Raw genomic sequence first — 55,267 nt, forward strand, 5'->3', positions numbered from 1 at the left:
GCGTTGCGGATACGCTGCGCCGCCCAGCCGTCGGACACCTCCGCCGCCGACATCAGCGCCTCGGGCAGGCCGCGGCCGCCCGCGAGGCTCATGGAGACCAGGTCCAGATAGGCGCCGATGACGCGCCGCAGGTCGCGCCGCTTGTCCTGCGCGTCCCGCCGCACTTCGAGGTCCGGCAGGAAGAAGAAGAGCACCCCGAACATCAGGGCCAGCCACACCGGGATGATGGGGCTGCGGCCGAAGCCGAGGGTGAAGATGATCACGAAGAGGAACGGCCCGAAGAAGATGCCGGTGGCCGCGAGCAGCACCTTCGTCGCCAGGAACTTCTCCCAGCTCCGGTCGAGCACGGCCAGGTCGGCCCGCAGCGACCGCATCTCCCAGCCCTGCTGGACGTAGAACTCGGCGACGCGCAGGCCCACTCGGGTGCGCAGGCTGCCGAGCCGCCCCGTGTCCGCGGCGTCCGGCGCGCGGTGCGCGGACTCGTACGCGGCGCCGCGCGCCCGCATCGCGTCGATGCGCGCGACCGTGGCGACCGCGCTGCGCCTGGACGGCATCAGCGCCCGGACGAGGGCGAAAACGCCGAGGCCCAGGGTGGCGCCGATGACGATCGGCATGGTCAGGTTCATCGACGTACCCCCTCAGTGGTGCCCGGGTGGGGCGGGTGCGGGGTGTTCGCGTGCGGCGGCAGCGTCTGCGGCCCCGCCGCGCCGGCTTCGGCGCCGGGCACCGGTGTCCCGCCCGGCCCCCGGGGGCGTACGAACTGGACACCCGGCTCGTCCCGGACGAGGAAGCGGTCCGGCGTCTCGACCGTCGACAGCTTGCGCAGCCACCAGAAGCCCAGCGCGAACAGGCCGCACACGCAGGCGAGCACGAGCTGACCGACGGGCGTGCCGTACGGCGACACGAACTCGCGGTTGAAGATCGAGAGTCCGAGTACGAAGGCGATGGAGACCGCGACCACGATCTGCACCGAGCGCCGGGTCGAGGCGCGCTGCGCCATCACGCGCTGGCGCATGTCGACCTCCTCGCGCGCCGACTTGGCGAGCGCGCCGAGGACCTGGCGCAGGCCGGGCCCGCGCAGCTTGGAGTTGAGGATCAGCGCCGCGACGATGATGTCGGCCGAGGCGTCGTCGATCTCGTCGGCGAGGATCTGGAGGGCCTCGGGCAGCGGCGTACGCGCCCTCAACCGGTCGACGAGGGCGTCGAGATGGGGCCGAAGCACCGGCGCGGCGGCCCGCGCGGACGCCGGAATGGCCTGTTCCAGGCCGACCGCGCCCGCGATGGTGTCGCGCAGTGACTCGGTCCAGGCCGCGAGGGCCTCGACGCGCTTCATCTGCTGGCGCTCCTCGGCGGCACCGCCGAACAGCTTGTCCCAGAAGAAGACGAGGATGCCGGCCGCGATGCCGGCCACCGCCCACCGCGAGAGCAGCAGGACGACCAGGCCGACGCCAGCGGCGAGCGAGCCGCGCTGCCCGGCGAACCGGACGAGTTCGCTCATCCGCTCGCTGGCGCGCTGCTTCTCGTGGGCGGGCTTGGCGGGCAGCCCGCGGATCGCGACCGCGAGCAGCGCGAGGCCGCCGCCGACGGCGACGCCGCAGGCAAGCCCGTACAGCACGGGCAGCGAGAACAGACCCCCCATGGAGCCGAGTGAGTTCATGTCGTGCTCACCCCCATTGCCCGGCGGGCCGGTAGCCGAATGCGGCGAGGTCGTCCATGCAGGCGATCGGCGCGTGCGGCACGACGCGGCCGTCCGGCGCCTCCGCGAACACCTCGCTGGACAGCACGCGCCCGTCGACGCCGTTGACCTCGCGGACGGAGGTCACCATGCGCTGGAGCTTGCCGCCGGTCTGGTAGTTGTTGCGCCGCTGGATGAAGACGACGAAGTTCACGGCGCCGGCCACGAGCATCTGGCTGGCCTCGATGGGCAGCCGCTCGGAGGCCTGGAGCGCGTACGTCGAGATCCTGTTGAAGACCTCGCTGGAGCTGTTGGCGTGGATCGTGGACAGCGAGCCGTCGTTGCCCTGCGACATGGCGTTGAGCATGGTCACGATCTCGTCGCCGAGGACCTCGCCGACGATGACGCGGGAGGGGTTCATGCGCAGCGACCGCCGCACCAGCTCGGCCATCGAAATGGCGCCCTGTCCCTCGGAGTTGGGCAGCCGCTCCTCGAACGCGACGACGTTGGGGTGCAGGTCGGCGAAGGTGTCGAGGCCGAGCTCCAGGGCGCGTTCGACGGTGATGAGGCGCTCGTGCGGCGGGATCTCGTTGGCGAGAGCCCGCAGCAGCGTGGTCTTTCCGGCGTTGGTGGCGCCCGCGATCATGATGTTCTTGCGGGCGCGCACGGCACAGGCGAGGAAGTGCGCCACATCGGGCGTGAGCGTCCCGTTCCCCACCAGATCGGACATGAACACCTTGCCCATGCGCGCGCGGCGGATGGACAGGGCGGGCCGCCGGGCCACGTCCATCACGGCGGAGAGCCGGGACCCGTCCGGAAGCCGCAGGTCGAGCTGCGGGTTGGCGGTGTCGAAGGGCCTGGACGACAGACCCGAGTAGGCGCCGAGCACCTGGATGAGCTCGATCAGCTCCTCGTCGGTCTCGGCGACGGGCTCGCCCGTGACCTCGCGTCCGTCGGCGTACCCGACGAAGACCTGGTCGCACCCGTTGATGTCGATGTTCTCGACCTCGGGGTCGTCCAGGAGGGGCTGGAGGCGGCCGACGCCGAAGAGCGCGGCGTGCACGGCGGCCGCGTACTGCTCCTCGGTCTCGGCGTCCAGCGGGGTGCGCCCGGCGTTGATCTCGCCGCGGGCGTACTCCTCCAGGATCTGCGCGATGACGGCGCGGGCGTACTGCCGCTCGTCCTCGGGGGACATCGGCGTGACGCCGGAGACCTGGTCGAGGCGGCGCTGCTCGGCGATGCGGTCACCGGCGTCCTGCCGGAACCGCTTCACCAGCTGGTGGTCGACGGCACTCATCGCGCGGCACCCGCCGTCGGTCCCGCGGCCGGATTCGCCCAGGCGGCGCCGTACTGCTGATACAGATCGACGGTGACTTTCCGCGCGGACCGGATGAGCATCGACTTGTCGAGCCGCCCGCGCTTGCGTCCGGCCAACTGGTCGGCGCCGGCCGGGTCGTCGGCGAGGGTGCCGACGACGCGGGCGCCGGTCTGCGCGGCCACGAGCATGTCGTTGACCTGGTGTATCAGCTTGCCGGAGGTGGCGGGGTCGGCGATGAGGACGACCCCGATGAGGGGCGTCGCGAGGGAGGCGGCGCCGCGGGTGCCGCCGTGCAGCTTGGCGGCGAGGGCGGCGGCGCGGTCGCGTACGCGGGCGATGGCCTCCGGCTCCGTACGCGAGATGAGCAGGACGAGGGCGGCGTGCGGGAACAGCTCGACGGCCGGGCTGTCGCCCGCGATCCGCCCGCAGTCGGCTATGACGTCGGCGGGCGCGTGCGGGGAGTCGGCGAGCTGGGCGAAGGCGCGCCCGAGCGTCGGCCAGATCCCGGCGAGCCCGGCGGCCTGCTCGGAGCTGCCGAGGCCGACGAGCACTTCGAGTCCGCCGGACAACGGCTGGGTGTGGTCCCAGAGTTGGTCGGGGACGAGCCCGCGGCGCGCGGCCGCGGCGATGGACAGCATGCCGGTGTTCGGGTTGAGCGGGCCGCCGTGCGCGGCCGCGCTGCGGTAGACGAGGTCGCCGCCAGCGGGATCGGTCTCCGCGACGAGCACGCGCCGCGGCCACACCGCCGCGAGCGCGACGGCCGCGGTGGTGACGCCGGGGGAGCCTTTGTCGGCGGCGAGAGCGATGAGGGCCATGTGTCTGGTGTCCGCCCTCTAGTCGGCGGACGTGGGGACGATCGCCACGGCGACTTCACCGAGCGACGCGGCGCTGGTGACCGCGGCGACGTCGTCGTTGTCGACGAGCACCGTGATGCTCAGGTTGCCGGTGCTGATCGTCGAGTCTTCCTTGCTGTTGACGAGGCCGACGCGGGCGTCAGCGACGAGGGGTGTACGGGCGGACGAGCTGCCTCCCGTCCCCTTGTCGTTGTCACTGGAGCTGGAGGAACCGTTGGCGGCGACGCGATAGAGGGCGACGGTGTCGCCCTGCTTCAGGGTGGAGGGGTACTGCCCCTCCTTCAGGGCGAGGCCCACGGAGGCCTTGCCGGTGGGCAGTCCGCCCTTGTCGTCGAACATCTCGCCGACGACGACGGTGCCGGGGTAGATGGTGGTCTTGGCCTTGAGCTTCTGCAGCGCGCCGAGCTGTGACTTCTTGATGTAGTGGATGCCGGTGTCCTCGGCGACCATCACGGTGGTGCTGTTGCCCGAGTTGACTGATTCGCCCGGTGCGACCTTCTCCGTCACCTTGACGACCTCGATACGATCCCCCGCGCGCAGCACCAGCACCGTGGCGCCGAGCGCGCCGACCAGGATGAGCAGAACGGCCAGCGCGGCGAGTGCGGGTTTGCGCTCGCGAGGCGCTGTGGGAAGACGCTCACCGACCCCGGCCGGAGCCGGTACGCCGGAACGGTTGTGGCCCGCCCCCGTACGCTCTTGGATCTTCACGCAACCGCTCCCCGTACGACCAAGAAAAAACCGTCATTTGAGACACTTACCTCCGCCTCGGCCGGGGTTCCGTTGGCCCGTCAGCCCCAGGCGCAGTGTCAAGCCATCGCACCGTATCAGCAGCACATAAGGCCCTCAAGGCGCGTTATGGATCGCGAAGCTCAGGCGCTTCATCGTTATTCACGCGCAACGCGAGGCGGCCGGTTCCAGCATTGCCGGAGCCCTTTCCCCGCACGTCGCTATGTGCATACGCGAACCAACTGGCTTTGCAGACGCGGTGGCGTACGGCGACTTTCCGCCACACGGACCCGCACCCCCTTCGACCACAAGGACGACGCCGGGTGGGGCGGGAGCGGTTCCCGTGACGGCGGAACCCGTCCCCGCCGCGCGTCATCTCACCATCCGGCACACGCCGTTTCGGGTACCGGTCCGTACCAAGTCCCGTACCTGCAAAGCTTCTTACCGAAAGAGAAATTCAACCCCCATGAGACTTTCCTTTCCTTCCCGCGCATCCCGGACATCTCGCGCATCCGGCGCGACCCGCGTGACCCGCGTGACCCGCGTGACCCGCGTGACCCGCGCCACCCTCGCCTCCGCGACGGCCGCGACCGCCCTCGCGCTGGTGGCCACGAGCGCACCGTCCGCCAACGCGATCATCGGCGGCACCGAAGTCTCCAACGACGCCTACCCGTTCATGGTGGCCGTCCTGGAGAAGGGCTCGGGCAGCGCCTTCGACCGCCAGTTCTGCGGCGGCAGCCTCATCGCGCCGGACGTCGTCATGACGGCCGCGCACTGCCTCGTCGACGACGCGGGCAAGCCGGTCAAGGCGAAGACGGTGCAGGTCGCCGTAGGCCGCACAGTCCTGTCGAACACCAACCAGGGCCAGATACGCAACGCCAAGACGACCGGCACCGGCAGCCGCGGCAGCATCGTCGTCCACCCCCGCTACCTGAAGGGCAAGGACGCGTACGACATCGGCTTCATCCAGCTGAACAAGCCCGTGCGGGGCATCAGCCCGGTCAAGCTCCCCACGCAGGGCACCGACTCCCTGCTGCGCCCCGGCCAGAAGGCCACCGTCACCGGCTGGGGCAACACGGACACGGCCCTGACCCACACCCCCGACCGCCTCCGCCAGGTGAGGGTCCCGATCCTCTCCCACAACGAGTGCAAGGTCAGCTACGACGGCTACAGCTCCAAGGTCAACTTCTGCGCCGGGGTCGAGGGCAAGGACTCCTGCCAGGGCGACAGCGGCGGCCCCATCTTCCGCACCGTGCCCGGCCGCCAGGACCCGATCCAGATCGGCGTGGTCAGCTACGGCGACGGCTGCGGCGACCAGGGCGCACCCGGCGTCTATACGTCCACGAGCTCGGCGAAGCTGTGGAAGACGCTGGACGAGTCACCGGAGGGCAAGCGGCTGAAGCGGACGCTGGGCCGCCGGTAGGCACGGGCCGCCGTCGCCTCCGCCTCCGGCGAGGCGACGGCGGCTCCCCCGACTCCCCCTGCTCCCCCCCTCAGTCGAACCGCATGTGCTTGACGCTGGTCCACGCCCGCCGCAGCCGGCCGCGCGCCGCGCTGTCCGTGTTCGGTACGAGGGTGAGTCCCGTGGACCGGGCGATGTGGTCGGCGGCCTGGGGGACCGTGATGCGGTCGGTCCACAGTTGCTCCGCGAACTCCGGCCGGCGCAACCGCTCCAGGCACAGGTCGAGCTTCGACACGGCGAAGCTCTCGCGCCGGAGCGGGGCGTCCCGGCCGCCGACGACCCGCACGACGTGCCCGAGGCCGCGCTCGCTCAGGCGCTTGAGGACGGTGCGCCGGTCGGCGAGGAGCGCGAAGTGCCGTACGTCGTGACCGCGTTCGCGCAGCCGCCCGACGGTCTCCTGGAAGTACGCGGGCTCGACGACCGTCATCGGCACGATCACCGTTCCCTCGTGCTTGGCCAGGGCCAGGTCGAGCACGTCGTACACCGCTTGCCGCCACACGGGCAGATCCTGGAAGTCGCCGCGCAGCGCGGGCGGCATCATGCGATGCAACCCGAACCCGACGTACTCCGGATCACAGACGACGCTGCCGGGCAGCCGCCGCTGAATCTCGAACGCCGTCTGCGTCTTGCCGCCGCCGAAGGGGCCGTTGAGCCAGAGGAGCATGGGGAGAACGGTACGCCGGGGCAGGTAAAGGATGGGTACGGAGTGGGGCGTACCGGGCTGCCGCGGCGGCACGCCGGCTAGTGGCTCGACTCCTCGGGACGCGGGTCGAGCACCTTGCCGAGAAGCCCGGACACCCGGTCCGAAGCCGTGAGTTCGCGGGTTTCGATGTGCTCGAAGACGATGGCCAGGGCCAGGTCCACCGCGTCCGCGTCCCCTGTCACGGTGCCGAAGCTGCCGTGCCCCTTTCCGCGCGGATTCTTGCCGCGGGTCATGCTGATCTCGACCCCGGGGCGGCTCAGCGTCGCCGCCCGCTCGAAGCCCGCCACGGCGTACACGTACGGCCGCCCCTGGCACGTCATCTTGAGCGCCCGCGACTTGTTCCGGAGCGCCTTCTCATTGAATTCGAGCGGCACACGCTCCCCGCCCACGTCGAAGCGCGCGTTCTTCAGGCAGGGCCGGGCGGGTCCCACGGTGCGGTACACCACGTCGGGCATCTGCTCCCCGAACAACCGCGTCTCGTACTGCCGATGGCCACCCTTGAGGCCGGGCTTGCGCCACTCCACCTCCACGGTGACGTCACCGAACGGGCCCACCGTCCCCGTCAGCCCGTCCACCTTCCCGGCGCGGCCGGGCAGCTTCTTGCCCCGGTACCACTCCAGCTCGAACTCAAATTCCACCATGATCCCTCACCTGTTGTGGTCCCCTCCCTACCAGTTCATGGGGTTCAGTTTCGACTTGGCGATGCCCTTCCCGAGGTCCTTGGCCTTGTCCCCGACCCAGTCCTTCGCTTCTCCCGCGCCCTTCTTGATGTCGTCCCAGTGCTCGACGACCTTGGCCCCGCCGTAGACGGCTCCGGTGACGACGGTGGCGCCGATGGTGAACGGGTTGGGGGCGACCATCGCGGACGTCAGGGAGGCGTTGAAGCCGACCTCCGCCACATCCGCGACATATCCGGCGCCCTTCTTCTTGAACGCTTCGACCGGGTTCCCCTGCGCCACGACGTTGGCCGCGCTGACACCTGTGGACAGGGCGCTCGCGCCGACACCGGCTACGCGCAGGAAGCCGCCCGCCTTGCTCGCCGCGCCGAGGCCCTTGAGGAACGGGGAGGCCGTCCTGCCCGCGGCGATGACGCTCGGGCGGGCGTTGTTCAGCTTCTGGAAGTACGCGGCCGAGCGGCCCACGCGCAGCAGGCTGGCCTGGCCGGAGCGGGTCACCAGGGCTCCGGAGTGGGTCACTCCGCCGTACCGGGCGGCGAGCGCGTCCGAACCGACAAGGAAGTTGATGCCCCTGGTGACGAGCGGTGAGCGCACTCCGGGCAGCGCGCGGAACCCGTCCCAGCCCCGGGACAGCAGGTCCGCCCGGAATCCCGCCGAGAACGGCACCCGGCTTGCCTGCTGGTAGAGCCTGCTCCGGGCGAAGTGATTGCCCAACTGGCCCGGCAGCCAGCTCCCCGGAGCCGCCAGCGAACGCAGCTCACCCGCGGGGATGCGGAGCAGACCGCGCTGAGCGAGGGCGCGGTACGTGCCGGGGCGGCTCAGCCAGGAGGACTCCACGGCTGCCCGCAGCAGCCCTTGCTTCCACGAGTTCTTCAGGAAGACATTTCCCATGGCGGTGCCCGCGACGAGCGAGATGCCGCCGATCTTCACCGTGGTCATCACATCGCTGAGGTCGTTCAGGAACGTCTCGATGTCCTTCTCGCCGACCTCCTTCAGACCCGGCACCTTCGCCAAGTAATGCGCCTCGATCCGGGCCAGCCAGTCGCTGTACGTCTCCCGGTGACCGCGCTTGAAGAGCTGTTCGCCCCGCACGAGGGTCGCGCGCTTGCGCAGGTCGGGCGGGGTTGTCGTGACCCAGGTGCGCATCGGCTTGATGGGGGCCAGCTTGTCGGTGACGCCCAGCGTGGAGGCGCGGGTGAAGGCCTCGTCGAGCTTGTCCGCCAGGCCGCCCTTGCCGTCGATGAGCTTGGCGAGCTGGTCCAGGTCGTCCGGATTGACGTTACGCATTCTGATTCCCCCGTGCTTCAGGTGCTACGACGCAGTTCAGGCGGTGACCAGGTCCGCCTTGTCCGGCAGGAGGTCCGTGAGCTTGTCCCAGACCTCTCCGGCGCTGGACCGGACGAGCCGCAGCGTGCTCTCCGGGCCGACCTGGCCCTCCTCGATGGGCTCCTCGGGCTGCACCCGCAGCCAGTAGCCCTGGTCCCCGCAGTCCCACACCGCGATGCTGCGCACCGTCTGGTTTCCCTCGGCGCCCCAGGCCGTCGTCATGCGCCACGTGGAGTCGAGAGACAGCGTCAGGTCGACGAGCGCGCCGAGCTCGGGCTCGGCGAGGTCGCTCGCGGCGGAGAGGGCGGCGATGCCCGCGGCCCGGAGGTCCGCCGCCTCGTCGGAGACGCCTTCCAGGGCGGCGAACACCGCGTCCAGCGCGCCCATCGTCGTCGTGATCTCGGAGACCCGTGAGATCCCGGACGCGTTCTCGGAGACCCCCGCGATCCCCGGCTCGTCGCGCTCGCCCCGCCGCAGCTTGACCTTGCGGGCCATCTCCCACACCAGGGTCCGCGGCTCGATCGGGACGTACTCCGACTCCTCCTCGCCGGGCCACGCGTCGTGGGAGAACACGGCGTCCGGCCCCACGACCACCCCATGGGCGAGCGGGCCGTGCTGACCGGTCACCTCGGCCTGGATCATCACCACCGGGCTCGCCAGGGCGGTCAGGAACTCCCGGAGCAGCGGGGAGAGCTCGCCCTCGGGTCCGACCAGGCCGATTTGCTGAAGCTCACCAAGAGAGTGGTGCAGTTCGGCGGGCGGTGTCTCCTTGTCCAGGAGGTGGGCGAAGACGGCGAGATGGCGGTCGGCCAGCTTGAACCGGCCACGCGAGCTGTCGAAGGAAGGCATGTGGATCAGTGTTGCTTACACAGATCCATCGGTGCGGAGCGGGGTGACAACCGGACTCAGGAGGCGACGCGGGAGAAGATCCTTCCGGGGGCGGAGATCATCGCGCCCCGCAGCGAGAGATTGCGGGTGTAGACGCCCTCGAAGAGGATCGCCAGGCTGAGGTCCACCGAGTCCGTCGCTCCGGCGGTGCTGCCGGTGATGGTCTTCGGGTTCTTCCAGCTGGAGCGCGCCATCACGACCCTGGCTCCGTCACGTTCCAGCACGTGGTGCCGCTTGTTCTGCTCCTCGACGTACGCGTACTCCCGCCCGAGGGCCCAGATCCGCAGGCCCCGGGCCCGTTTGTCGACGCTCCACGCGTTCCGCGAGAACGACGCCGTCTGGCCCGCGACGGTCAGCAGCCCCCTGGCCAGGCGGGGTTGCACGGTGTAGCCGAGGCCGCGGAAGGTGGCGGGCGGGATGCTGTCGCCCCGTACGGCCGTTCCGACGTAGAGGCTCTGGTCGGCGGCAGGCACGACTTCGCGTGCCGGGTAGGCGAGTTCCACCGCTCCCAGGTTGGCGACCTCACCCGTCCACCAGTAGACGCGGTCACGCGCCCTCATCTGGGCGCTGGGTTCAGCCCGACGCAGTTCGAAGGAAAACCCGCTGCTCACCATTCCGCGTTCTTCTCCACTTCTAATCGAACGGGTTGAGCGACTTCACCAGGTTCTTGCCGCCCTCTTTGAGCTTGTCCACGCCTTCGCCGACCTTCTCCCCCGCCCAGCGTCCGGCATCGGCGACCTTGCCCGGGAACTTTTTCACCTTGTCCCAGTTGTCGATCATCGAGGAAACGCCGTAGACGACTCCGGTCACCGCGGCGGCGCCGATGGTCACCGGGTTGGGCGCGATCATCGCGGCGGTCAGCGAGGCGTTGAAGGCGACGCCGGAGACGTCCGAGATGTACCCGGCCTTGTCCTTCTTGAAGGCCTCGATGGGGTTGCCCTGCTGGACGAGGTCGAACGCGCCGATACCGGTGGCGGCGATGCTGCCTCCGATACCCGCGGCGCGCCACCACCCGGCGGTCTTCGCCGCCGCGCCCGCCCCGGAGGCGAAGGCCGCGAGCCTGCTGCCGCCGGTGGCCGTCTTGAGTGCGGCCGCGCCCTTTCCGACCTTGAGCAGGCTGGCCTCCCACGCGAACTGCTTGCCAGCGAGGGCCGCGTACTTGTCCGCTCCCGTGAGGACGTTGAGGATCGGGGCCGGCGTCCGGGCGCCGATGGAGGCGCCGAGCCGGGCGATCTTGCCCGGGATGTAGCTCGGCGCCTTGCCCTTCAGGATCTGGGCGAGCGTCGTGCCGGGCGCCTTGAGGGCGTCGCCCTTCTTGAAGTACTTCATGAGGCCGAGCGTTCCGGCGGCGGCCACCTTGAAGGCGCCCGGGACCGTGGAGGCCAGGGCGGTCAGTTCGATGTAGTCACTGACGACTTCGCCCAGGTTCTCGTTGTTCGTGACCTTGGCGACGGCGTCGCCCTTGACGCGGGTGATCCAGTCGCTGAGGGTCTCGCCGTCCTTCTTCTTCAGCCAACTGGGGTCGAACTTGCTGCCGTTGGCCACCGAGGCATTGGCGATGAGCATGATGTCCGGCGGCAGCTTCGCGTCCTTCAGCTGCTCCTTCGTGAAGCCCGCGTAGAGCGCCGCGGCCAGCGGGTCGCCGTCGCCCGCCCTGATGATCGCCGCCCGCCTGCGCAGATCGGGTGCCGTCTTCGTCACCCACGACGTCATCGGGTTGATGGGGGCGAGCTTGTCCCGGACGCCCAGGTTCGAGGCCCGCGTGAAGGCCTCGTCCAGGCGGTCCTGCAAGTTGCCCTTGCCCTCCAGCAGCTTGGCGAGCTGCTCGAGGTCCCCTGGCTTGGCGACACGCATGGAGCTGTCCGTCACTTGTCCCCCTGAATCCAACCTGACTGCATCGCGATTGCTGATTCGACTGCCACTCGGACGACCACCGGATTCGCCACTCGGACGACCACCGGGTGCTACGAAGCCGACTCGACGAGGAGCTGCTCCTGATCGGGAAGGAGGTCCGTGATCTGCTCCCAGATCTCCTTGGCCGTGACGCGCCGCACCTTCAGCTCGCTGCTCGCGTCCACCTGCCCCTCGCGGACCGGCTCCGCCGGGGCCTCCCGGACCCAGTAGCCCTCAAGGCCGCAGTCCCAGACGGCCAGCGCGGACACGCCGAGGCCGTCGGGGGCGCCCTCGCCGCCGGGCCACGCCACCGTCATGCGCCACATGCAGTTGAGCTGCGCCAGGACCTCCGCGAGGCGGACCGGGGCGTGCGCGGCCTCCGCGATGGCCGCGGGCTCGCCGGGGCCCTCGGATTCCATCCGGTCGAGGACGGCGTCGAGCACGCCCATCGTCGAGACGATCTCCTCGCCGACGTCATCGGCGTCGGCGTTGTCCTGGTGCAGATCCACCATCCGGGACAGCGCGAAGACCAGCATCTCGGGCTGCACGGGGGCGTACTCCGACTCCTCTTCCCCGGGCCAGCCCTCGTGCGTGAAGACGAAGTCGTTCCCCACCACCGCGCCGTGGTTCGTGACGCCCTGGGGTCCCGTCGTCTCCACGCGGGCGATGACGTGGGGCTCCATCAAGGTGGAGACGAGCGGGAAGAGTTCCGCCGAGATCTTGCCGTCCTCGTCGATGATTCCCGCGGCCCGCAGTTCGGAGTGCGCCTGCGACAGTTCGGCCGGCAGTTCCGCTTCCTCGACGAGCAGCCCCAAGACACTGATGTGCGCGTCCGACAGCCGCAGCCGTCGCCGGGCCGGATCCATGGCAGGCATGTTCTTCTCCCTCAGACCTGTGTGAGCTTGCCGCACAGTGTGTGGCGTAGGGGGCGGGCGGGGCCACCCTAAGGGTGCCGGTGCGGGGCGGCGGTCGTGCGGGACAGCGCGGCGAGGAAGGCCGCCCGGTCACGGGTGGCGATGGTGAGCCGCTCGCCCTGCCGAGTGCCGATCACGACGCTGTCCATGCCCATCGGTACGCCCCAGGCGCCGCCGACGAGCCGCGGGTTGCCCTGGTCGGCGGCGCGGAACCCGGGCAGCGGGGCGTCGACCGTGTTCAGGGAGGTGGCGTGGCGCTGCGCCGCTCCCGGGATCCCCTGACTCGCGGCCGCCTGGACGGAGCCCGGGTCGATGGCCGCGAGCGGAATGCGTTCACGGCCCACCCGCAGCGTCTGCGCGTCCAGCTCGATGCGGTGGTAGACGAACTTCGACAGCGGTACGGCCAGGCAGACCATGAGCGGCAGGAGGAACAGCGCGCACAGGCCCAGCCAGATACCGAGATCCTGGGGCAGCGACTCCACGCCCATGTACGCGATGCCGGCCAAGTAGACCACTATGCATATGACGGACCACGTTTTCGCGGGTTTCTCGACGTAATGCATGGTTCCTCACTGCGGGCTTCGATACGCGTACGACTGGTTGACGCTATCGATGCGTTCCGCAGTTCCGCCAATGATGATTCCTGGTCAAGTTGCCCCATAGCTGGCACCCTGCTGTCGCGGGCGGCGTGAGAATGGCAACGGATTACCGACGCCGCAAGGCGCCTGAGTACTCTCGTGCCAGGCCTCACTTCGATCCTGGGCGGCCCGGGGCGGCCCCTCGCTTCGCCCGGCAGGCCTGTATTGCCAGTTCAACGGGGAGGTAGTCGCGATGGCGGATCCAGAGCTGCAGGAACAGACAAAGAGGGCTACGCAGTTGCGCAGCCTCGCGGACCACATCGAGGACCTCCCGAAGGCCTCACGCACCTTCTCGACCACGCAGATGAAGGAGTGGTCAGGCCCGCACGCGGACGATGTGCGCGGCGACCTGAAGAGCTGGAAGACCAAATGCGAGAACGTCGCGGAGGCGCTGCGCACCGTGGCCCGCGAGTGCGACCAAGCGGTCAAGGACGCGAAGAAGGACAAGTGACGGACAAGTGAGGGACAAGTCCTGAACTGCCGCTTGCGGACCGGGCGAAGCACGTCCTGAGGCTTTTCGCCGAGACCTGAGGCTTTTCGCCGAGAGATACACATAACGCGCGGATTCACGCTCCGCGCAAGCACAGGAGTGGCCCTCGCAAGGGCCGAGAGGAATAGCCGGTATGCAGGTCATGGTGACCGCCGTACGGGAGGGTGCCACGCCGCAGGACGTCCTGCTGACCGTGGAGGAGGACGCGACGGTCGCCGACGCCGCGGCCTGTCTCACCGTCGCGGCCGACTCGGGCAACGTGGTCACGGGACGCTTCCCCGCCTCCCTCACCGTCCCCGGCACCGGGGCCGGCGCTCCCCAGCCCCTCGGCCAGAAGCGCGCTCCGAGCCTCTGGGTGGACGGAACCCTGCACGATCCGGCGGCCCCCGCCTCCGGGGCGCTGCGCGACGGCGTCCGCGTCACCACCGACGACTCCATCGGCCCCTTCCTGCGGGCGGGCGAGCCGGTGGGGCGGTTCGAGCTGCGGGTGTGCGGCGGCCCGGACACCGGCCGCGTCACCCGCGTACAGGCGGGCACCGCGAGCGTCGGGTCCGACGCCGCCTGCACCCTGCCGGTGGCCGACCCCACCGTCCCCGGCCTGGCCCTCCGGCTCTCCGTCGGCGTGGACGGGAACGTCACGCTCCACCCGCAGGACGGCGTACCCCTGATCCTGGACGACTCCCCCGTGGCCGCGGACTGTCCGTGGCCCACGGGACTGCTCGTCCGCGTCGGGGACACCCGGCTCGTCCTCGCCGAGACCGAGGCCCCGGACGCGCACCTGGCCCCCACCGACGACGGCGGCTACGCATACAACCGCCCGCCCCGGTTCTCCCCGCTGCGGCAGCGCCCGCGGATGACCGTGCCCGCCGAGCCCGTGAAGGGCGAGGGTCCGCGGCTGCAGCTGATCACCTCGTTCATCCCGGCCCTGTTCGGCCTGAGCATGTACTTCATGACCCGGCAGGTCTACACGCTGCTGTTCTGCGCCATGAGCCCCCTGATGATGCTCGGGTACTGGTTCAGCGAGGCGCGCCACACGCGCAAGAAGTACAAGCAGGAGCTGAAGGAGTACAAGAAGGCGCTCGTCGAGTTCGACGCGCGACTCGTCGAGCTGGGAAAGGCCGACCAGCGGGCCCGCCGCGCCGCCCACCCCGACCCCGCGGAGCTCCTGCTGTACGCGACCGGCCCGCGCCGTCGCCTGTGGGAGCGCCGGCTCGTCGACCCCGACGTCCTCCAACTGCGGGTGGGGCTCGCCGAACTGCCCGCCGACATCGAGCTCCGCTCCGCCAAGGGCAGCAGCTTCGACGAGCCGCCGGAGCCGCCCGTCATCGCCGACGTCCCCGTGGTGCTGCCGCTGCCGGAGCTGGGGGTGATCGGCGTGGCCGGCCGCCGCCCCCTCGGCCTGGCCGTCTCCCGCTGGCTGCTCGCCCAGGCCACCGGCCTGCACAGCCCGCGCGACCTCTCCCTCGTCGTGCTCTCCGCGGCCGCCGACGCCCGGGACGCCTGGGACTGGACGCACTGGCTGCCCCACACCGACCCCCAACTCGGCCAGGACTGCCTGTCGTTGGTGGGCTCCGAACCCGAGGTCGTGGGCCGGCGCATCAACGAGCTCCTCGCCGAGCTGGAGCGCCGCAAGGCGAGTTCGAGCGACTTCGGCGCCTCCAACCGGCTGCGCCCGGACCCCTTCACCCTGGTCGTCCTGGACGGCGCGCGACTGCTGCGCCGGATGCCTGGTGTGCCCCAGCTCCTCCAGGAAGGCCCGCAGCACGGCATCTTCGCCGTGTGCGTGGACGAGGACGACCGACTCCTTCCGGAGGAGTGCAAGGCGGCCGTCATCGGTCTTCCGGACCGGCCGAACCATGTGCGGATCAGCGGCGGCGGCCTGGAGAACGTCGGGGACGTGCTGGCCGACCAGGTGTCCACGGCCTGGTGCGAGCTGGTGACGCGGTCCCTGGCGCCGGTACGCGACGTCAGCCAGGACGACGCCGACGCCGCGCTGCCGACCGCGGCCCGGCTGCTTTCGCTGCTCGGCATGCCGGACCCCACGGGCGCCGACGTCGCCAAGATCTGGCGCCAGGGCGGGTCCACCACGGCCGCGCCCATCGGCGTCGCCGCCGACGGCCCCTTCGTCCTGGACATCCGCAAGGACGGGCCGCACGCCCTCGTCGCCGGCACCACCGGCGCGGGCAAGTCCGAGCTGCTGCAGACGATCATCGCGTCGCTGGCGCTCGCCAACCGGCCCGACGCCCTGAACTTCGTCCTCATCGACTACAAGGGCGGCAGCGCCTTCCAGGACTGCGCCCGGCTCCCGCACACCGTCGGCATGGTCAGCGACCTCGACGCGCACCTCACCGAGCGCGCCCTCGCCTCGCTGGCCGCCGAGCTGAAGCGGCGCGAGGAGATCCTGTTCGACACGGGCACGAAGGACCTAGAGGACTACAACGACACCCGGAAGATCCGCCCCGAGCTCGAGCCGATGCCCCGGCTCGTCCTGATCATCGACGAGTTCGCCTCGCTGGTCGCCGAACTGCCCGACTTCATCGCGGGCCTGGTGGACATCGCCCGCCGAGGCCGCTCCCTGGGCGTCCACCTCATCCTGGCCACGCAGCGTCCCGCCGGTGTCGTGAGCGCCGACATCCGGGCCAACACGAACCTGCGCATCGCGCTCCGGGTGACCGACGGGGGCGAGTCCTCCGACGTGATCGACGCGCCGGACGCGGGTGCCATCGCCAAGTCCACCCCCGGACGCGCCTACGTCCGGTCCGGGGCGCAGTCGCTCGTGGCCGTGCAGTCGGCGCGCATCGGTGGCCGCAGGCCCAGCAACGACGCGGACCGGCCGAAGGCGACCGCGTTCCCCGTGGACTGGTCCGCGTTCGGCCGCCCGGCACCGCGCGTCGCGGCGAGCGACGACGACGGGACGCTGGTCACGGACCTGAGCGTGCTCGTCGGCGCCATCCGTGAGGGCGCCGAGCTCATGGGCTTCGGCGAGCAGCGCAGCCCCTGGCTGCCGCCGCTGCCCGACCTGCTGTGGCTGGGCGAACTCCCCGAAGCGGAGGAGGTGGAGCCGCGGGCGGCGGACGAGGTCCAGCCCATCCGCATCGGCCTCACCGACCTGCCCGCCCAGCAGCGGCGGGCTCCGCTGGCGCTCGACCTGGTGCACGGCGAGCACATCATGCTGGCAGGCGGCGCCCGCTCGGGCCGCTCCACCGCCCTGCGCAGCCTGGCCGGTTCCCTCGCGGCCAACACGTCACCCGCCGACGTCCATCTGTACGGCATCGACTGCGGCGCCAACGCCCTGCTGCCGCTGGCCAACCTGCCGCACTGCGGTGCCATCGTCACGCGCGACCAGCCCGACCGCGTACGCCGCCTGCTCGACCGGCTGACCTCCGAGATCGCCCGCAGGCAGCAGTTCCTGGCCCTGGAGGGGCTGTCCAGCGCGGCCGAGCAGCGGGCCATCGCCGCCGCCGAGGACCGGTTGCCGTGGATGGTCCTCCTCCTCGACAACTGGGAGGGCTATGTCGCGGCCTTGGAGGGCATCGACTACGGGCGGCTCATCGACATGGTCACCAAGATCTTCCGGGAGGGCGCGGCGGTCGGCGTGAAGGTCGTCATGACCGCGGACCGCAGCGGCTTCAGCGGCCAGGTCTCGCCGTCGTTCGCGGACAAGCTGATCCTGCGGCTCACGGACGCCAACGAGTACTCCCTCGCGGGTCTTTCCGCCCGCGAGGTGCCCAAGGACATGCCGTCCGGCCGGGCGCTGCGCCTGACCGATCAGGGTGTCCAGGAGAGCCAGATCGCCCTCCTGGCGCCGGACCCGTCGGGCCAGGCCCAGGTCGCCGCCCTGCGTGAGATCGCGCAGGAGGCGCAGCGCGTCCACCCGGTGCCGCCGAAGAGCCGCCGGCCCCTGCGCGTGGACGAGTTGCCCATGCGGATCACGCTGGACCAGGTGCGCGCTCTCGACCCCGCGTTCGTCCCGCCGTCGCCGCTCTGGTCCCTGTTCTGTGTCGGCGGTGACGAACTGGAGCCGATCGGCATCGACTTGGAGGAGTCGGGCCCTGGCTTCGTGATCGCGGGACCGCCCAAGTCGGGGCGCTCGACCGCCTTGCTGGTGGCGGCGCGGAGCCTGCTGGCGAACCAGGTGCCGCTGATCCTGGTCACGCCCCGGCGTTCGCCGTTGCGATCACTCGAGGACGAGGCCGGCGTACTCGGCGTACTCACCGCGGACAGTTCGGAGCGCGACCTCAAGGACCTCGTCGAGCGCGCGGACGGCAAGTTCGCCGTCGTGGCCGACGACGCGGACATGCTCTACGACGGGTCCCTGGACCGGCCGTTGGAGGAAGTCGCGCAGAACGGCCGGGACGGCGGCATCGCGGTGATCGCGGCGGGCGCCACGGACACGCTGAGCTCGCAGTACCGCGGATTCGTGGTGGAGGCGCGGCGCTCGCGCCAGGGGATGATCCTCTCGCCGCAGAGCGCGTCGGACGGCGAGATCTTCAACGTCCGGGTGCCGACCGGCTCCGGTGGCGGGCCCGTCGGCCGCGGCATCCTCGTGCGCAGCGGGCAGATGATGCCTGTGCAGGCCATCCTCGACGCATAGCCCCCGACCGACCCGCGACGGGCTGCTGACGACATGAGTGGGGGGCCACCGTTTCCGGTGGCCCCCCACTCATGTACCGCTGTGTGCCGCGGAGTTCAGGACCCCGCGTCGGCCCACGTCAGACCGACGTCGCCTGCTCGATCCTGTCGTGGCTGTTCTTGGCCGACTTGTAGGCGTCGCCCAGCGAGTCCGCGAGACGGTTCAGCTGCGGCTTGAACTCACGCCAGTCGTCGCGGAACCGGTCCGCGCCCGGGCCCTTCCAGAAGCCGTGGCTGTCATTGGCCTGACCGTCCAGGAGATGGATGAGGTCACGGACCTCACCCTCCTTCTTCTGGAACGCCTCGTACAGCTTCTGGAGCTTCTCGAGTTTTGCACCGCGGTCGATGTCGTCAGCCATCGATACCTCCCCGTATCACGAAAGTAAAGATTCTCAACTGCCACGTGGGACGCTACCGCACCTGTCAATCCACAGGATTGACGCCCTCCGCTCTGTTGCATGACTGGTGCATTCTGCGAATCCCCCATACCGCTGCAGAGCCGCATATGTCCCCCGGTTTCCCCGGAGTTCAGCCGACCTTCTTGAGCCGAGCCTCCGGATCCCCCGCCTTCGGGTCCTGTGACGTGTAATGCAGTTCCGCGCCGACCGGGCGCAGCCGGACCGTGTGGGACGCCTGGGAGCACTGGCCTTCGTTGGACTTGTCGCCGACTCCGGTGGCCACGAGTTCCTTCTGGGTGGCCGACTTGAGGGTCAGGATGTCGACGCACTTGTTGCCGATGGGGTCCGTCTGCGTCACCGTGCCGATGCGCCGGCCGGGGGCGGGGACCTGGCTGACGGTGACGTCGAAGGTGCCGAGCGGTACGAGGCCGTCCTGTGCGGTTGCCTTGCCGCGCCACTTGCCCAGGTAGCGGGCGGGTACGGCGCCGTCCTGCGGGGTCTGCGCGTCGCCCGTCGCGGCCGGCGGGCGGCCCCCCGAGTCCTTGCCCGCGCCGTCGCCCCCGCCCTCGCCCGGCAGCAGGTTGAACACGAACACCGAGCCCACCGTGACCGCCGCCAGCGCACCGGCCACCGCCAGGACCAGCGTGCAACTCATCTTCCGGCCCCGGCCGTCGGGCCGCGCGGGCGCCGTCGTCGCCGCCACGGACAGGGAGAGCTTGCCGGGTCGCGAGGCGTCGTCGGCCGGCCCACTGTCCGCCGCCACGGGCGCCGCCGCGCCGTCTCCGTACGGCCCGCTCTCTCCGTACGCCGCGCTCTCTCCGTACGCCGCGCTCCCTCCGTACGCCGCGCTCCCTCCGTACGCCGCGCCCTCTCCATACGACGCGTCCGGCGGCCCGAACACCCCCACCGCCGGGCCGCTGAACGGCACCGGCCCCGAGACCGGCACCGGAGAACCGCCCGCGGCTCCGGGAGCGCCCCCACCGCCCGCCGCACCAGAAGCGCCCCCGGCGCCGGACTGCCCCACCGCCCCCGTGTCCAGGTCCAGGTCCAGCAACCGCACCGCACTCCGGCTCACCCGCTCCACCAGCGGTCCGGGCAGCCAGCCCGCCGACACCAGCGCGGCCGCCCCGGCGGGGGCGAGGTGGTGGGCCAGGGCGGCGGGAGTGGGCCGCGCGTCGGGGGACTTGGCCAGGCAGGACGCCGCGAGGTCGCGCAAGTCGCCGGTCAGCGAGCCCAGTTCGGGCTCCTCGTGGACGACCTTGTAGAGGAGCGCGGCGGAGGAGTCGCCAGGGAAGGGGGAGCCGCCGGTCGCCGCGTAGACCAGGACCGCGCCGAGGGAGAAGATGTCCGCCGCGCCCGTGACGCCTTTGCCCAGGATCTGTTCCGGGGACATGTAGCCGGGCGAGCCGATGGAGACGCCCGTGGAGGTCAGGGACGCCGTGCCGTCCGTCGCCCGCGCGATGCCGAAGTCGATCAGGCGGGGGCCGTCCAGGGTCAGCAGGACGTTGGACGGCTTCACGTCGCGGTGCACCAGGTCCAGGCCGTGGACGTGCGCGAGGGCCTCCGCCAGGCCCGCGCCGAGGACGCGCACCGAGTGCTCGGGCAGCGGGCCCGCGTCCCGTACCGCCTCCGTCAGCGACGGGCCCGCCGCGTACCCCGTCGCCACCCACGGCACCGACGCCTCCGGGTCCGCGTCCAGGACCGGGGCCGTCCAGTCGCCGCCGACCCGCCGGGCCGCCTCGACCTCGCGGCGGAAGCGGGCGCGGAACTCCTCGTCGAGGGCGAAGTGCGGGTGCACGATCTTCACGGCGACCGTGCGGCCGCCCGCGCTGCGGCCCAGATAGACCCGGCCCATGCCGCCGGAGCCGAGCCGACCGAGCAGGCGATAGGGCCCGATGGTGGTGGGTTCGTCCGGTTCGAGCGGTTGCATGGCGAAGGCCTCCCCCAGATGCGCCGACCGCATGCCCGCAGCGTAAGCGAGGACGCGTACGAAGGCGCACACGGTTCACGCGCGGCAGGCGGACCGCGGGACTCCGGCGGGAAGGGACCGCGGGGTCCCGCAGGATGAGGGCCCGGCGCGGGAACGCGTCGCACTCCAGCACCCTCTATCTGTTCGTAAATGAGCAGATTGCCCCGTACGTCTCGATGGAGCGCCATGAACCCCCGCTCGACCCGCCGCCGCCCCGCGCTCACCGCCGCCGCCCTCGCCACGGCCATCGCGGCGGCGCTCCTCACTGGCTGCTCCTCCGACCAGGACAAGGGCGAGCCCATCTCCTTCGACAACCCGAAGGCGTCCGCCGGGGGCCACAGCACGCCCGGCAGCCAGGTGAAGAACAGCGGGACCCGGCTGCCCACCGGCCCCCGCGCCGCCTTCACCACCGAGAGCACCCTCGAGGACGGCACCAAGATCGGCGTGACCACGCTGCACGGCAAGAAGTCGGGGTTCACCGGAAAGGTCTGGGTCTGGGCGCCGAAGCAGTACTTCGACCCGAAGTACGCGCACAGCGGCTTTCCCGTACTCATCGCGCTGCCGGGCGGTCCCGGCTATCCCAACAACTATTGGATGGGCACGGACCTGAAGCTGGAGAGCTCCATCGCCAAGTGGTCCCGCGAAGGAAAGAGCCTGCCGTTCATTGTCGTGATGCCCGTCCTCAATCCCGACGACAAGTTCTATTACGACGGCAGTGACATACCGGGGCAGCCGAAAATGGGCACCTGGATGACGGACGACGTACCCGATTTCGTGAAGGCCAATTTCCGGACCTACAAGTCCCGCGACGGCTGGGGCTTCATGGGCTCCTCGTCGGGCGGATTCGTCGGGCTGAAGGCGGTCCTGAAGCACCCGGACCGGTTCAAGGCGGTCATCGCCAGCGGGCCCGACACGGTGCCCGACTCGCCCCTGTGGCGCGGGCACGAGGCCGCGCGCCTGGCCAACGACCCGGGACGGCTCGCCCAGCGCCTCATCGCGCGCAAGGGACCGGAGGTCGACATCGCCTTCCAGGTCGGCACGGCGGAGCGCGGCGAGGCGAACCTGCGCGCGTTCATGAAGAAGTACGGAAAGGGCCCGGTCAAGACCCGCCTCAACGTCATCCAGGGCGGCCGCCACAGCGCCCACTCGTACGTCCCGGGCATGGGGAACGGGCCCATCCAGTGGATCAGCGAGCGGATGAAGGGGCCGGTAGCGAGCAAGTGACGACCGAAGGCGGCCGCCCCCTTGCATGCGAGGCGGCCGCCCCGCCGCCTACGGCTGGAGCAGTTCCACCCGCACGTCCGCCGCGAATCCCGTCGTCGGCCCGACCCGCCGCGCGAACTCCGCGACGCCCTCCAGCTGCGCGCCGCCGAAGCGGAAGTCGAGCGTCGTGAAGTACCGCTCCAGGACGCCCGCGTCGAACGCCTCCCAGCGCGCCGCCTGCTCGGAGACCTTCGTGACCTCCTCCAGGGACAGGTCCCGCGAGGACAGGAACGCCTTGTGCACCTCGCGCACCACCTCGGGCTCGCGCGCGAGGTAGTCGCGCCGCGCCGCCCACACCGCGAAGACGAACGGCAGGCCCGTCCAGTCCTTCCACATCTGTCCGAGGTCGTGCACCTCCAGGCCGAGCCGCGGGCCGTCGATGAGGTTCGCGCGCAGCGCCGCGTCGCCGATCAGGACGGCGGCGTCCGCCTCCTGCATCATCAGGCCGAGGTCGGGCGGACACGTGTAGTAGTCGGGCCGTACGCCGATCTTCTCGGCCAGCAGGAGCTGCGCCAGGCGTACGGACGTACGCGAGGTCGAACCGAGCGCCACGCGCGCCCCGTCGAGCCGGTCGAGCGGCAGCTGCGACACGATCACGCAGGACATCACCGGGCCGTCGCAGCCCACGGCGAGGTCCGGGAAGGCGACGAGTTCGTCGGCGTTCTTCAGGAACTCGACCAGCGTGACCGGCGCGACGTCCAGCTCGCCGCGCACGAGCTGCTCGCTGAGCTTCTCCGGGGTGTCCTTCGTGAGCTCGAAGTCGAGGAGGGTGCCGGTGCGGGCGAGGCCCCAGTACAGGGGCAGGCAGTTCAGGAACTGGATGTGACCGACGCGCGGCCGTGCGGTGCGGGCGGAGCCGGCCCCGCCCGCGGTGTCGGCGGCCGGGGTGTCTGCGGGAGAATTGTCCACATCGTGAGGCTAGCCCTGTCGTCGTGCGGTACGGGCGGCGGGGCCCCGGAGCGGTCCCCGTCAACCCTCCTTAAGATCACGTCAAACCTCCGGGTGACGTGATCTTGATCCCTATTGCTTCCGGGTGCCTGCGTGCTAAGCTCGCCGCAAGTTGCAGTTTGGTTTCCCTTGCAGTACAGAGCCTGCGGAGCATGTGACCCGCAGGCTCTCGTCGTTTTCAGACTTTTGCAGTTGTTTCAACAATCGCAGGTTCTGGAGCAGGGCAACCCTTTGGCCCAAGGAGGGCTTATGGCTACCGGAACCGTGAAGTGGTTCAACGCCGAAAAGGGCTTTGGATTCATCGCCCAGGAAGGCGGAGGCCCCGACGTCTTCGTGCACTACTCCGCGATCAACGCCAGCGGTTTCCGCTCCCTTGAGGAGAACCAGGCCGTGACCTTCGACGTCACGCAGGGTCCGAAGGGCCCGCAGGCGGAGAACGTCACCCCCCAGTAGTGGTGGGTTGATCCGGAACGGAAGCAGTACCCAAGGAGCCCCGCACCCTCGCATCCGCGAGGGCAGCGGGGCTCCTGCCTTTTCTCTGGTTCACACCGGGCGCAGGGCCTCCCTCGCGCGGGCCGCGTCTGCCGGGTCCCAGCCTTCCGCTGTCGGTACGGATGCCAGGAGCAGGTGGGTGTACGGGTCCTCGGGCGCCGTCAGGACGCGGCGTGTCGGGCCCTGTTCCACCACCGTGCCGGCGCGCATCACCAGGACCTCGTCCGTGACGTGCTGGACCACCGCCAGGTCGTGGCTCACGAACACCAGGGCCACCGCCGTCTCCCTTCTGATCTCCGCCAGGAGCTGCAGGATCTGGGCCTGGATCGATACGTCCAGGGCGGCGACCGCCTCGTCCAGGACCAGGATCCTGGGGTCCACCGCCAGGGCCCGGGCTATCGCCAGGCGCTGGCGCTGGCCGCCGGAGAGGTCCCTCGGGCGGGCCTCGGCCTCCCGTGCGCCCAGGCCCACGCGGTCCAGGAGGTCCCTCGCCGTGGACTCCTGTTTTCCGTGCAGGCGTAGGGCCGTGTGCAGGCACTGGGTCGCGGTGAGGCGGGGGTCCAGGGAGACGTAGGGGTCCTGGAAGACCATTTGGATCTCCCTTGCCCTCGTCAGGCGGGCCGCTTTGCCCCTTGGGGGGCGGGGTTCGCGTTCTCTGCCCGCCACCGTGATGCTGCCGTGGTCCGGGCGGGCGAGGCCCACGAGCATTCTGGCCACCGTTGTCTTGCCCGAGCCCGACTCGCCCACTATGCCCAGGGCTCCGCCCTCGGGGACCGTGAAGCTCACGTTCTCGGCGGCCGTGTGAGCGCGGCCTCCCGGGAGGGGGTACGTCTTGCTGAGGTGCTGTGCTTGCAGCAGGTGCGTGGTCATTCGTGGGTCACTCCGTCCTTGTCGGCGCCGTCGGCCTGGGGCTGCCTTTAGGGGTCGGGACCCGCCCTGCGGGACGATTGCCCACAGCGGTAGCGGCAGTCGTCGGCTCGTCGCCCACCAACGTGCATGCCGCCTCGCCGCCGTCCGGCAAGTGGACCGGTTCTGGGTGCCAGGTCTCGCAGGTTGGCAGGGCCCGGTCGCAGCGCTTCACGAACGGGCAGCCCGTGAACGAGTCCGCGAGGGATGGAGGGCGGCCCGGGATCGGGTGGAGCGGGGCTTCGAGGTTGTCCAGAGTCGGGGAGCAGGACAGGAGGCCCTGGGTGTAGGGGTGGGCGGGGGTCGTGAAGAGGGCCTTGGCGGTGCGGGACTCTACGACTCGGCCCGCGTACATCACGTACACGCGGTCGCAGTACGCAGCCGCCAGGTGCAGGTCGTGGGTGATGAAGAGGAGACCCAGGCCGTGTTCGGCGCGCAGGCCGCGCAGCAGGGCGAGGATGTCGGCCTGGGTGGTGACGTCCAGGGCGCTGGTCGCCTCGTCGGCGAGGAGCAGGCGCGGGCGGGCCGCGAGTGCGCCCGCGATGACGACGCGCTGGAGCATGCCGCCGGAGAGTTCGTGCGGGCGCTGGCGGATCCGGCGTTCCGGGTGCGGCAGGCCCACGGAGGCGAGCAGTTCGACCGCCTCGGACCTGCTCGCGCCCCGTTCGACGAGGAAGTCGCCGACGCGGCGCACCGGGTTGAGGGCGGCCCGCGGGTCCTGGTGGACCATCGCGACGGAGCCCGCGCGGTGGGCGCGCAGCCGTTCGCCGGTGAGGCCGAGGACTTCGGTGCCGTCGAAACGTACGGAGCCGGAGGCCGTCGAGCCGGACGGGAACAGGCCGAGTGCCGCCTTCGCCGTCGTCGACTTGCCCGAGCCCGACTCCCCCACCAGGGCGACGACTTCGCCCGGGGCGACGCTCAGCGACACCGAGTCGAGGAGCGGGCGGGCGGCGCCCGGCATCCGCAGCGTCAGGTCCGCCACTTCCAGGAGCGCTTCGGTCATCACTGCCTCCCCAGACGGTCGGCGGCCCAGACGCCGACGACGTTGAAGCACACGACCACCAGGGCGATGGCCGTACCGGGCACGAGGGCGGGCAGCATCGCGCCCTGGACGATCGCCGCCTGGCCCTCCTGCACCATCAGGCCCCAGTCGGAGGACGGGGGCTGGGCGCCGAAGCCCAGGTACGAGAGGGTCGCGAGGGACATCAGGGCCTCGCCGAAGAGGACCACCAGGTAGCCGAGGATGGCGCGGGCCAGGTTCGGGACGACGTGCCGGGCGCAGATGCGGAGGCCGCCCATGCCCTGGACGCGGTAGGCGTCGACGTACGGCTTGCGGGCCTCCGAAAGCGCCAGGGAGCGCGTGTACTTGGCGATGGTCGGGGTGAAGGCGAGGCCGAGGGCCAGGACGGACGTCGTCATGCCCGCGCCGAACACCGCGATGATCAGGACGGTGAACAGCAGGCCCGGGAACGCGTACATCACGTCCGTGAGCCGGGAGACAAGGGCGTCCACCCAGCCGCCGCGCCAGGCCGCGAGCACCCCGAGCGTCACGCCGAGGACGCCCGCGACGGCGAGCAGGGCGAGGGGCGCGATCAGGCTGCTGCGGGCGCCGTACAGAGCCCGCGAGAGCAGGTCCTGGCCGGAGGAGTCGGTGCCCAGGAGGTGGTCTCGGCCGGTGCCGACGAGGGAGGACGACAGGTCGATGGCGTCGGGGGCGTACGGCGCGAGCAGGGGCGCGCACACGGCCGCCATGACAACCAGGGCGAGGATGGTGCCCGCCACCAGGACGCCTACGGGGCGCCGTCCGCGTACACGTACAGGGCCCGCAAGAGCGGGAGTCTCGATCGCGGTCATCTGGCCGCTCCCTTCACGCGTGGGTCGAGGAGCGGATGGACGGCGTCCACCAGCGTCGTGACCACGATGTATCCGGTGACCATCAGGAGCAGGACGGCCTGGGCGACGGGGAAGTCGTGGGTGTTGATGGCGCCGACGAGCAGCGAGCCGATGCCGCTGAGCCCGAAGGCGGTCTCCACGACGACGGTGCCGGCGAGCATGCCCGCCATGACCAGGCCGCACATCGTCACGATCGGGCCGAGCGCGTTGCGCAGGACATGACGGCGGACGATGTCCCGCTCGGGCACGCCCGAGGCCCGCGCCGCCTCCACGTGGTCGGAGGCCGCCGCGTCCGCCATCGCCTGCCGGGTGACGCGGCTGACGATCGCGAGCGCGCCGAGCGCCAACGACAGGGCGGGCAGCGTCAGATGGCGCACCGTGCCCAGGAACCCGGACCCGCTGCCCGTCACCGGGAACCAGCCCAGCCGCACCCCGAAGAACGACACAAGGGCGATCGCCGCGACGAACGACGGCACCGACGCGGCCAGCGTCGTCGCGCCCACCACCGCCGAGTCCACCCACGTGGACCGCTTCACGGCGGCCAGCACGCCCGCGCCGACGCCGAGGACGACGAACAGGACCGTGGCGTACAGGACGAGTTGGAGGGTGGTGGGGAAGCGGGCGGCCACCAGGTCGGCCACCTGGTCGCTGTACTTGAAGGAGCGGCCGAGGTCCAGGTGGAGGCAGTCCCACAGCCAGCGGCCGTACTGCACGAACAGGGGCTCGTCCAGGTGGTACTCGGCGCGCACCTGCGCGAGCCGTTCCGGTGTCAGCTTGTCGCGGCCGCCCGCGAGGAACACGGCGGGGTCGCCGGGCGCCGCGTACACGGCGGCGAAGATGACGAACGACGCGGCGAGGAGCGTGGCGAGCACGCCGGTGACGCGGCGCAGCAGACGGAGTGGCATGGTGCCTCACCCGGCCTTTCGCGGGCCGAGCTCGGCGGCCCACGGGTAGTAGAGATATGCCTGCGAGGCGGGCGGTCCGGTCAGCTTGTCGCTGAGGACGAGTGCCGTCGGCACCTGTGCCACCGGGATCCAGACGGCTGCGGCCACGAACCGCCGCTGGATGTCGGTCGCGAGCCGGGCCCTGCGCCTGTCGTCGAGCGTGGCGAGGGCGCGGCCCACCAGGCGGTCGTACGTCGCGTCCTTGAAGCCGACCCAGTTGTTGGAGGAGTCGGAGAGGCCGTTGTCGTAGAAGCCCATGGGGTCGGACTTGGAGATGTACCAGTCGCCGACCAGGGCGTCGATGTCGGCGCGGGCGCCAGGGTCGCTGTAGAACTCCTCGAACTGGGCCGGTGGCACCGTCTTGATCTGTGCCTTCAGGCCGATGCGCTGGAGCGCGGCGCGGGTGGCGTTGGCGACGACCGTGCGGCCCTGGCTGCTGTCGGTGCCGATGACGATCGGGTCGCCCGGGGCGCCCGCCTCCTTCACCAGCTTCTTGGCCTCGGCGAGGTCGTCGGCGGTGGGCGTCACGGGCGCCAGCGCCGTCAACTTGCGCTGGGCGGCGGCGAAGTGCCGCTTCTCGTACCCCCAGGCGCCCGCACCGACGGGCGCGGCCCACGGCTGCACGAGCCCGCCGTAACCGGAGTTGGCGATGCCCTTACGGTCCAGGGCGAGGGACAGCGCGCGCCGGATCGCCGGGTCCTTCAGGCCGCCGCGCGCGGTGGGGATGAGGACGAGGGACGCGGTGGAGGGGCCGTAGTACTGCTTGAGGCCCTTGGCGGTGCGCAGGGCGGCGGCGGTGTTGGGGGACTCGGCGTACGCGCCGTCGGCGGCGCCCGTCTTCAGGGCGTTGACGAGGGCGCTGTCGGAGGCCCAGCGGAAGTCGACACGACGGGTCAGCGGCTGCTTGCCCCAATACCCCTCGTACGCCTCGATGCCAATCGAGTCGCCGGACTTCCAGCTCTTCAGGCGGTACGGACCCGAGCAGGCGTCGGCCTGCCCGGGCGTGCCGAACTCCTTGCCCGCGGCCTTCACTTGGCGTGGATTCCAGACGATGCCCGCGTCCCCGGCGAGCGCCTTGGTGAACAGGGCGTCGGGCCGCTTGAAGCGGACGGTGATCTCACGCGCCCCGGTCTGCTCCATCTTCTTCACGTTGCCGAACTCGTCGGCCTGTTCCATGTCCGGGTCGGCGTGCCGCTTCAGGCTCCACAGGACGTCGGCGGCGGTGAGCTTCGAGCCGTCGTGGAAGGTGACGCCGTCGCGGACGGTCAGGACGAGGGTGCGGCTGTCGGGCGTGCGGGCCTTCTCGGCGAGGAAGGGCTTGACGCTCATGTCGGGCTGCAGCTGGTAGAGCCGCTCGCAGATGTTGGTGAGGACGACGCGGCCCGCGCTGGTGCCCTGGGTGTCGAGGTCGAGGGAGTCGGGCTCGTCCTCCAGGAGCCAGTCGGCGCGGTCGAGTTGGCCGCGCGCGGGTGCCGTCGTCGGGGACAGCTTGAGCGCGGCGGCGTCGGCGGGCTTGCCGCCGAGGGCGGAGGTGTCGGCCCCGGCGCAGCCCGCGGCGGCGAGCAGGGCGGTGGCGGTGAGCCCGGCGCCGACGGCCCGGCGGTGCCGGTGTCGTGTGGTCATCTGGCGTCTCCGTACGGGCCGTCGTAGAGGTTCCACGGAAGGTGCTGGTAGTCGCGGTCGCAGGGGGTGCCCGCGGTGACGCGGTAGTCGCCGGTCGTCAGGTCCACGCAGGAGGAGACGAGGGTGGCCCAGTGCTCGATCTCGGGGCGGCGCGGGTCGGGGTGGGTGCACAGGGACTCGGGGTGGCCCAGGTGGTCGGACATGGCCTGCTTGACGATCTTCAGGGATTCGTCGGGGCCGGTGGCGGCGCGCAGGGCGCGCAGCCCCTGTTCGGCGCGCGGGACGCGGACGAGGGAGTCCGGGGACAGCGGGCGGTAGTCGCGGGCGAGGGCGGCGGGGACGCCCGCCTGGTAGTGGTTGCCGTGCACGAGGAGGCCGTCGGCCGGATACATCCAGCCGTGCCCGGCGGGCGTCGTCTCCAGGTCGAGCGCGAAGCCTTCGCGGCAGGTCAGCAGGGCGTTGGAGGCGATGTGGGCGCGGGTGCGGCAGAGCACGTCCACGGCGTCGGTGATCACGTGCTGGTCCAGGACGCTGCGGCGTACGACGGTCTGCGGCAGGCCGACCGCGTCGCTGAAGCGGCCGCCGAGGCCGTTCGCGTTGAGGGCGATCCCGGCGGAGTTGGCGCCCTGGCGGCCGATCTGGCCGGCCTCGACCTGCATGATCAGGGTGGGCTTCGGGGGCTGGACGATCCGCAGCATCACGACGGTGTCGGCGACGCCCGCGCGCCAGTCCCAGTTCTGCCCGGCGTAGACGTGACCGTCGCCGCTGGCTTCGCCGTAGGCGGCGAAGGAGGTGCAGCCGTCGGGGATGTCCTCACCGGCGTCTGCCCGGGCGGCGGCCATGTCCTTGAACGAGCGGTCGTAGATGACCTCGCCGCGGGCGTTCAGGGCGAGTACGTCGAGCAGGCCGACGCCCGCACCCTCGGCGATCCCGGCCATTTCCTCGGCGAGATGCGGCGCGTAGTCCTCGACCGGCTTGAGCCAGCGGGCGGCACGGGCGGTGACCTGGTCCCAGGTCAGCCCGGCCGACCGGCCGAACGCCGCCTCGTAGTACGCGATTGCCGCGTGCAGCTGGGGGCGGACGGCCTCGCCGTACTGACGGCCGCGGGCGGTCGGGGTGCCGGATATCTCCACGACCGGGAGCGTTCGGGACCGGTCTGTGGGGACTGCCGGGGCGGTGCGCGGTGCCATGCTTCTCCTCGCGACGGAGAGGTCCCCGCGACCGCCGTCCTGTAACGTCGGTTACGGAACTCTCTCTCCTTGGAATGCGTTGTCCAGGAGAGTAACGGTCATCACACGGGAGTCAATAGCTGTAATGCAGATTTCAGAGCCGCCGGAGGGCGGGGACGGCGCCGCGGGGGGCCTGGCGCGGCTGCGGGCCGCCGTGCGGGATCAGTGGGAGACGCTGTCCGCGTCCGAGCGCGCGGTGGCGCAGTATCTGGCTGGCGCCCCCGCCGAGTCCCTGCTGTTCGCGTCCGCGCAGGAGCTGGGCTCGGCCAGCGGGACGAGCAACGCGACGGTCGTCCGGGCCCTCCAGCGCCTGGGGTACGCGGGCCTGCCCGCGCTCAAGCGCGACCTGACGGCGGACTTCACCTCCACGGTCGCCCCGGAGGTGCGCCTCGCCCAGCGCATCGCGCACGTGGGCCGGGATCTCGGCGGCATCTGGGACGAGGTCTTCGACGAGGCGCAGGAGCGCATCGAGCACGCGCGCCGCCTCACCCCGGACGACGCGCTGCGCACGGCGGTCGGCGTGCTCGCCGAGGCGGGCGAGATCCACTGCTTCGGCGTCGCCGCGTCCGAACTGGCCGCCAGGCACCTGGCGTTGGCGCTCGGCCGCATCGGCCGCCGGGCCCGGCACGTGGGCGCGACCGGCTTCGCCCTCGCCGACGACCTGCTCGCGCTGCGGCGTGGCGACGCCGTGGTGATCTTCCAGCCGGGGCGGGCGCTGCCGGAGCTGACGGTGCTCATCGACCGGGCTCGGGCTGTGGGGGCGCGGGTCGTGCTGGTGACGGACGAGCTGGCGGAGCTGTACGGGGGGCGGGTGGACGCCGTCCTGACGGCGCCGCATACGCCCACCGGGATAACCACGGAGGCACTCACCGCTCTTGTCGTCGCGGACGTGTTGCTGCTGGCGCTGACGACGCTGGACGAGACCCGGGCTGTGGACACGTCGCATCAACTCACCGCGTTGCGGGAGCAGTTGCTGGGCCCGAAGCGGCGCAGAACCTGAACGCGCGCACCGCGCGCTATACGTGCTGCATCACCAGGACGAACGTCGTGCCCGGCACCAACGCCTCGTACGAATGCGGGACGTCGCCCCGGTACGACATGTAGTCACCCGGACCCAGTTCCACCCTCTCCCCGTTCGGGCCCGCGAGCACGCGGCCCGTGCTGACGATGAGGTGTTCCACCGAGCCGGGGATGTGCGGCTCGGACTCGCGTACCGAACCCGGCTCCATCGCGCCGTGGTAGATGTCGCGGCGCACGCCGGAGGGGCCCGGGGACAGCAGCGTGCCCGCGTACGAAGCCTGCTCGGCGTGCATGGTGGGGCCCTCGCCCGCGCGGATCACCGTCACCGCGGGGCCCGGTGACTCGGCGAGCACGCTGAACGGTACGCCCAGCGCCACAGCCAGCGCCCACACCGTCTCGATGCCCGGATTGCCGGACGCCGACTCCAGTTGGGACAGCGTGGACTTGGCGATGCCCGCCCGCTTGGCCAGCTCGGACAGGGACAGGCCGGCCCGGGCGCGCTCGCGGCGCAGGGCCGCGGCGATCCACTCGCGGGGCAGCCGCGAAGGCGTGGGCTTGTCGTCTTCGTCGGTCATGCGGTGCGCTCCGCCTCCCCGCGCTTGAGGTCACTTCGTTCGCTACAGGGTACCAATCGTTCGGCTTGACGAACGCGAGCCGGTCGTTCCATGCTACGGCCATGCGTTCGCCACACCGAACGGATGACCCCGCAGACCGAACGACGGGGTTCGTCCGCCTCTCCGACCTGCCCTCCGGCGTCCTGCGCGACATCGCGCTCGTCTGGGCCGCCGACCTCGTCGTCGGCGTCTCGTTCGGCGCGATCGCCGTCGCGGGCGGGCTGCCGCTCTGGGTGCCGGTCACCATGTCCCTGCTCGTGTACGCGGGCTCCGCCCAGTTCAGCGCGGCCGCCGTGCTCACCGGGGGCGGCGGCGCCGTGGCCGCGGCGGCGACCGGGCTGCTGCTCAACTCCCGTACGGCGGCGTTCAGTCTGGCCGTCGCCGACAGCCTCGGCCGGTCCTGGGCGGCGCGGCTCATCGGGGCACACCTGATCACCGACGAGACCGCCGCGTTCGTCCTCGCCCAGCCCGACCGGAAGAGCCGGAAGGCCGCGTTCTGGATATCCGGGATCGGTCTGTTCGCCGTGTGGAACGTGAGTGTGCTCGCGGGGGCCCTCGCCGGTTCGGCGCTCGGGGACACCGGGCGGTTCGGGCTCGACGCGGCGTTCCCCGCGGTGCTGCTCGCGCTGGTGCTTCCCGCGGTGCGGGGCGACGGGAACGCGCGCCGCGCCGGGGCCCTCGGTGCCGTGATCGCGGTCGCGGCCACACCGGTCCTTCCGGCCGGGGCGCCGGTGCTGCTCGCGCTGCTCGGCCTGGTCGCGATGCGGCGCAGGCCCGCGGCCGCGGCCACCACCGACTCCGGGAGCTCCTCGTGAACGCCTACCTCGCCTGCGTCCTGGCCCTCGCCGCCGGCACCTACGCCTTCCGCCTGGCGGGCCCCCTCCTGCACGGACGCGTCGAACTGCCCGCCCGCGTACAGGAGTTGCTGGCCGTCGCCGCGACCGTCCTGCTCGTCGCGCTGCTCGCCACCGGCGCGCTCATGGAGGGGCACGACTTCGCGGGCTGGTCGCGGCCGGCGGGGGTGCTGGTCGGCGGGGTGCTCGCGTGGCGGCGGGCGCCGTTCGCGGTGGTCGTGGTGGGGGCGGCGGGGGCGACGGCCTTGCTGCGGCTTGCGGGACTTCCGTAGGTGAGAGGCTCTAACCGGCGCGATATGGCTGCCCCCAGCGAGAGGCTCTAACTCGCGCACCAATCCCCCGAGTTACCCCCTCTCACAGTTAGACCCTCTCACCCCCGCGAGCCCTCCTCGTACAACCTCTCCACCACCCCCGCATACCGCTCCGTCACCGCCCGCCGCCGCACCTTCAAGCTCGGCGTGAGGAGCCCGTCCGCCACCGTGAAGTCCTCGTCGAGTACGGCGAAGGCGCGGATCCGGGCCGGCCGCGACACCTGCGCGTTCGCCGCGTCCACGGCCTCCTGGACGAGGGCGCGGACCCGTGGGTCGGCCGACACCGGCTCGGTGAGGGCGTGGCCGGACCGGGCCGCCCACCCCGCGACCTCCTCCGCGTCGAGGGTGATGAGCGCGACGGGGTGCGGCCGCCGGTCGCCCACCATCACCGCGCGGGAGACGAACCGCGAGGCCTGGAGGGCGAGTTCGGTCAGGGACGGGGTGAGGTTCTTGCCGCCCGAGGTGATGATGAGGTCCTTCTTGCGGCCGGTGATCCGCAGGTATCCCTCCTCGTCGAGGGAGCCCAGGTCGCCGGTGTGCAGCCAGCCGTCGTCGTCGAGGGCGGCGCGGGTCGCGGCCGCGTCGGCGTGGTAGCCGGGGAAGACGTTGGCGCCGCGCGCCAGGACCTCGCCGTCGTCCGCGACGCGCACCTCGCAGCCCGCGATGGGCCGCCCCACGGTCCCGTACTTCACGGCCCCCGGGTGGTTGAGGCTGATGACGCCGCCGGACTCGGTCATCCCGTAGCCCTCGAAGGCCTGGATCCCGCACGCCCGCAGGAAGTCCAGGACGTGCGGGGCGATCGGCGCGCCGCCGGTGAGCGCCCAGCGCACGCGCCCGCCGAGCGCCTGCCTGACCGGCCCGTACAGCGTCTTGTCGGCGGCCTCGTGCGCGTCCCGCAGCTCGTCCGGCAGCGCCCCGTCGGCCGCGAGCACCCCGATCCGTACCGCCTCCTCGAAGCGCTCGCGCCCGCCGTCCTGCGACTCGGCGAGGGAGAGCACCACCGAGTGCACCTTCTCGAAGAGGCGGGGCACGGACGGCAGATGGGTGGGCCGCGCCTCGGCCAGCTCGGCGACGACGTCCTCGATCCGGCCGCCGAAGTACACGAGGGTGCCGCCCTCGATGAGAGTGGTGAACTCGATGAGCTGCGCGAGCAGATGGGCGAGCGGCAGGTACAGGTACGTGGCGTCGCCGGGGCCGCCCTCGATCAGCGGCAGCGAGGCGTCCTGCACGGCACCGATGTTGCCGTGGGTGAGCACGCAGCCCTTGGGCGGGCCGGTGGTGCCGGAGGTGTAGATGATGGTCGCGGGGTCGTCGGGCCCGCGCGCCCCGGCCCGCGCCAACAGCACGCCCACGGCGCCGTCATCGACGACGGCCCCGGCATCGGCGTACGCCTCCGCCCCCGTCATCACGACCACCCGCCCCACCCCCGGCAGCTTCCCCCGCAGCCGCTCCACCTTCGCCGCCTGCGCCGCGTCCTCGCAGAGCACGACCGAGGCGCCCGAGTCGCCGAGGACCCAGGCCACCTCGTCGTCCCCGGCCGTCGGATACACCGGCACCACGACCGCGCCCGCCGCGAGGGCCCCGAAGTGCGCGTACGTCCACTCCGCGCGCGTCTCGGCGAGGATCCCCACCCGGTCGCCCGGCTCGACGCCGAGCCCGACAAGGGCGCACCCCACGTCCCGTACCGCCGCGCGCAGCCCCTCGTACGAGACCTCCTGCCAGGCGTCGTCGCGCTTGAAGCGCAGAGCGGGCAGCTCACCGTGGCGGTCCGCCGCCCACTCCGCGAGCATGGACAGGGTCCCGGGCCGTTCGGCCACGGGCGGTGCGGAGGGCTGAGTCATGCGTACGACGCTAGGGAGCGCCGTCGGCCGGGAGGCATGACGCGAAACGTCAGCACCGCTGACCGCGGCGCTCAACGGCCGCCGGGACCAGGCGATCACGCCGTGTTTTGGGCCAACTCTGATCAGCTACGAACACACCCTTCAGGCGCCCGCCGCGCGCGGCTAACGTCATGGTCATGGCCAGGCGGACGATCACCGTGCACCATGTGCGGGCCCTGTTGCGCGGTGCCGAGCGCGGGGGCATCGACACCGTGCCGCTGCTGCAGGCCGCGCAGATACCGCCGCTGCTGCTCGGGGACGACCGGGCCCGCATCACGGCCGCCCAGTTCGCGCGGCTCTTCCGGGAGCTGTACCGCGCGACCGAGGACGAGTTCCTCGGGCTCGGCTCCTCGCCGAGCAGGCCGGGAACGTTCGCGATGATGTGCTACGCCGCGCTGGGGTGCCGCGATCTGGGGGCGGCGATGGAGCGCGGCGTGACGTTCTACGGCCTCTTCCCCGACGGCCCCGACCTCGCCCTGACGCACACGGACGACGGCGTCGTCTTCACCGTACGCAACGACCTCGACCAGGACTTCTTCCTCGCCGAGTGCCTGGTCATCATCTGGCACCGGCTGTGCAGCTGGCTGATCGGCCGCCGCATCACGCTGCGCTGGGCCGACTTCGGGCATCCGCCGCCCCCGCACAAGGACGAGTACGAGCTGCTCTTCGGCTGCCCGGTCCGCTTCGGCGCGGAGCGCACCGGCGCGGGCCTCGACCCGCACTGGCTGCGGGCGCCGCTGGTGCGGGACGAGGACGCGCTGGCGGCGATGCTGCGCCGGGCGCCGTTCGACCTGCTGTCGCGGCGGGAGTACGGGACGACGGTCGCCGAACAGGTGCGGCGGGCGCTTGCCGTGGCGCTGCGGGCGTCGCCGCGGCTGCCGTCGCTCGGGGAGATCGCGGCGCGGCTAGCGGTGAGCCCGGCGACGCTGCGCCGGCGGCTCGCGCAGGAGTCGACGTCGTACCAGCGGCTGAAGGACGCGGTGCGGCGGGACGCGGCGATAGCGGGGCTCGCGGAGGGGCGCGAGCCGATCGCGCAGCTCGCGGCGCGGCTCGGGTTCTCCGAGGACACGGCGTTCCACCGGGCGTTCCGGAGGTGGACGGGGACGACGCCGGGGGCGTACCGGGCGGAGGCGCCGGGGGCGTACCGGACCGAGATACCGGATGCGAACCGGGCGCAGATACCGGGGGCCGACGGCACCCACTTGCCGGGGGCACGCGGCGCGGGTTCACCGCCGCGGCCGACCGGGGCTGATACACCAGGTCAACAAAGCTGAGCTTTCCCGTCAGCACGGACCTTACTCATGAGTCACTACGGTCGACGCCTGCACGTCGTCCCATGTACTTCCACGTCGATCCGTTCCCCCGAACTTCCCATCCCCCACGAACCGTTGGGAGAGCCGCATGCACGGACGCACCCGTTTCCACGTACGGACCAGCTTCAGAGCCCTCGCCCTGATGGCCGCGGCAGGCCTCTCGGCCGCGACCCTCACGACCGCCGCCCACGCCGAGACCACCGCGGAGGACCGGTCCCCGGCCACCGCCGCGCCCGGCGACGTCGTCAGCTCCGAGCCGAGCGCCTTCCACCCGCTCCCCGGCCAGCCCACGAACACCAAGGCCTGGAAGATCCACTACCGCTCGACCACGGCGAAGGGCGCGCCGAACACGGTCTCCGGCACGGTGATCGTCCCGCAGGACGGCCGCACGGGCCCGCGCCCGCTGGTCACGTACGCCGTCGGGACGGTCGGCGTCGGCGACCGCTGCGCGCCGAGCGCCGGCTTCCCCCGGGGCACGACCGTGGAGGCGAACCTCATCCAGCAGCTCACCCTGCGCGGCTGGGCGGTCGCGGTCACCGACTACGAGGGCCTCGGCACCCCCGGCGACCACACGTACACGGTGGGCCGGGCGGAGGGCCACGCGGTCCTGGACGCGGCCCGCGCCGCGATCCGGCTGCCCGAGGCGGGCCTGTCGAAGGACTCGCCGGTGGGCATCATGGGCTACTCGCAGGGCGGCCAGGCCACGTCGTGGGCGGCTGAGCTGCACGGTTCGTACGCCCCCGACCTCAAGGTCAAGGGCACGGCGACGGGCGGCGTGCCCGGCGACCTGATGAAGGTGGCGGCCTTCAACGACGGCTCGTACGGCTCGGGCCTCATCTTCATGGCGGCGATCGGCCAGAACGCGGCGTTCCCCGAGCTGAACCTGGAGTCGTACCTGAACCCGGCGGGCAAGGACCTGATCGGCAAGCTGCGCGACAGCTGCGTGGCGGACGGTGCGGTCCTCGGCGCGTTCAAGCGGATCAAGGACATGACGACCAGGAACCCGCTCGACCAGCCGGACTGGCAGCAGCGGCTGCGCGAGTCCCAGGTCGGGACTCGCGCTCCGGACGCGCCGGTGTACCTCTACCATGCGCTTGCCGACGAGCTCATTCCGTACGGAGTCGGCAAGCAGGTGCGCGCGGACTGGTGCGCGAAGGGTGCGAATGTGGAGTGGCACAGCCCGCTCGGGGAGCATGTGAGTGGGGTCATCACTCAGTCGCCGTTTGCTGCGCAGTGGTTGGCTGATCGGTTTGCCGGGAAGCCGGCGAAGGGGAACTGCTAGGCGCTCATTTATCTGCGAGCCGGTGGGGGCTGGTCGCGCCCACGCGGCGGAGCCGCACATGTCACAGCCCCGCGCCCCTTCAGGGCGCGCTCGTACCGCAGCGGACTTGGAGGGGCGGGTGCCTACGAGGCCCTCGCCCCGCCCCGCGGCAGCAGCCACCCCGAAAGGCCCGCCGTGCCAAGCAGCGTCACGCCCACCACCACCAACCCCTGCCTCATCCCGCCCACCGCGAAGGTGTCCCCGCCCCCGCCCCCGATCAGCGCGCCGAACAGCGCCACCGACAGCGCCCCGCCCGTCTGGCGCAGGGAGTTGAGGAGTCCGGAGGCCGTGCCGGCGCGGTGGGCGGGGACGGTGTCCATCAGGAGGGCCGTCAGGGCGGGGACGGCGAGCGCGCCGCCGATGCCGGTCGGTACGAGGAGCAGCAGGACCAGCCACAGCGGCGTGTCCGCGCCGAGCGGCAGCAGCGCGAACATCGCGACAGCCAGGATGAGTTGGCCCGTCACGATCACGGGGCGGCGGCCGACGCGCTCGGCCAGGCGCGGCGAGACGAGGTTCGTCGACGTGATGAGGACCGCGAGCGGCACGAACATGAGGCCCGTCGTGATCCCCGACATGCCGAGCAGCTGCTGGCAGTACAGGCCGAGCAGGAACACCACCCCGTAGAAGCCCGCGTTCACCGCGAAGCCGACGGCGAGCGAGACGCCGACCTCGCGCTGCCGCAGCATCGGCAGCGGCACCATGGGCGCGCGGTGGCGCTTCTCGGCGGCGTGGAAGGCAAAGCCGGCGAGGACCGCGACCGCCACGGCGGCCAGGACGGCCGGGTCCGTCCAGCCCGCGTGGCCGCCCTCGATGACGGCGTACGCGAGTCCGGCGAGGGCGGCGACGGCGGTGAGCTGGCCGGGCACGTCGAGCGGGGCCGGGCGGCGCGGGGACGGCGCCGTACGGGCCAGCAGGGCCAGGATCAGGGCGCCGACGGGCAGGTTCAGGAGGAAGACCGCCCGCCAGCCCACGGTCTCGGACAGCACCCCGCCGAGGACAGGTCCCGCCGCCATCGCGACCGAGCCGCCCACCGTCCACAGCGCGATGGCGCGGGCGCGGCGCCGCGCGTCGTCGTACGCCTGGCGGATCAGCGCGAGCGAGGCGGGCATGACCACGGCGGCGGCCGCGCCCTGCGCCACCCGGGCCGCGATCAGCGTCCCGATGTCCGGCGCGAGCGCGCACGCCAGCGAGGCGAGCGCGAACAGGCCGGTGCCCCAGGCGTACGCGCGCCGCGCGCCGGCCCGGTCCGCAAGCGCCCCGGCCGAGATCATCAGCGCGGCGAACATCAGCGTGTACGCGTCCACGACCCACTGCAGGCCCGTCATGCCTCCGTGCAGGTCGGCCCGGATCCCGGGCAGGGCGATGTTCACGGCGGACACGTCGACGGTGATGACGGTGAAGCCGAGCAGCGCGGCGACGAGGGCGACGGAGGCCTGCGCGGTTCTTGCGGGCGGGCTCGGCTCGGGCTCCGTGGGCGCGACGGTCCGCTGGGCACGCCGGAGGGTGGACGGCATTCGGGACTCCTGTGGTGCGAAGTGGGCGGCCGGGTGGGCCGCCTCCACCCTCCGCCGCCCGCCCGCACCCCGGCAGACCGCGCTGTTCCTGGCCCTGACACGGCCCCCCACTTTTCCGCCGGGTCACGGACACTGGACAGATGACGCACGGCACGCCCCCGGAGGGACCGGACAGAAACGGCACAGAGCTGGGCCGCTACCTGCGCGCCCGCCGCGCCCAGATCCGCCCCGCCGACGCGGGCCTCCCCGCCGGCACGGGCTTGCGCCGCACCCCCGGCCTGCGCCGCGAGGAGCTGGCGACGCTCGCCGGGGTGAGCGTCGACTACTACACGCGCCTGGAGCGCGGCCGCGAGACCAACCCCTCTCCGGCCGTGATCGACGCCCTGGCCAGGGCCCTGCACCTGTGCGGCGACGCCCACGAGCGGCTGCACGAGCTCGCCGAGCTGGCCTCGGGCCGCCTCACCGAGCCGCACCCCACCACGGAGTTCACGGTGCGCGACTCGGTCGTACGGATGCTGGAGGCCCTGCGCCCGCTGCCCGCGTACGTGGTGAGCCCGCACAGCTACATGCTGGCCGCGAACGTGCCGGGCCGCCGCCTGCTGCCGGGCCTGTGGGACTGGCCCGCCGAGCAGCGCAACGTGACCCGCTATCTGTTCCTGCACCCCGTCGGCCGCGAGCTGTACGTGCCGTGGGAGGAGACCGTCGCGAAGTCCGTGGCGCACCTGCGGGCGGTCGGCGGCCGCGACCCGGACTCGCCCCAGCTGGCCGCCCTCGTCGGCGAACTGTGCCTGAAGTCACCGGAGTTCGTGCGCATGTGGAACCGGTACGAGGTGCGCGAGCGCGGCGGCGGCGTCAAGCGGTTCGCACACCCCAAGGCCGGCCCGATGACGCTCACGTACGAGGTGATGACGCTGGCGCGTACGGGCGGGCAGCGCCTGGTCACGTACCAGGCGGAACCGGGCAGCGCGGACGAGGCGGCGATGCTGGGCCTGGACACGGCGGCCCGTACGACCGCCGGGCGGATCTAAGCGGCCTTGCTGAAGTCCGGTGCGGTACCGCGCCCCGTAAGGGGCGCGGGGAACTGCGCGACCAGCCCCCACCGGCCCGCAGGATGAACACCGCACATCCAGCGAAGCGCTTAGCCGCCGTCACTCCGCCGCGCACGAACTCCCGTTGGCCGGCACCTCCTTGTACAGCAGGAACGCGTCCACCTTGTCCTTCACGCACTTCGACCCGAAGTACCCGGTGTGCCCGTCGCCCTTGTTGTCGAGGACGACGGCGGAGGAGCCGAGCCGCTCGGCGGTCTCCTCCGTCCAGCGGTACGGCGTGGCGGGGTCGCCGCGCGTGCCGACGAGCACGAACTTCGGGGCGTCGACGTCGCGTACGTCGTCGCGGATGAAGTCCGTGCCCGCGGGCCGCCCGAAGCACAGCAGCACGGGCAGCAGCATCGACTTGCCGAAGACGGGCGAGGCCTCCTCGAACTCGCTCTGGAGGCGGCCGATTTCCTTCTCGACGCGTCTGGCGTCGGGCCGGTCCGGGTCGTCGGCGCAGTTCACGGCCATGAGGGCGGCGTCGGAGTTGTCCTCGGGCACTTCGGTGCGCTCCCTGGGCCCGTGGCCCAGCGCGCCGCCCATCCGCAGGAGCGCCCGCGGGTCGCCGTCGGCGAGCAGCGCGCCGAGCGCCTGCGAGAGGGCGGGCCACGCCTGCCTGCTGTAGAGCGCGGTGCCGAGCACGCCCACCACGTCCTGGCCGGTGAACTCCTCGCCGTCCATGGACATGAGCGGATGGGCGTCGAGGTCGTCGATGAGCTTGACCATGGCATGCCGGGCCATCCGCGAGTCCTCGCCGAAGACACAGCCGGCGTTCTTGGTGCACCACAGCAGGAAGTTGTCCAGGGCGGTCTGCCGTCCCTCCGCGCCGACCAGGCCCTGCTCCTCCACGTTCTCCGTCAGCGTGTCCACGCCGTCGAGCACCATCCGGCCGACCTTCTTCGGGAACTGCGCCGTGTACACCGCCCCGAGCCGCGTCCCGTACGAGAATCCCAGGTAGTTGAGCTTCTTGTCGCCGAGCGCCTGGCGCATGACGTCGAGGTCCCTGGATACGTTCACGGTGCCTATGTACGGCAGTACGGGACCGGAGTGCTTCGCGCACTTCGCGGCCGCCTCACGCAGGTGCCGCAGCACGGCCGCGGCGTCGTCCGCGTCCGCCTGCGGGTCCTCCTCCGGCTCCCCGCCGCAGCTCACCGGCTCACTGAGGCCCACGCCGCGCGGGTCGAAGCCCACGACGTCGTAGCCCTTGCCCACGTACCCGAAGTCCTTCTTGGCGCCCGCGAGCCCGGCGACGCCCGCGCCGCCGGGACCGCCGAAGTTCACCAGGAGCGACCCGCGCTTGTCGCCGCTCGCCTTCACCTTCATCAGCGCCAGGCCGATGGTGCCGCGGCCGGGCTTCGCGTAGTCCAGCGGGACGGTGACCTTGCCGCAGCTCACGTCCTTGTCCTTGGTGACGTCCTCCGGCAGGTTCTGCACGTCCGGCTTGCAGGCGGCCCACTTGATCTTCTGCGTGTAGAAGCGCCTGAGGTCCGGCTTCGCGGGCTCGGACGAGTCCGCCGCAGCCGGCAGGCCCGCGAGGGCGAGGGTCAGGGCTGCGGCGGCGGTGAGCGCGGGTGTGCTGCGCACGGCGACCTCCAAGAGGTGCGGGTCCCCTCCGGTCACCCTAGGCGGCCCCGGGCCACCTCGCCCGTTCAGGTCAGTCACGCTGCGTGACATTCGAGGGGATCGGGCACCGCCCCGGGCCCCCGGCGCCCGACCGGCGAACGCGCCCGTGCGAGCGCTCTCACCCCTCGATCCTTCCCCGGCCGCCCCCTCGACCAGCCGCCTGACTCCCAAGTAACCTTACTCCGAAGTAAATTCAGGGCTTCAGGACCGCAGGACCGCAGGACCGCACGACTTCAGAACCGAGCACGACCGAGCCGGGAGCTTGACCCATGGCCGACCGCTACGTGACGTTCACCCGCACCGCCCCCGGCCGCTTCCTCGCCCGCAGACTCGGCCTGCCCCAACCCGCGCCCCTGCGCCGCTGGTCCCCGCGGCAGCCGCGCCTCGACGGGCCGCTGCTGCTGCTCACCGCGGGCGATCTTCCGCTCGCGGGCCTGCACGAGACGCTGACGCGCACGGGTCTGCCCCCGCACACCGGGCCGCTGGGCGCCCGTCGCCCCGCCGCCGTCGTTCTGGACGCGACCGGCGTCTGTACGGTTGCGGCGCTCTCCGACGTCCACGCCACGCTGCACCCCGTCGTGCGGTCCATAGCCCCGAGCGGCCGCGTGGTCGTCCTGGGCGCGCCGCTCTCCCCCGCCGACCATCACCAGGCGGCGGCCCAGCAGGCCCTGGAGGGCTTCGTCCGCTCCCTCGGCAAGGAGATCGGCCGGGGCAGGACGGTCCAGCTGCTGCGTACGCCGTCGGCGCCCGCCGCCGAGGCGACGCTGCGCTTCCTGCTCTCGCCCAAGTCGGCGTACGTCAGCGGGCAGGTCATCGAGGCGGCGGACGAGGCGGCGGCGGACTGCGAATCCGACCTCGCCCAGGTCGCCGAACTCCCCCATCCCGCCCGACCGTTGGCGGGGCGTACCGCGCTCGTCACCGGTGCCGCACGCGGGATCGGCGCGGCCGTCGCCGAGGTGCTCGCCCGTGACGGCGCGCACGTCGTCGTGCTCGACGTGCCGTCGGCCGAGCCGGACCTTGCCCGGGTCGCCGAGCGCGTCGGCGGTAGCGCGCTTGCCCTCGACATCACCGCGGAGGACGCGGGCGAGCGGATCGCCGCCGCGCTGCCGGACGGGCTCGGCGTCCTCGTGCACAACGCGGGCATCAACCGTGACCGCAGGCTCGCCAACATGGCGGCGGACCGCTGGAGTTCGGTCGTCGACGTCAACCTCGCGAGCGTGCTGCGCACCACGGACTTCCTGCTGAAGTCCGGCACGGTCCGGCGGGGCGGCCGGATCGTGGCCACCGCCTCCATCGCGGGGATCGCCGGGAACGCCGGGCAGACCAACTACGCGGCGAGCAAGGCCGGCATCGTCGGTTTCGTACGTTCCCTCGCACCGCGGGCCCTCGCGGAGTACGGCGTGACGGTGAACGCCGTCGCCCCCGGCTTCATCGAGACCCGGATGACGGCGGGCGTCCCGCTGCTCATCCGCGAGGCGGGGCGCCGCATGAACTCCCTCGGGCAGGGCGGGCTTCCCGTCGACGTCGCGGAGACGGCGGCGTGGCTGGCCACCGGAGCGGTGAACGGGCAGACCATCAGGGTCTGCGGCCAGAGCCTCCTCGGGGCGTAGGCCTTCGAGGGTCAGGTACCCAGCACATTTCCCTGCCGTTCACGCGTCCGGAAAGGTCCCCCATGGCCTCGCTCGCGCTCACCCTGTTTCGGGGTGCAGTCCTGTCCCCTTTCAAGCGGCCCCGTGCGGACGCCTCGTTGCCGGGTGCCCAATCCGCCCGTGTGCGGGTCGACGTGGAACGGCTCGTTGCCTATGAGCGGGTCTGTGGGTTTGCCGCCGAGCGTGGGGGCGGCGACCCACTGCCCGTCACGTACCCGCACGTCCTCGCGTTTCCGCAGGCCATGCGGATGATGGCGGCCCGTGACTTCCCGCTGCCGCTGCTCGGCCTCGTGCACACGTCCGTCGAGATCGTCCAGCACCGCGCCCCGCTCCCCGGCGACGAGCTCGAACTCACCACGTACGCCGAGAAGTTGACACCCCACCGGCGCGGCACCGAGGCCACGGTCCTCACCCGCGCGGCCGTCGACGGCATACCGGTGTGGGAGTCCCGCAGCACTTATCTGTCCCGCCACCGGCGGCCCCAGGACCGGGCCCCGGCGCAGCCGGTGGCCGACCCGCTGCCCGCCCGCGCCGAGTGGCGGCTTCCCGAGGATCGGGGGCGCCGCTATGCCGCCGTGTCCGGCGATCGCAACCCCATTCATCTGCACCCGCTCACGGCCCGCCTCTTCGGCTTCCCGCGTGCCATCGCCCACGGCATGTGGACGTTCGCGCGCTGCGTGGCCGAGCACCGCCGCGAGACCGGGACCGAGACCATAACCTCCTCACTGGATAGACCGTTCTACTTGGCGGCCGAGTTCAGGTCACCCGTCCTGCTGCCCGGCGTGGTGACGTACGCCGCCGACGGCGACGCGTTCGAGCTCCGCGGGCCGTCGGGCCGGGTGCACCTGACGGCGACGACAAAGGCACCGCACCAGCTACCGCGGCGGTGACCAGGGCCGCCCCTCCATGAGGTTGCCGAGGCCCGCCCACGCGAAGTTCATCAGCGTCGCCGCGGACTGGTTCGCGGAGACGGACGGCTCGGCGTTGGCCCAGCCGGCCAGCGACTCGGCCGCACCGACCAGCGCGTGGGCGAGGCCCGCGACCTCGCGGTCGGGCAGCGACGGGTCGTGGTGGGCCTCGCGGGCGGCGTCCCCGATGAGCGCGGTGACGAAAGCGACGATCTCCTCGCGCAACACGTTGACCTCGGCGGCGAACGGCTCGCCGACGGTGCGGGCCTGGCTGTGCAGGACGGCCCAGGCGTCGGGGTGTTCGGCGGTGTACGTGAAGAACGCCCGCAGCCCGTCCCACAGTTGACGGTCGGCGGGCGCGCCGGGGGTCACGCCGTCCCGCACGGCCTCGGTGAGCGCGGCCGCCTCGCGCCGGATGCAGGCGGTGAACAGGTCTTCCTTGGAGTTCAGGTAGAGGTAGACGAGCGGCTTGGAGACCCCGGCGAGCTCAGCGATCTCGTCCATGGACGCGGCCCGGTAGCCCCGCTGCCCGAAGGTGCGCACCGCCGCGTCGAGCATCTGCCGTTCCCGCACGGCCCGCGGCATCCGTTTCTGCCGCCCGGCCTTGCCCCCGCCGCCGGCTCTGCTCCCGCTCCCACCCTTCGCGGCCTTGGCCGCCTTCGCGGCGGGCGCCGCCTTGGCGGCCTTCGCGGCCTTCGCCGCTTTCGCAGCCTTCACGGCACTCACGGCCTTCACATTCGCCACCCCGGCCCCCGCCTTCCGCACCAACCGTCCACCGGCCAGCGTACGGCGGCCCCGGCCCCGCCCGAAGGTCACCCGGACATCATCCGGAGATCAACCAGCGGCCAGCTGTCGTACAACGACCGTGCCCCGCACCGGGGTTCCGGTACGGGGCACGTTCTCAGCAGACGGCCACGCGGCCGTCGAGGTCACGCGGCGGCGGGCAGCGGCTCGTCCAGCGGCGAGGACGAGGCGCTCTCGTACGCCTCCTTGTCCAGGATGTTCTCGCGGGCCGCGACCACGACCGGGACCAGCGCTTGGCCCGCGACGTTCGTGGCCGTACGCATCATGTCCAGGACCGGGTCGATGGCGAGGAGCAGGCCGACGCCCTCCATGGGCAGGCCGAGGGTGGAGAGGGTCAGGGTCAGCATGACCGTCGCCCCCGTCAGACCGGCCGTCGCGGCGGAGCCGACCACCGACACGAACGCGATCAGCAGGTACTCCTTGATCCCCATGTTCACGTCGAAGATCTGCGCGACGAAGATCGCGGCGATCGCCGGGTAGATCGCGGCGCAGCCGTCCATCTTGGTCGTGGCGCCGAAGGGCACCGCGAAGGACGTGTACTCCTTCGGTACGCCGAGACGCTCGGTGACCCGCTGGGTGACCGGCATCGTGCCGACCGAGGAGCGCGAGACGAAGGCGAGCTGGATCGCGGGCCAGGCGCCCTTGAAGAACTGCAGCGGGTTGACCTTGGCGACCGTGGAGAGCAGCAGCGGGTAGACGCCGAACATCACCAGGGCGCAGCCGATGTAGATGTCCGCGGTGAATGTCGCGTATTTGCTGATCAGGTTCCAGCCGTAGTCCGCGATGGCGAAGCCGATGAGGCCGATGGTGCCGATCGGGGAGAGCTTGATGACCCACCACAGGGCCTTCTGGAGCAGCGCGAGGACGGCCTCGCTGAGGTCCAGGACGGGCTTGGCCTTCTCGTCGCCGATCTTGAGGATGGCGACGCCCGCGACGGCGGCCATGAAGACGATCTGCAGGACGTTCAGTTCGGTGAACGGCGTGATGACGTCGGTCGGGATGATCCCGGTGAGGAAGTCGATCCAGGAGCCCGTGTGCTCCGGCTTGGCGCCGTCCTTCGGGGTCAGGCCCGTGCCCGCGCCGGGGTTGGTGACCAGGCCGATGACGAGGCCGATGGCGACCGCGATCAGCGAGGTGATCATGAACCAGAGCAGGGTGCGGGTCGCGAGCCGGGCGGCGTTGTTGACCTTGCGCAGGTTGGTGATCGAGATGAGGATCGCGAAGAACACCAGCGGGGCGACGGCCAGCTTCAGCAGGCCGATGAAGGTGTCGCCCACCTTCGACAGGGTGGTGACCAGCCAGCTGATGTCCTGGCTGCGGGCGAGCCAGCCGAGGAGTACGCCGAGGACCAGACCGCCGAGGATCTGCGCCCAGAAGGGGATCTTGAGGAACTTCGGTATCCGGAACCCGGGCTTGGGTTCGGCAGGGGAAGCGGAATTCGCGGACACGGACACACTCCGGGTAAAGACGGGGACATGAGGGAGCGGCGACCGCGAAGGGTCGGCGGGCACCGCTGCAGTGGGTCTGTTCGGTGATTCAGACGCGGCAACAGGCCGCGGACACGCAGCGGCAGAGATCGACGTGCAGCCGCGCCACGAGCGGAACGCTCATGGCGATGCGGGGTGCGGCTGCTGTCTTCATGTCGAACACGTTAACACTTGAACTTTGAGAACATCAAAGGTCTTGTTTGAGGTAGGAGCAGCCCTCAGGGTCTCAGGAACGGCGAAACCCCGGTACCGGAGCGACATGCTCCGGTACCGGGGTTTCTGCGTGTGTTCTGCGTGTGTGACGAACCTTACGACTGCGCGGTGCGCGCCGCGTCGTCGGCGATGTCTTCCTGCGTGCGGTTGCGCTCCAGGCTGGCCTTGACGTTGTCGACCTTCGCCACGACCTTCTCCGAGGCGCGGTCGCGCTCCTTGCGCAGTACGACGAAGCTGATCGGGGCCGAGATCACCAGGGAGAGCATGGCTACCCAGAGGAGGTTGGAGCCGCCGAGGCCGCGGGGTACGACGCCGGAGTAGACGAGGCCCCAGACGACCAAGAAGCAGCCCGCGAAGATCCCGAGGCGCATCAGCGTGTAACGGAGCATGTCAATCCACTCTTCCGTTCCGAAATAGCCCGGCAGCACCCGGACTGGACGAGCCCTCCCAGTGAAGCACGGCTCCCTCACCGGGAAGGAGGGGGGTGCAGCCTCTCCCCGCCCACCCACCCCTTCATCGGTGCGACTGGTCCGACAGTCACGGGTGGGCGGGTGGGAGACCCGCCGCGGAGCGGCGGAAACGGTTGCAGCCCCCGCGGCGATCAGAACCTCATCGGCTGCGGCGATTCCCGAAGGGCGCAGTCGGGGCCCGGGTACTCCCGGATCACCTCGTAGCGGGTGTTGCGCTCCACGGGGCGGAAGCCCGCCTCGCGGATGAGGTCGAGGAGGTCGTCGCGGCCGAGCTTGTTGGGGGTGCCGAAATTGTCCGCGTCGTGAGTGATCTTGTACTCGACGACGGACCCGTCCATGTCGTCGGCCCCGTGCTGCAGCGCCAGCTGCGCGGTCGCGACGCCGTGCATGACCCAGAAGACCTTGACGTGCGGCACGTTGTCGAAGAGCAGCCGGGAGACGGCGAAGGTCTTCAGGGCCTCGGCGCCGGACGCCATCTTCGTGCGCGCCTGCAGCCGGTTGCGGACCTTGCCGTCCTTCATGTCGACGAAGTCGTGCTGGTAGCGGAGCGGGATGAAGACCTGGAAACCGCCGGTCTCGTCCTGGAGTTCACGCAGCCGCAGCACGTGGTCGACGCGGTGCCGCCGCTCCTCGATGTGGCCGTACAGCATCGTGGAGGGAGTCTTCAGGCCCTTCTCGTGGGCGAGCCGGTGGATCCGGGACCAGTCCTCCCAGTGGGTCCGGTGGTCCACGATGTGCTGCCGGACCTCCCAGTCGAAGATCTCCGCGCCGCCGCCGGTCAGCGACTCCAGGCCCGCGTCGATCAGCTCGTCCAGGATCTCGCTCGCGCTCATCCCCGAGATCGTCTCGAAGTGGTGGATCTCGGTGGCCGTGAAGGCCTTGAGCGAGACGTCCGGCAGCGCGGCCTTCAGCTCGCGCAGGGAGCGCGGGTAGTAGCGCCACGGCAGGTTCGGGTGCAGGCCGTTGACGATGTGCAGCTCGGTGAGGTTCTCGCCCTCCATCGCCTTGGCGAGCTTCACCGCCTCCTCGATGCGCATCGTGTACGCGTCCTTCTCCCCCGGCTTGCGCTGGAAGGAGCAGTACGCGCAGGAGGCGGTGCACACGTTCGTCATGTTCAGGTGACGGTTGACGTTGAAGTGCACGACGTCGCCGTTCTTGCGCATGCGCACCTCGTGGGCGAGGCCGCCGAGCCAGGCCAGGTCGTCGGACTCGTACAGCGCGATGCCGTCCTCGCGGGACAGCCGCTCACCGGCGCGAACCTTCTCCTCAAGATCGCGCTTGAGCCCTGCGTCCATTGCCGTACCTCTATCTCTCCGACGACCTGCGACAGACCCGACCAACCGTACGCCTACGCCTCTTCCGGCAGTTCCCCGACCCGGTTCTCCCACTTCGTGGAGAGCACGATCGTCGTCCGCGTCCGGGAGACCCCCTTCGTGCCGCTGAGTCTGCGGATCGTCTTCTCCAGGCCGTCCACGTCGGACACCCGCACCTTGAGCATGTACGAGTCGTCGCCCGCGATGAACCAGCAGTCCTCGATCTCGTGCAGGTCCCGCAGCCGCCGCGCCACGTCCTCGTGGTCGGCGGCGTCGGACAGGGAGATGCCGACCAGCGCGGTGACGCCGAGGCCGAGCGAGGCGGAGTCGACCGTCGCGCGGTAGCCGGTGATCACACCGGCCGCCTCCAGGCGGTTGATGCGGTCGGTGACGCTGGGGCCGGAGAGGCCGACGAGGCGCCCGAGCTCGGCGTAGGAGGCGCGGCCGTTCTCGCGCAGAGCCTGGATGAGCTGCCTGTCCACGGCGTCCATAGGTCTGAGCCTTTCATTATTTAGCGTTCTCGCGAGTCTACGTGTAGAATCTAAGGCATAGCAGGGTCGAAACCCTGCGAATCTTTCGGAATCTCAGCCGATCAACGACGATCCTTCGAATCCTTCAGGAGTGTTCCCCGTGTACACGATCGAGATGGCCTACGCCCGTATGCGCGAGCTGCAGGATCTGGCCAACCGCTCGCGTGCCCACCAGTCCGCCACCGCCGCGCGCAAGGGCAAGAAGCAGCGCGCCGCGAAGAAGCGCTAACCCTCACGGGAGCTTCCGAGCTCCCCCTTCCACCGGCGGTACAGCTCGTGCGGCACCCCCGCCGCGTCCAGCACCCGCCCCGCGACGAAGTCCACCAGGTCCTGGATGTGCGTCGCCCCCGCGTAGAACGCCGGAGAGGCGGGCAGCACCATCGCGCCCGCCTCGTCCAGGCTCACCAGGTGCTTCAGCGTCTGCCCGGTCAGCGGCGTCTCCCGTACGCAGACGGCGAGCCGCCGGCCCTCCTTGAGCGTCACGCTCGCCGAGCGCTGCAGCAGATCCTTCGAAAGCCCGAGCGCGACGCCGGCCACACACGCCGTGGACGCCGGCACGATCAGCATCCCCTTCGTGGCATACGACCCCGACGACGGCCCCGCGGCCAGATCCCCGGCCGCCCAGTACCGCACGTCGTCCAGGCCGTCCGCGGCGACGCGGAACGTCCCCGGCTTCCCGTCCGCCCCGCGCCCCAGCCATGCGGCCAGGTCCTCCCGCCAGTGCGCGTCCCGGAACGCGATGCCCGTCTCGTCGAGCAGCGTCAGCCGCGAGGCCCGCGACACCACCAGGTCGACGCTCTCCCCGGCCGCGAGCAGCCCTCGCAGCACCGAGGCGGCATAGGGCGTACCGGAAGCGCCGGACACCCCCACGATCCAAGGCCTACGCTGCGTGTCTCCTGCGTTCACGCTGTGAAGCCTATCCATGGCGGCACACCCTCGCCCCCGCGCCTCAGACCGTGAGGCCGCGGACGAGCAGGTCGAGCAGGGCGCAGCCGAAGAGTGCGATCCCGATGAATCCGTTGACCTGGAAGAAGGCGCGGTTCAGCCGGGACAGGTCGTGCGGCCGCACAATCGAGTGCTCGTACAGGAAGGCACCCGCGACGACGACCAGGCCGAGCCAGAAGAACGCGCCCGCGTCGGTGACCAGGGCGTACCAGACGAACAGCGCCGTGGCCATCAGGTGGCAGGCACGCGCGCCCCAAATGGCGGCCGGGATCCCGAACCGCGCGGGCACCGAGAGCACGCCGACCTCCCGGTCGGTCTCCACGTCCTGGCAGGCGTAGATCAGGTCGAAGCCGCCGATCCACACGCCCACCGCGAGCCCGAGGATCACCGCCGTCCACGACCACTCGCCGGTGATCGCGAGCCAGGCGCCGACCGGCCCGATGGCCTGCGCGAGGCCCAGGATCGCCTGCGGGAAGTTGGTGAACCGCTTGCCGTACGGATAGACCACCATCGGGATCACGGCGACCGGCGCGAGCGCCAGGCACAGCGGGTTGAGCAGCGCGGCGGAGCCCAGGAACACGACGACCGCGATGAGCGCGCCGGTCCAGGCGGACTTCACGCTGACGGCACCCGTGACCAGTTCGCGGTGCGCGGTCCTGGGGTTTCGGGCGTCGATCTCACGGTCGATGATCCGGTTCGCGGCCATGGCGAACGTACGCAGACCGACCATGCAGATGGTGACGAGCAGCAGCCGGCCCCAGTGGATGTTCCTGTCCCACTGGAACATCGCGGTCAGCGCGGCGATGTAGGCGAAGGGCAGCGCGAAGACCGAGTGCTCGATCATGACCAGGCGCAGGAACGCCTTGGTGCGGCCGGGCTGCTGCGGCAGTGCGGCGGACGCGGAACTCACAGGCCGTACTCCCTCCAGCGGCGGTCGACTTTCGCCGCCGTGTCCGGGTCGGACTCGACCATGTCGGGCCAGCCGCCGTCCCGGGTGTAGCCCTCCTCGGGCCACTTCTTCGTCGCGTCGATGCCCGCCTTGCCGCCCCAGAACTGCTGGTACGAGGCGTGGTCGAGGTGGTCGACGGGCCCCTCGACGACGGACAGGTCGCGGGCGTAGTCGGTGTTGCCGAGCGCGCGCCACGCGACCTCGTGCAGATCGTGCACGTCGCAGTCGGAGTCCACGACCACGATCAGCTTGGTCAGGGACATCATGTGCGCGCCCCAGATGGCATGCATGACCTTCTGCGCGTGTTTCGGGTACTTCTTGTCGATCGCGACGATCGCGCAGTTGTGGAAGCCGCCCGCCTCGGGCAGGTGGTAGTCCACGATGTCCGGCACGATGACCTTCAGCAGCGGCAGGAAGAACCGCTCCGTGGCCCGGCCCAGCGGACCGTCCTCCGTCGGCGGCCGCCCCACGACGATCGACTGGAGCAGCGGCCGCTTCCGCATCGTCACGCAGTCGATGGTCAGCGCGGGGAAGGGCTCCTGCGGCGTGTAGAAACCGGTGTGGTCGCCGAAGGGCCCCTCGGGCAGCATCTCGCCGGGCTCCAGCCACCCCTCGATCACGACCTCCGCCTGCGCGGGCACCTGCAACGGCACCGTCTTGCAGTCGACCATCTCGATCCGCTTGCCCTGCAGGAAGCCCGCGAGGAAGTACTCGTCGATGTCACCGGGAAGCGGCGCGGTGGACGCGTACGTCACGGCGGGCGGGCACCCGAAGGCGATCGCGACGGGCAGCTTCTCGCCGCGCCGCGCCGCCACCTGGTAGTGGTTCCGGCTGTCCTTGTGGATCTGCCAGTGCATGCCGATGGTGCGCTTGTCGTGGCGCTGGAGCCGGTAGAGCCCGAGGTTGCGGACACCGCTCTCCGGGTCCTTGGTGTGCGTGAGCCCCAGATTGAAGAAGGACCCGCCGTCCTTGGGCCAGGTGAACAGGGCGGGCAGCTGGTCCAGGTCCACGTCGTCGCCGCGCAGCACGACCTCCTGCACGGGGGCGTCCTTGACCTTCTTCGGCGGTACGTGCGTCATCGCGCCGAGCTTCCCGAAGGCCTCGCGCACGCCGACGAACCCGTGCGGCAGCTCGGGCTTCAACAGCCCGCCGATCTTCTCGCTGATCTCGCCGTACGACTTCAGGCCGAGGGCCTTGAGCAGCCGCCGGTCCGTGCCGAACACGTTCATCGCGAGTGGCATCGCGCTGCCCTTGACGTTCTCGAACAGCAGCGCCGGACCGCCGGCCTTCTGTACGCGGTCGACGATCTCGCCGACCTCCAGATACGGGTCGACCTCGGCCTTGATGCGCTTGAGATCGCCCTCGCGCTCCAGGGCCCGGAGCAGAGAGCGGAGATCGTCATAAGCCATGCGGTCAAGTATCGGGCACCGGCTACCCTGGCCCCGTCACCGGGTGCGCCCGGCGCCCGTACTCCGCTCCTTGGGGGAACTCCAGCGCATGCTCAGGTATCTGCCGTTCCTGCTGGTCCTGGCCGTGTGGATCTACGCCTTCATCGATGTCCTGAACACACCGGAGAAGGAAGTCCGGCACCTGCCCAAGGTGGCGTGGGTCATCATCGTGCTGCTCTTCGGTGAGGTGCTGCTCGGGCCGATCGCGTGGTTCGTCACCGGCAAGAAACGGCCTGCGGCCGGCGGGGCGGGGGCGAGTGGTCGCCGTCGGGGTGGCTGGGTCGCCCCCGACGACAACCCCGACTTCCTCAAGGGCCTGGAGAAGGACCGCGACCCGCGCGACGAGCCCTGACCGCGGCCCCCACTATGGGGGCTGCCGCCCCCGCTCCCCCCGCTTCATCGGCGCTCCGCGCCTCGCCCTCAAACGCCGGGCGGGCTTTTTCCCCCACCCACCCGCCCTTCCAGCCCTGCGGGCTCATCCCACCCACCCGTTCCTGGGGCTGCCGCCCCGCCCCGGCAAGTATTTAGCCCGTCCGGCGATTGAGGACGAGCCGCGAAGCGGCGATCGGCGGGGTCCAGGGGCGGCAGCCCCTGGTTACGGGAAAGGGGCGGGACTGGGGCGTCCCACGAGGGCACCATGAACACATGACGATCCCCAGCGTCGACCTGCGCAGCTGGTTCTCCGGTGCCCCGGAGGCCCGCGGCCGGATCGCTTCCGCCGTGGACAACGGCCTGCGCACAGCCGGGTTCATGCTGGTCACCGGCCACGGTGTGGACCCCGCCCTACGGGCGGCCATCCGGCGCGAGGCCCGCGCCTTCTTCCTGCTCCCACCCGCCGCCAAAGAGGCGTACGCAGTGAAGGTCGGCGGCCGCGGCTGGCTCGGCCCGGGCGCCGAGGCGAACGCGTACGCCGAAGGCGCCCCCTCCCCGCCCGACCTCAAGGAGTCCTTCTCCTTCGCCGCCGACGAGCCGACCGGCGACGCGGCCGTCGACGCGGAGTGGTTCGCGCCCAACACCTGGCCCAGGGAAGTCCCGGCGCTGCGCGGCCACGTACAGACGTACCTGGCGCAGATGCGGACGCTGTCCGACCAGCTCCTCGAACTGCTCGCCGTCGTCCTGGGCGAACCCGAGGACCACTTCACCCGGCACACCCGCCACCCCACCTGGGGCTTCAACATCAACTGGTATCCGGCCAGGGACGTGCTCGGCGAGCCCGAGCCGGGCCAGTTCCGCATCGGCGCGCACACGGACTTCGGCACGGTCACCGTCCTGGACCGGCAGGCGGGCCGCGGCGGGCTCCAGGTGTTCACGGACGCCGACGGCTGGCAGGACGCGCCGTACGACCCGGACGCGTTCACCATCAACATCGGGGACCTGATGGCCCGTTGGACGGGCGGCCGCTGGCGCTCGGGCCGCCACCGCGTGCTCCCGCCACCGGCGGACGCGCCCGCCGAGGAGCTGATGTCGCTCGTGTACTTCTACGAGTGCGACCCGGGCACGGACGTACGCGGCACGGACTCGCACGCCTACCTGCGGGCGCAGTTGGACGCGATCTCGGTGGACCAGTCCCTGGACTAGTCCCTGGGGCAGTCCCGCAGCACCAGCTAGTCCCGCAGCACCAGATCGAGCAGCCCCGGAAAGCGCGAGTCGAACTCCTCGCGCCGCAGCCGGTTCACGCGCCGCGCGCCCTCGTCGCGCTGCTCGACGAGCCCGGCCGCCCGCAGCGCCGCGAAGTGGTGGCTGAGCGCGGGCTTGCCCACAGGCACGTCGAAGCTGCCGCAGGACCGCGTCCAGTCCGCGGAAGCCGCCAACTCCCGTACCAGCGTGAGCCGTACGGGGTCGGCCAGCGCCGCGAGCGCCTCCTGGACGGTGACGTCCTCGAGCCGCGCGTGCACCGGCGCCGCGCGATGACTCGCCCCCTTCACCATGCGTCCGCCTCCCGCAGCACTTGCAGAGTGTTCGATGAAAACCATACAGTCCTGAGTGTTCAACGCGGATCGAACACCATGCACGCCAAGCACGCACCACGTACACCAAGCACACGCCAAGCACACGCCAAGCACCGGGAGACAGCCATGCGCGCAGTCCAGCTCCACGAATTCGGCGGCCCCGACGTCCTGAAGCCGGTCGAGACCGACGCCCCCGAGCCGGGCCCCGGCCAGGTCACCGTCGACGTCGCGTACACAGGCGTGAACTTCGCCGACCTCAAGGCCCGCGCCGAGGGCTACCGCGTGCCGGGGCTTCCGTTCACGCCCGGCCTCGAGGTCTCCGGCCGGATCCGCGCGGTGGGCGCGGGCGTCGAGGGGCTGCGCGTCGGCCAGGAGGTGGCCGCGCTGACGGCGGGCGGCGCCTACGCCGAGGTGGCGCTCGCCGAGGCCGTGACCACCTTCCCGCTCCCGGCCGGCGTGGACGCGCGCACCGCCGCAACGCTTCCCACCGTCCTGCCCACGGCCCACGCCCTGCTGCACGAGGCGGGGCGGCTGCGCGCGGGCGAGACCGTCCTGGTGCAGGGCGCGGCAGGCGGAATCGGCACCGTGGCAGGGCAGTTGGCGAAGGCGGCCGGGGCCAGGGTGTTCGGCGTGGTGTCGAGCGCGGCGAAGGCGGAGTACGCGCGGAAGTACGGCTACGACGAGGTGTTCGTCGGCGACGGCTTCGCGGCGGCGGCGCGCGCGGCCACCGGCGGCCGGGGCGTCGACCTCGCCCTCGACCCGGTCGGCGGCGACACCTTCCGCGCGAGCCTGGAGGCGCTCGCCGTCTTCGGCCGCCTCGTCTCCTTCGGCAACGCGAGCTCCGCCGAGCCGTGGCGGGTCGGGCAGGCCGAGCTGTTCCCGGGCGCGCGCTCCGTGACCGGCTTCTCGATCCTCACCCTGGCGCAGACGGCCCCCGAGGTGCTGCGCGAGGTCGCCGAGCGCGCCTTCCGTACGGTGGCCGACGGCACGGTGACGCTGCCCGTCACCGCCGAATTCGCCCTGGAGGAGGCCGCGAAGGCCCACGAGCTGATGGGCGGCCGCACGACGACGGGCAAGCTGCTGCTGCGCGTGAGCCGGTAGCACCCGGCCCTGCGGGCGCGAACTACGCGAACTAGAACTACGCGAACTAGTCGTACTGGCGCCGCAGTTCGTTCCACCGGTCCAGGCTCCACGTCGACC

At 71.4% G+C, this 55,267-nt stretch carries 53 protein-coding genes (2 of these 53 only partly in view); 17 read left to right on the forward strand and 36 right to left on the reverse strand.

The features are described 5' to 3' along the window. The 5 genes in view from AC0KTA_RS15795 to AC0KTA_RS15815 are tightly spaced (at most 18 nt apart) and all read right to left on the reverse strand, a layout consistent with a single transcriptional unit that may run on beyond the window. Positions 1-626, reverse strand: the 5' portion of a protein-coding gene (locus tag AC0KTA_RS15795; protein ID WP_481055753.1) for a type II secretion system F family protein. 304 nt of this gene lie to the left of the window's left edge; 626 of the gene's 930 nt are visible here — the first part of the coding sequence; the start codon lies at positions 624-626; its stop codon lies off the left edge, out of view. After that, positions 623-1,657 (reverse strand): type II secretion system F family protein, encoded by a 1,035-nt coding sequence (locus AC0KTA_RS15800; RefSeq protein ID WP_481055754.1) that lies wholly within the window; start codon positions 1,655-1,657, stop codon positions 623-625. Before AC0KTA_RS15800 ends, AC0KTA_RS15795 begins: the two co-directional genes overlap by 4 nt. Before the next feature lie 7 nt (positions 1,658-1,664). Beyond that, the gene (locus AC0KTA_RS15805) at positions 1,665-2,972 is read right to left on the reverse strand and encodes a TadA family conjugal transfer-associated ATPase (protein WP_481055755.1); all 1,308 of its coding nucleotides are present in this window, start codon (positions 2,970-2,972) and stop codon (positions 1,665-1,667) included. Next, a complete protein-coding gene (locus AC0KTA_RS15810) occupies positions 2,969-3,808 on the reverse strand; it encodes a hypothetical protein (RefSeq protein ID WP_481055756.1) in 840 nt (279 codons plus the stop codon). Before AC0KTA_RS15810 ends, AC0KTA_RS15805 begins: the two co-directional genes overlap by 4 nt. Positions 3,809-3,826: 18 nt before the next feature. Continuing rightward, positions 3,827-4,555, reverse strand: coding sequence for a hypothetical protein (locus AC0KTA_RS15815; protein WP_481055757.1), 729 nt, complete (start codon positions 4,553-4,555; stop codon positions 3,827-3,829). A gap of 553 nt (positions 4,556-5,108) precedes the next feature. Between AC0KTA_RS15815 and AC0KTA_RS15820 the strand changes: the two genes are divergently transcribed. Further along, positions 5,109-5,996, forward strand: coding sequence for a S1 family peptidase (locus AC0KTA_RS15820; RefSeq protein ID WP_481055758.1), 888 nt, complete (start codon positions 5,109-5,111; stop codon positions 5,994-5,996). Between the two features lie 70 nt (positions 5,997-6,066). Here AC0KTA_RS15820 and AC0KTA_RS15825 read toward each other — a convergent pair whose 3' ends face one another. From AC0KTA_RS15825 to AC0KTA_RS15860, 8 genes are all read right to left on the reverse strand, one after another. After that, positions 6,067-6,699, reverse strand: a complete 633-nt coding sequence (locus AC0KTA_RS15825) for an AAA family ATPase (protein WP_481055759.1) — start codon at positions 6,697-6,699, stop codon at positions 6,067-6,069. 77 nt (positions 6,700-6,776) lie between these two features. After that, on the reverse strand, positions 6,777-7,379 hold the full coding sequence (locus tag AC0KTA_RS15830; protein WP_481055760.1) for a hypothetical protein: 603 nt from the start codon (positions 7,377-7,379) through the stop codon (positions 6,777-6,779). 27 nt (positions 7,380-7,406) lie between these two features. Next, positions 7,407-8,702 carry a PE-PGRS family protein gene (locus AC0KTA_RS15835; RefSeq protein ID WP_481055761.1) on the reverse strand — a complete coding sequence of 432 codons (1,296 nt, stop codon included), beginning with the start codon at positions 8,700-8,702 and terminating at the stop codon, positions 7,407-7,409. A 36-nt stretch (positions 8,703-8,738) separates the two neighbouring features. Next, on the reverse strand, positions 8,739-9,590 hold the full coding sequence (locus AC0KTA_RS15840) for a hypothetical protein (protein ID WP_481055762.1): 852 nt from the start codon (positions 9,588-9,590) through the stop codon (positions 8,739-8,741). A gap of 56 nt (positions 9,591-9,646) precedes the next feature. Next, positions 9,647-10,189, reverse strand: coding sequence for a hypothetical protein (locus AC0KTA_RS15845; RefSeq protein WP_481055763.1), 543 nt, complete (start codon positions 10,187-10,189; stop codon positions 9,647-9,649). 73 nt (positions 10,190-10,262) lie between these two features. Continuing rightward, positions 10,263-11,498 (reverse strand): mucin-2, encoded by a 1,236-nt coding sequence (locus AC0KTA_RS15850; protein WP_481055764.1) that lies wholly within the window; start codon positions 11,496-11,498, stop codon positions 10,263-10,265. Positions 11,499-11,593: 95 nt separating this feature from the next. After that, a complete protein-coding gene (locus AC0KTA_RS15855; protein ID WP_481055765.1) occupies positions 11,594-12,397 on the reverse strand; it encodes a hypothetical protein in 804 nt (267 codons plus the stop codon). A 68-nt stretch (positions 12,398-12,465) separates the two neighbouring features. Further along, entirely contained in the window at positions 12,466-12,999 is a 534-nt protein-coding gene (locus AC0KTA_RS15860) for a DUF3093 family protein (protein WP_481055766.1), read from the reverse strand. Between the two features lie 268 nt (positions 13,000-13,267). Between AC0KTA_RS15860 and AC0KTA_RS15865 the strand changes: the two genes are divergently transcribed. Beyond that, positions 13,268-13,525 (forward strand): hypothetical protein, encoded by a 258-nt coding sequence (locus AC0KTA_RS15865; protein ID WP_481055767.1) that lies wholly within the window; start codon positions 13,268-13,270, stop codon positions 13,523-13,525. Between the two features lie 172 nt (positions 13,526-13,697). Continuing rightward, positions 13,698-18,158 (forward strand): FtsK/SpoIIIE domain-containing protein, encoded by a 4,461-nt coding sequence (locus tag AC0KTA_RS15870; RefSeq protein WP_481055768.1) that lies wholly within the window; start codon positions 13,698-13,700, stop codon positions 18,156-18,158. A gap of 118 nt (positions 18,159-18,276) precedes the next feature. Here AC0KTA_RS15870 and AC0KTA_RS15875 read toward each other — a convergent pair whose 3' ends face one another. Beyond that, positions 18,277-18,555 carry a WXG100 family type VII secretion target gene (locus AC0KTA_RS15875; RefSeq protein ID WP_051811534.1) on the reverse strand — a complete coding sequence of 93 codons (279 nt, stop codon included), beginning with the start codon at positions 18,553-18,555 and terminating at the stop codon, positions 18,277-18,279. 169 nt (positions 18,556-18,724) lie between these two features. Next, the gene (locus AC0KTA_RS15880) at positions 18,725-20,524 is read right to left on the reverse strand and encodes a serine/threonine-protein kinase (protein ID WP_481056438.1); all 1,800 of its coding nucleotides are present in this window, start codon (positions 20,522-20,524) and stop codon (positions 18,725-18,727) included. 225 nt (positions 20,525-20,749) lie between these two features. Between AC0KTA_RS15880 and AC0KTA_RS15885 the strand changes: the two genes are divergently transcribed. Next, entirely contained in the window at positions 20,750-21,787 is a 1,038-nt protein-coding gene (locus AC0KTA_RS15885) for an alpha/beta hydrolase (protein WP_481055769.1), read from the forward strand. 48 nt (positions 21,788-21,835) lie between these two features. On the opposite strand, the gene AC0KTA_RS15890 is transcribed toward AC0KTA_RS15885, so the two are convergent. After that, a complete protein-coding gene (locus tag AC0KTA_RS15890) occupies positions 21,836-22,648 on the reverse strand; it encodes a menaquinone biosynthetic enzyme MqnA/MqnD family protein (protein ID WP_481056439.1) in 813 nt (270 codons plus the stop codon). 375 nt (positions 22,649-23,023) lie between these two features. On the opposite strand from AC0KTA_RS15890, the gene AC0KTA_RS15895 reads away from it, so the two are divergent. Next, positions 23,024-23,227 (forward strand): cold-shock protein, encoded by a 204-nt coding sequence (locus tag AC0KTA_RS15895; protein ID WP_108954893.1) that lies wholly within the window; start codon positions 23,024-23,026, stop codon positions 23,225-23,227. A gap of 90 nt (positions 23,228-23,317) precedes the next feature. Here AC0KTA_RS15895 and AC0KTA_RS15900 read toward each other — a convergent pair whose 3' ends face one another. The 6 genes from AC0KTA_RS15900 to AC0KTA_RS15925 are packed head-to-tail and all read right to left on the reverse strand — an operon-like array spanning position 23,318 to position 29,822. Continuing rightward, positions 23,318-24,136 (reverse strand): ABC transporter ATP-binding protein, encoded by an 819-nt coding sequence (locus AC0KTA_RS15900; RefSeq protein WP_481055770.1) that lies wholly within the window; start codon positions 24,134-24,136, stop codon positions 23,318-23,320. A gap of 7 nt (positions 24,137-24,143) precedes the next feature. Further along, positions 24,144-25,175 (reverse strand): ABC transporter ATP-binding protein, encoded by a 1,032-nt coding sequence (locus AC0KTA_RS15905; RefSeq protein ID WP_481055771.1) that lies wholly within the window; start codon positions 25,173-25,175, stop codon positions 24,144-24,146. Beyond that, the gene (locus tag AC0KTA_RS15910) at positions 25,175-26,026 is read right to left on the reverse strand and encodes an ABC transporter permease (protein ID WP_481055772.1); all 852 of its coding nucleotides are present in this window, start codon (positions 26,024-26,026) and stop codon (positions 25,175-25,177) included. The genes AC0KTA_RS15905 and AC0KTA_RS15910 overlap by 1 nt, the downstream gene beginning before the upstream one ends. Then, the gene (locus AC0KTA_RS15915; RefSeq protein WP_481055773.1) at positions 26,023-26,970 is read right to left on the reverse strand and encodes an ABC transporter permease; all 948 of its coding nucleotides are present in this window, start codon (positions 26,968-26,970) and stop codon (positions 26,023-26,025) included. Before AC0KTA_RS15915 ends, AC0KTA_RS15910 begins: the two co-directional genes overlap by 4 nt. Before the next feature lie 6 nt (positions 26,971-26,976). After that, positions 26,977-28,632 (reverse strand): ABC transporter substrate-binding protein, encoded by a 1,656-nt coding sequence (locus AC0KTA_RS15920; RefSeq protein ID WP_481055774.1) that lies wholly within the window; start codon positions 28,630-28,632, stop codon positions 26,977-26,979. Beyond that, entirely contained in the window at positions 28,629-29,822 is a 1,194-nt protein-coding gene (locus AC0KTA_RS15925; protein WP_481055775.1) for a C45 family autoproteolytic acyltransferase/hydolase, read from the reverse strand. Before AC0KTA_RS15925 ends, AC0KTA_RS15920 begins: the two co-directional genes overlap by 4 nt. Positions 29,823-29,946: 124 nt before the next feature. Here AC0KTA_RS15925 and AC0KTA_RS15930 point away from each other — a divergent pair, with 124 nt between their 5' ends. Next, positions 29,947-30,861, forward strand: a complete 915-nt coding sequence (locus AC0KTA_RS15930) for a MurR/RpiR family transcriptional regulator (protein WP_481055776.1) — start codon at positions 29,947-29,949, stop codon at positions 30,859-30,861. A 16-nt stretch (positions 30,862-30,877) separates the two neighbouring features. Here AC0KTA_RS15930 and AC0KTA_RS15935 read toward each other — a convergent pair whose 3' ends face one another. After that, positions 30,878-31,456 carry a helix-turn-helix domain-containing protein gene (locus AC0KTA_RS15935; protein WP_481055777.1) on the reverse strand — a complete coding sequence of 193 codons (579 nt, stop codon included), beginning with the start codon at positions 31,454-31,456 and terminating at the stop codon, positions 30,878-30,880. Between the two features lie 101 nt (positions 31,457-31,557). On the opposite strand from AC0KTA_RS15935, the gene AC0KTA_RS15940 reads away from it, so the two are divergent. Then, a complete protein-coding gene (locus tag AC0KTA_RS15940; protein ID WP_481055778.1) occupies positions 31,558-32,310 on the forward strand; it encodes an AzlC family ABC transporter permease in 753 nt (250 codons plus the stop codon). Then, positions 32,307-32,621: an AzlD domain-containing protein gene (locus AC0KTA_RS15945; RefSeq protein WP_481055779.1), complete on the forward strand. Its 315-nt coding sequence runs from the start codon at positions 32,307-32,309 to the stop codon at positions 32,619-32,621. Before AC0KTA_RS15940 ends, AC0KTA_RS15945 begins: the two co-directional genes overlap by 4 nt. Positions 32,622-32,719: 98 nt before the next feature. Here AC0KTA_RS15945 and AC0KTA_RS15950 read toward each other — a convergent pair whose 3' ends face one another. Continuing rightward, positions 32,720-34,501 carry an AMP-dependent synthetase/ligase gene (locus tag AC0KTA_RS15950; protein WP_481055780.1) on the reverse strand — a complete coding sequence of 594 codons (1,782 nt, stop codon included), beginning with the start codon at positions 34,499-34,501 and terminating at the stop codon, positions 32,720-32,722. Positions 34,502-34,677: 176 nt separating this feature from the next. Here AC0KTA_RS15950 and AC0KTA_RS15955 point away from each other — a divergent pair, with 176 nt between their 5' ends. Next, positions 34,678-35,814 (forward strand): AraC family transcriptional regulator, encoded by a 1,137-nt coding sequence (locus AC0KTA_RS15955; RefSeq protein ID WP_481055781.1) that lies wholly within the window; start codon positions 34,678-34,680, stop codon positions 35,812-35,814. Between the two features lie 127 nt (positions 35,815-35,941). After that, positions 35,942-37,135, forward strand: coding sequence for a lipase family protein (locus tag AC0KTA_RS15960; RefSeq protein WP_481055782.1), 1,194 nt, complete (start codon positions 35,942-35,944; stop codon positions 37,133-37,135). Between the two features lie 122 nt (positions 37,136-37,257). Here AC0KTA_RS15960 and AC0KTA_RS15965 read toward each other — a convergent pair whose 3' ends face one another. After that, complete coding sequence (locus AC0KTA_RS15965; RefSeq protein ID WP_481055783.1) at positions 37,258-38,688, reverse strand: MFS transporter; 1,431 nt, start codon at positions 38,686-38,688, stop codon at positions 37,258-37,260. A 140-nt stretch (positions 38,689-38,828) separates the two neighbouring features. On the opposite strand from AC0KTA_RS15965, the gene AC0KTA_RS15970 reads away from it, so the two are divergent. After that, the gene (locus AC0KTA_RS15970; protein ID WP_481055784.1) at positions 38,829-39,716 is read left to right on the forward strand and encodes a helix-turn-helix domain-containing protein; all 888 of its coding nucleotides are present in this window, start codon (positions 38,829-38,831) and stop codon (positions 39,714-39,716) included. A 120-nt stretch (positions 39,717-39,836) separates the two neighbouring features. On the opposite strand, the gene AC0KTA_RS15975 is transcribed toward AC0KTA_RS15970, so the two are convergent. Continuing rightward, positions 39,837-41,375, reverse strand: a complete 1,539-nt coding sequence (locus AC0KTA_RS15975; RefSeq protein WP_481055785.1) for an alpha/beta hydrolase — start codon at positions 41,373-41,375, stop codon at positions 39,837-39,839. Between the two features lie 296 nt (positions 41,376-41,671). Between AC0KTA_RS15975 and AC0KTA_RS15980 the strand changes: the two genes are divergently transcribed. Next, positions 41,672-43,012 carry a 3-oxoacyl-ACP reductase gene (locus tag AC0KTA_RS15980; RefSeq protein WP_481055786.1) on the forward strand — a complete coding sequence of 447 codons (1,341 nt, stop codon included), beginning with the start codon at positions 41,672-41,674 and terminating at the stop codon, positions 43,010-43,012. A gap of 62 nt (positions 43,013-43,074) precedes the next feature. Continuing rightward, the gene (locus tag AC0KTA_RS15985) at positions 43,075-43,941 is read left to right on the forward strand and encodes a MaoC/PaaZ C-terminal domain-containing protein (protein WP_481055787.1); all 867 of its coding nucleotides are present in this window, start codon (positions 43,075-43,077) and stop codon (positions 43,939-43,941) included. Here the strand turns inward: AC0KTA_RS15985 and AC0KTA_RS15990 are convergent. The 5 genes from AC0KTA_RS15990 to AC0KTA_RS16010 all read right to left on the reverse strand — a co-directional run bounded on the left by AC0KTA_RS15990 (position 43,927) and on the right by AC0KTA_RS16010 (position 48,737). Beyond that, complete coding sequence (locus tag AC0KTA_RS15990; protein ID WP_481056440.1) at positions 43,927-44,544, reverse strand: TetR/AcrR family transcriptional regulator; 618 nt, start codon at positions 44,542-44,544, stop codon at positions 43,927-43,929. The two genes, AC0KTA_RS15985 and AC0KTA_RS15990, sit on opposite strands and share 15 nt — an antisense overlap. A 344-nt stretch (positions 44,545-44,888) precedes the next feature. Next, on the reverse strand, positions 44,889-46,217 hold the full coding sequence (locus AC0KTA_RS15995) for a dicarboxylate/amino acid:cation symporter (protein ID WP_481055788.1): 1,329 nt from the start codon (positions 46,215-46,217) through the stop codon (positions 44,889-44,891). 341 nt (positions 46,218-46,558) lie between these two features. Next, positions 46,559-46,852 (reverse strand): DUF4229 domain-containing protein, encoded by a 294-nt coding sequence (locus tag AC0KTA_RS16000; protein WP_481055789.1) that lies wholly within the window; start codon positions 46,850-46,852, stop codon positions 46,559-46,561. Positions 46,853-47,064: 212 nt separating this feature from the next. After that, positions 47,065-48,228, reverse strand: coding sequence for an aminofutalosine synthase MqnE (mqnE, locus tag AC0KTA_RS16005; protein WP_481055790.1), 1,164 nt, complete (start codon positions 48,226-48,228; stop codon positions 47,065-47,067). A 53-nt stretch (positions 48,229-48,281) separates the two neighbouring features. Continuing rightward, the gene (locus AC0KTA_RS16010) at positions 48,282-48,737 is read right to left on the reverse strand and encodes an Lrp/AsnC family transcriptional regulator (RefSeq protein WP_481055791.1); all 456 of its coding nucleotides are present in this window, start codon (positions 48,735-48,737) and stop codon (positions 48,282-48,284) included. 139 nt (positions 48,738-48,876) lie between these two features. Here AC0KTA_RS16010 and AC0KTA_RS16015 point away from each other — a divergent pair, with 139 nt between their 5' ends. Beyond that, entirely contained in the window at positions 48,877-49,005 is a 129-nt protein-coding gene (locus tag AC0KTA_RS16015; protein WP_481056746.1) for a hypothetical protein, read from the forward strand. Here the strand turns inward: AC0KTA_RS16015 and AC0KTA_RS16020 are convergent. From AC0KTA_RS16020 to AC0KTA_RS16030, 3 genes are read right to left on the reverse strand one after another with little or no spacing between them, the layout of a single operon-like run. After that, complete coding sequence (locus tag AC0KTA_RS16020; protein WP_481055792.1) at positions 49,002-49,682, reverse strand: UbiX family flavin prenyltransferase; 681 nt, start codon at positions 49,680-49,682, stop codon at positions 49,002-49,004. The two genes, AC0KTA_RS16015 and AC0KTA_RS16020, sit on opposite strands and share 4 nt — an antisense overlap. A gap of 43 nt (positions 49,683-49,725) precedes the next feature. Beyond that, a complete protein-coding gene (gene mqnP / locus AC0KTA_RS16025; RefSeq protein ID WP_481055793.1) occupies positions 49,726-50,631 on the reverse strand; it encodes a menaquinone biosynthesis prenyltransferase MqnP in 906 nt (301 codons plus the stop codon). Beyond that, positions 50,628-52,079 (reverse strand): menaquinone biosynthesis decarboxylase, encoded by a 1,452-nt coding sequence (locus tag AC0KTA_RS16030; RefSeq protein ID WP_481055794.1) that lies wholly within the window; start codon positions 52,077-52,079, stop codon positions 50,628-50,630. Before AC0KTA_RS16030 ends, mqnP begins: the two co-directional genes overlap by 4 nt. 88 nt (positions 52,080-52,167) lie before the next feature. On the opposite strand from AC0KTA_RS16030, the gene AC0KTA_RS16035 reads away from it, so the two are divergent. Next, positions 52,168-52,470, forward strand: coding sequence for a PLD nuclease N-terminal domain-containing protein (locus AC0KTA_RS16035; RefSeq protein WP_481055795.1), 303 nt, complete (start codon positions 52,168-52,170; stop codon positions 52,468-52,470). A 293-nt stretch (positions 52,471-52,763) separates the two neighbouring features. After that, complete coding sequence (locus AC0KTA_RS16040; protein ID WP_481055796.1) at positions 52,764-53,696, forward strand: isopenicillin N synthase family dioxygenase; 933 nt, start codon at positions 52,764-52,766, stop codon at positions 53,694-53,696. A 26-nt stretch (positions 53,697-53,722) separates the two neighbouring features. On the opposite strand, the gene AC0KTA_RS16045 is transcribed toward AC0KTA_RS16040, so the two are convergent. Next, positions 53,723-54,046 carry an ArsR/SmtB family transcription factor gene (locus AC0KTA_RS16045; RefSeq protein WP_481055797.1) on the reverse strand — a complete coding sequence of 108 codons (324 nt, stop codon included), beginning with the start codon at positions 54,044-54,046 and terminating at the stop codon, positions 53,723-53,725. A gap of 147 nt (positions 54,047-54,193) precedes the next feature. On the opposite strand from AC0KTA_RS16045, the gene AC0KTA_RS16050 reads away from it, so the two are divergent. After that, complete coding sequence (locus AC0KTA_RS16050) at positions 54,194-55,168, forward strand: quinone oxidoreductase family protein (RefSeq protein WP_481055798.1); 975 nt, start codon at positions 54,194-54,196, stop codon at positions 55,166-55,168. Between the two features lie 46 nt (positions 55,169-55,214). On the opposite strand, the gene AC0KTA_RS16055 is transcribed toward AC0KTA_RS16050, so the two are convergent. After that, positions 55,215-55,267, reverse strand: partial view of an SRPBCC domain-containing protein gene (locus AC0KTA_RS16055; RefSeq protein ID WP_481055799.1) — the final stretch only. 484 nt of this gene lie beyond the right edge of the window; 53 of the gene's 537 nt are visible here — the last part of the coding sequence; its start codon lies off the right edge, out of view; it ends in the stop codon at positions 55,215-55,217.

Source organism: Streptomyces sp. Y309 (assembly GCF_056712025.1).

Bases quoted from the DNA above. Each gene is read 5' to 3' on its own strand.
- AC0KTA_RS15930 (WP_481055776.1), top strand. From the start codon at position 29,947: ATGCAGATTTCAGAGCCGCCGGAGGGCGGGGACGGCGCCGCGGGGGGC.
- AC0KTA_RS15980 (WP_481055786.1), top strand. From the start codon at position 41,672: ATGGCCGACCGCTACGTGACGTTCACCCGCACCGCCCCCGGCCGCTTC.
- AC0KTA_RS15925 (WP_481055775.1), bottom strand. From the start codon at position 29,822: ATGGCACCGCGCACCGCCCCGGCAGTCCCCACAGACCGGTCCCGAACG.
- AC0KTA_RS16050 (WP_481055798.1), top strand. From the start codon at position 54,194: ATGCGCGCAGTCCAGCTCCACGAATTCGGCGGCCCCGACGTCCTGAAG.
- AC0KTA_RS15955 (WP_481055781.1), top strand. From the start codon at position 34,678: ATGGCCAGGCGGACGATCACCGTGCACCATGTGCGGGCCCTGTTGCGC.
- AC0KTA_RS15895 (WP_108954893.1), top strand. From the start codon at position 23,024: ATGGCTACCGGAACCGTGAAGTGGTTCAACGCCGAAAAGGGCTTTGGA.
- AC0KTA_RS15845 (WP_481055763.1), bottom strand. From the start codon at position 10,189: ATGAGGGCGCGTGACCGCGTCTACTGGTGGACGGGTGAGGTCGCCAAC.
- AC0KTA_RS15915 (WP_481055773.1), bottom strand. From the start codon at position 26,970: ATGCCACTCCGTCTGCTGCGCCGCGTCACCGGCGTGCTCGCCACGCTC.
- AC0KTA_RS15865 (WP_481055767.1), top strand. From the start codon at position 13,268: ATGGCGGATCCAGAGCTGCAGGAACAGACAAAGAGGGCTACGCAGTTG.
- AC0KTA_RS15950 (WP_481055780.1), bottom strand. From the start codon at position 34,501: ATGACTCAGCCCTCCGCACCGCCCGTGGCCGAACGGCCCGGGACCCTG.
- AC0KTA_RS15835 (WP_481055761.1), bottom strand. From the start codon at position 8,702: ATGCGTAACGTCAATCCGGACGACCTGGACCAGCTCGCCAAGCTCATC.
- AC0KTA_RS15810 (WP_481055756.1), bottom strand. From the start codon at position 3,808: ATGGCCCTCATCGCTCTCGCCGCCGACAAAGGCTCCCCCGGCGTCACC.
- AC0KTA_RS15875 (WP_051811534.1), bottom strand. From the start codon at position 18,555: ATGGCTGACGACATCGACCGCGGTGCAAAACTCGAGAAGCTCCAGAAG.
- AC0KTA_RS15910 (WP_481055772.1), bottom strand. From the start codon at position 26,026: ATGACCGCGATCGAGACTCCCGCTCTTGCGGGCCCTGTACGTGTACGC.
- AC0KTA_RS16035 (WP_481055795.1), top strand. From the start codon at position 52,168: ATGCTCAGGTATCTGCCGTTCCTGCTGGTCCTGGCCGTGTGGATCTAC.
- AC0KTA_RS15905 (WP_481055771.1), bottom strand. From the start codon at position 25,175: ATGACCGAAGCGCTCCTGGAAGTGGCGGACCTGACGCTGCGGATGCCG.
- mqnE (WP_481055790.1), bottom strand. From the start codon at position 48,228: ATGGACGCAGGGCTCAAGCGCGATCTTGAGGAGAAGGTTCGCGCCGGT.
- AC0KTA_RS15885 (WP_481055769.1), top strand. From the start codon at position 20,750: ATGAACCCCCGCTCGACCCGCCGCCGCCCCGCGCTCACCGCCGCCGCC.
- AC0KTA_RS16030 (WP_481055794.1), bottom strand. From the start codon at position 52,079: ATGGCTTATGACGATCTCCGCTCTCTGCTCCGGGCCCTGGAGCGCGAG.
- AC0KTA_RS15800 (WP_481055754.1), bottom strand. From the start codon at position 1,657: ATGAACTCACTCGGCTCCATGGGGGGTCTGTTCTCGCTGCCCGTGCTG.
- AC0KTA_RS15935 (WP_481055777.1), bottom strand. From the start codon at position 31,456: ATGACCGACGAAGACGACAAGCCCACGCCTTCGCGGCTGCCCCGCGAG.
- AC0KTA_RS15880 (WP_481056438.1), bottom strand. From the start codon at position 20,524: ATGCAACCGCTCGAACCGGACGAACCCACCACCATCGGGCCCTATCGC.
- AC0KTA_RS15805 (WP_481055755.1), bottom strand. From the start codon at position 2,972: ATGAGTGCCGTCGACCACCAGCTGGTGAAGCGGTTCCGGCAGGACGCC.
- AC0KTA_RS15900 (WP_481055770.1), bottom strand. From the start codon at position 24,136: ATGACCACGCACCTGCTGCAAGCACAGCACCTCAGCAAGACGTACCCC.
- AC0KTA_RS15990 (WP_481056440.1), bottom strand. From the start codon at position 44,544: ATGCCGCGGGCCGTGCGGGAACGGCAGATGCTCGACGCGGCGGTGCGC.
- AC0KTA_RS15830 (WP_481055760.1), bottom strand. From the start codon at position 7,379: ATGGTGGAATTTGAGTTCGAGCTGGAGTGGTACCGGGGCAAGAAGCTG.
- AC0KTA_RS15940 (WP_481055778.1), top strand. From the start codon at position 31,558: ATGCGTTCGCCACACCGAACGGATGACCCCGCAGACCGAACGACGGGG.
- AC0KTA_RS15840 (WP_481055762.1), bottom strand. From the start codon at position 9,590: ATGCCTTCCTTCGACAGCTCGCGTGGCCGGTTCAAGCTGGCCGACCGC.
- AC0KTA_RS15970 (WP_481055784.1), top strand. From the start codon at position 38,829: ATGACGCACGGCACGCCCCCGGAGGGACCGGACAGAAACGGCACAGAG.
- AC0KTA_RS15985 (WP_481055787.1), top strand. From the start codon at position 43,075: ATGGCCTCGCTCGCGCTCACCCTGTTTCGGGGTGCAGTCCTGTCCCCT.
- AC0KTA_RS15870 (WP_481055768.1), top strand. From the start codon at position 13,698: ATGCAGGTCATGGTGACCGCCGTACGGGAGGGTGCCACGCCGCAGGAC.
- AC0KTA_RS16000 (WP_481055789.1), bottom strand. From the start codon at position 46,852: ATGCTCCGTTACACGCTGATGCGCCTCGGGATCTTCGCGGGCTGCTTC.
- AC0KTA_RS15855 (WP_481055765.1), bottom strand. From the start codon at position 12,397: ATGCCTGCCATGGATCCGGCCCGGCGACGGCTGCGGCTGTCGGACGCG.
- AC0KTA_RS15920 (WP_481055774.1), bottom strand. From the start codon at position 28,632: ATGACCACACGACACCGGCACCGCCGGGCCGTCGGCGCCGGGCTCACC.
- AC0KTA_RS15860 (WP_481055766.1), bottom strand. From the start codon at position 12,999: ATGCATTACGTCGAGAAACCCGCGAAAACGTGGTCCGTCATATGCATA.
- AC0KTA_RS15825 (WP_481055759.1), bottom strand. From the start codon at position 6,699: ATGCTCCTCTGGCTCAACGGCCCCTTCGGCGGCGGCAAGACGCAGACG.
- AC0KTA_RS15965 (WP_481055783.1), bottom strand. From the start codon at position 38,688: ATGCCGTCCACCCTCCGGCGTGCCCAGCGGACCGTCGCGCCCACGGAG.
- AC0KTA_RS16040 (WP_481055796.1), top strand. From the start codon at position 52,764: ATGACGATCCCCAGCGTCGACCTGCGCAGCTGGTTCTCCGGTGCCCCG.
- AC0KTA_RS15960 (WP_481055782.1), top strand. From the start codon at position 35,942: ATGCACGGACGCACCCGTTTCCACGTACGGACCAGCTTCAGAGCCCTC.
- AC0KTA_RS16010 (WP_481055791.1), bottom strand. From the start codon at position 48,737: ATGGACGCCGTGGACAGGCAGCTCATCCAGGCTCTGCGCGAGAACGGC.
- AC0KTA_RS16045 (WP_481055797.1), bottom strand. From the start codon at position 54,046: ATGGTGAAGGGGGCGAGTCATCGCGCGGCGCCGGTGCACGCGCGGCTC.